Raw genomic sequence first — 56621 nt, 5'->3', positions numbered from 1 at the left:
TGGGGCCGTTCGTCGTGTTCGTCGAACACCTCGATACCGACCACGCCGGCGGCGATTTCGCGCAGGGCGATGACCGTGGGCTTGTCGTTGTCCTCGGGTACGCGGGCTTCCTTCCCGTGGGCAATGTGGCGGGCCCGGCGGGCAGCCATCAGCACCAGCTGGAAACGGTTTTCGACATTTTCGAGGCAGTCCTCGACGGTGACGCGTGCCATCGGATACTCCGGTCAGTAAATTCTTGAAACTTGCATGTTACGCCGACCCATGCGCGCCCGCCAACAGATTCTCGATCGTGGATGCGGATCGGATCTCCTGTTCCACGGTGCGCAGGCGGTTGGCACGGAAGATACAGGCCAGATCGCGCACGGCCTGGTCGAAGTCGGCATTGACCACGGTGTAGTCGTACTCGCGGAAATGCGTGCAGTCGGATTCGGCATCCCGCAGACGGCGCTGGATCACGTCTTCCTCGTCCTGCCCGCGGCCGCGCAGGCGGCGTTCCAGCTCGTCGCGCGAGGGCGGCAGGATGAAGATGGAATGCGCATCCGGCACGGCGGCGCGCACCTGACGCGCGCCCTGCCAGTCGATCTCCAGGATCACGTCCACGCCGGCGTCCAGGCGTTCGTCGACACTGGCGAGCGCGGTGCCGTAGAAGTTGTCGAACACCTTGGCGTGTTCCAGCAGCTGGCCGTCCTCGATCATCCCGAGGAAGGTCTCGGCGCTGACGAAGTGGTAGTGCTGTCCGTCGACCTCGCTGGCGCGCGGCGTCCGTGTGGTATGCGAAACCGAGACCTCCACCGCCGTCACCGATTCAAGCAGGGCGGCGACCAGGCTGGTCTTGCCGGCACCCGAGGGCGCGGAAACGATATAGAGGGTGCCGCGAACGGCCGGGGTATTGGCGGTCATGGACGTGTCCGCAGGGCCTGAACGTGATCGGGATCTGGCCGCTTCCGGATGGGCCGCTTGAATCGGGCCACAGGCCGGAAGACCAGGGTCAAGAAGAAGGTTGGTCGGAGTGAAAGGATTCGAACCTTCGACCCCTGCCTCCCGAAGGCAGTGCTCTACCAAGCTGAGCTACACTCCGAACCGAGCCCGCTATTATGCCGAGCCTCCCGGGGCGTGTCCATGCCCCGGGCGCTGAAAATCCTATCGGTAACGGTCGACCCGCCATGCGGCGTGGGTCGCGCCGCGTCAGTGGTTGCGCCCGACGGCGAAACGGGCGAGATCGATCAGGGCCTGACGCTGGGGCGAATCGGGCAACGTGGAGATTGCCTCGATCGCGGCGTCGGTTTCGGCCTCGGCGCGAGAGCGGGTGTAGGCCAGTCCGTCGGTTCCGTGTACGGCCTGCAGCACGGCGTCGACCTGATCGCGGCCGCCTTCTTCGATCGCCCGGCGCACGACGGCCTGCTGATCGGGGGAGCCCACGCGCAGCGCATGGATTAGCGGCAGCGTGGGCTTGCCCTCGGCGAGGTCGTCGCCCATGCGCTTGCCGGTCACCTCGTCATCGGAGGAGTAGTCCAGGACGTCGTCGATCAGCTGGAAGGCGGTGCCCAGGTGCATGCCGTAGCGGGCCAGCGCCTGCTCGTCGTGTTCCGGGCGTTCGCCCAGGATGGCGCCCAGCTGGCAGGCGGCCTCGAACAGCTTGGCGGTCTTCGACTGGATCACGTGCATGTAGCGCTGCTCGTCGACGTCGGCGTCGTGGCAGTTCATCAGCTGCATTACCTCGCCCTCGGCGATCACGTTGGTCGCGTGGGAGAGGATCTCCATGACCCGCATGGATCCGACTTCGACCATCATCTCGAACGCGCGCGAGTAGAGGAAGTCACCGACCAGGACGGCGGCCTCGTTGCCGAAGATGTGGTTGGCGGTCTCGTTGCCGCGGCGCAGTTCGGAGGCATCCACCACATCGTCGTGCAGCAGGGTCGCGGTATGGATGAACTCCACCACCGCCGCCAGGGTCACCGGATCCTGGCCCTGCACATGGCAGGCCCGCGCTGACAGGGTGGCCAGCAGCGGTCGCAGGCGCTTGCCGCCCGAATGGATGATGTAGTGTCCGAGCTGGTTGATCAGCACCACCGGCGAGCTGAGGCGCTCGCGGATGCACTGGTCGACGGCCTGCATGTCGTCGGCCGCCAGTTCTCGGATTGCTTCAATGGGCATGGGGGTAGGCAAGCAGGCTCATGTGAGGTGGTCGTGAGGGGCGAAGGCATGCTAGGGAAACGCTGCCTAATGTACAAGTTCGGGCGCGCGCCGGAGCGGTTTGCGGGCCGGATGGGCCAAGGGCCGTTGCCGCGCGCCCCGGATCGAAGAACGGGGTGTTCGCGTGTGCCCGTCCATGAGCGTTCCCGCGGCCTGGCCGCTTCCCGGCATTGACCCGAGCGAGAAGCGCTGCTAGCATTTCCGCCCTTTCGCGAGACCAGCTCCCAGTCAGCTGGTCCACACAAGGTATCGCAACGGAGTCCCAGGGAAATGTACGCGATCATCGCAACAGGTGGTAAACAGTACCGCGTCGCCGAAGGCGACGTGATTCGCATCGAGAAGCTCGAGGCCGAGGCCGGTTCCGAGGTCGAGTTTGACCAGGTGCTGATGGTCGGTGCGGGTGACGATGTCCGCGTCGGGGCCCCGCTGGTGGACGGTGGCAAGGTCACCGCCAAGGTCGAAGACCATGGCCGCGCCAAGAAGATCCACATCATGAAATTCCGGCGGCGCAAGCACTCCCAGAAGCAGATGGGACACCGCCAGCATTACACCACCGTGCGCATCACCGGCATCGCCGGTTGATCGCCGCAGGCATTCAGGAGAGCTGAACCATGGCACATAAAAAGGCAGGCGGCAGTACCCGCAACGGGCGCGATTCCGAGAGCAAACGCCTGGGCGTGAAGCGCTTTGGCGGTCAGGTCGTGCGCGCCGGCAACATCCTCGTTCGTCAGCGCGGGACGCAGTATCATCCCGGCGAGGGCGTGGGTTGTGGCAAGGACCATACGCTGTTCGCCAAGGTTGACGGCCAGGTCGTCTTCAAGGTGGGTGGCCCGCACAACCGTCGTTTCGTGAGCATCCAGCCGCAGCAGTAAGCCGGCCGGACAGCGAAGCGTTCGCGAAAAGCCCCGTTCGACGGGGCTTTTTTTGTTCTGTACTTCGGGAAGCAAGCAATGAAGTTCATCGACGAGGCCACCATTACCGTAAAGGCCGGCGACGGCGGGAATGGCTGTGTCAGCTTCCGCCGCGAGAAATACATCCCCTTTGGCGGGCCCGACGGGGGTGACGGCGGAGATGGCGGCTCCGTATGGCTGGTGGGCGACGAAGGCCTTAACACCCTGGCTGATTTTCGCTACCAGCGCCGGTTTGATGCCGAGCGTGGCGAGAACGGCAAGGGGCGCAATCGTACGGGGTCTTCCGGCGAGGATCTGGAGATCGCAGTGCCGATCGGCACTCAGGTGCGCGATGCCGAGACCGACGAGATCCTGGGTGATGTGACCCACGAGGGTCAGCGTCTGCTGGTCGCTCAGGGTGGTTTCCACGGGCTCGGCAATACCCGGTACAAGTCCTCCACCAACCAAGCGCCCCGTCAGAGCAAGCCGGGCACCCCGGGCGACCTGCGCAAGCTGTCGCTGGAGCTGATGGTGCTGGCCGACGTCGGTTTGCTGGGCCTGCCGAATGCCGGCAAGTCCACGCTGCTGGCGCGGGCCTCGGCCGCGCGCCCGAAGATCGCCGACTACCCGTTCACCACCCTGATCCCGCAACTGGGCGTGGTGCGCATCGGGGTCAACCAGAGCTTCGTGATCGCCGACATCCCCGGGCTGATCGAGGGCGCGGCCGAGGGCGCGGGTCTGGGTACGCGTTTCCTCAAGCATCTGGCCCGCACCCGCTTGCTGCTGCACGTGGTGGACGTGTCCCCGCCGCACCCGGAGGCCGATCCGCTGGTGGACCTGCGCACCGCGATCACCGAACTGGAGCACCACAGCGACAAGCTGGCGGCCCTCCCGCGCTGGATTGTGCTGAACAAGAAGGAACTGCTGGATGCCGACGAACTCGCGGCCCTGGTCGAGCGCGTGCGTGCGGACCAGGGCGAGGCGCATCCGGTGTTTACCATCTCCGCGGTGACCGGCGAGGGCGTGGACGCCCTGCTGCAGGCGGTGATGCGCCATGTCGAGGAGGCCGCGCAGGCGGCGGCCGAGGCCGATCGGCGGGGTGCGATGGGGACGCCGGAGGACAAGCCGGAGGACCCCGCGTGACAGCGTCTGCCACACGGGCGCTCCCCGCCATTCGCCGGGTCGTCGTCAAGATTGGCAGCGCGCTGATCACCGCCGATGGTGCCGGGCTCGACCGCCCGGCGCTGGAGTCCTGGGCGCACCAGATCGCGGCGCTGCGCCGGCGCGGGCTGGAGGTGATCCTGGTCTCCAGTGGCGCAGTGGCCGAAGGCATGCGCCGACTGGGCATGACCGAGCGCCCGCACCAGTTGCATCACGTGCAGGCCGCCGCCGCGGTCGGGCAGATGGGCCTGGTTCAGGCCTACGAGCGCGAGTTCGCCAGCCACGATCTGCATGCGGCGCAGGTCCTGCTGACCCACGACGACCTCGCCGACCGCTCGCGCTACCTGAATGCCCGCAGCACCATGCTGGCCCTGCTCGAGATGGGGACGATCCCGGTGGTCAACGAGAACGACACCGTGGCCTACGAAGAGATCCGGCTCGGCGACAACGACACCCTGGCCGCGCTGGTGGCTAACCTGGTGGTGGCCGACCTGCTGCTGATCCTGACCGACCAGGATGGCCTGTTCGATCGCGATCCGCGCAAGCATGCGGATGCCCGCTTGATCCAGGAGGGCCGGGCCTCGGATGCCGGGCTTCACCGCTATGTGGCAGCCGATTTCGGTCGCCTGGGCCGGGGTGGCATGGCAACCAAGCTGCTGGCTGCCGAACGCGCGGCCCGTTCCGGCACGCATACCGTGATTGCCTCCGGACGCGAGGCGCAGGTGATGGGGCGGGTACTGAAGGGCGAAGCACTGGGCACCTGGCTAAAGCCGGACCGCGAACCGCTGGCGGCGCGCAAGCGCTGGCTGGCGGACCAGCTGCACTCGCGCGGGCAGTTGCAGCTGGACGCCGGGGCCGCACGCGTGCTGCGCGAATCGGGCAGCAGCCTGCTACCGGTAGGTGTGGTCAGCGTCGAGGGGGATTTTCGCCGCGGCGAGGTCGTGACCTGCGTGGATCCGGACGGGACCGCCGTGGCACGGGGGCTCACGAACTACGCGGCCAGCGAGATTCAGCGTATCCGCGGCCAGCGTGCCGATCGCATCGAGGCCGAGCTCGGCTACCTGCTCGAGCCGGAGCTGATCCATCGGGACAATCTCGTCCTGCTTTCCTGACCGACGCTGGATGCTGCTGTCCTGCGCGGGCCTGTGGAACGACAGTTGTAGGAGCGTGCTTGCACGCGAAGCCCCTGCCCGCGTCCGACTCTGGCAGGGGCTTCGCGTGCAAGCACGCTCCTACGGGATTTGGGGTGTGCTGACCAGGTATCCGGGTTCCCGGCGGTGGGGGCGGGCACGTTGGTGGGGGTGTGCGTGACGGAGGCCATCCCGGCTCTCCGCCGCGCTGCGGCCGGGATGGCCTTGCAGGTGCTGACCCCAGGCTACCCACTTCCTTCTTACCCCTTCGCGCGCTTCCCGTCTTCCTGTTACACGCGATTGTCTGTGTGCCGTCGGTGGTTAAAGGCCGGGAGACCGCGGCTCAGTTGTCGCCGTGTGTGGCGGTGACTTCCAGGTCCAGGCGCCCGCGCGCCAGACGTGCATGCACGCGTTCGCCGCTGGCGGTCTGATCCGCGGCGCGCAGGACTTCGCCCTCTGTGGTCTGCAGGATCGCGTAGCCGCGTTCTAGCACTGCCTCCGGGCCCAGTGAACGCAGCTGGCGCGCAGTGGCGTCCAGCTGCCGCTGGCGGGCGACGAGGGCCTGGTGGGTGGCCGTTTGCAGTTGGCGTTGCAGGCGGGCGAGGGCCTCGCGCCGCTGCAGGATGTCGTGGTCCGGGCGTACCCGCACCAGGCGCTGGCGCAGGTGATCCAGGCGCATGCGGGCGGATGCCAGGCGGGTGCCGGGCGAGGCGCCGGCCAGACGCAACCGGGCGTGTTGCAACCGCACCCGGGCGCGTTCCTCGAGGCGCGACCAGGCGCGCTGCAGGCGTTCGCGCTGGTCGTCCAGGCGTTGGGCATCGCGTTCCAGCATTTGCCGCGGGTGGCGGCGTTCCAGGCGCGTATGCAGGGCGGTCAGGGTCTGCTGGTGGCGCGCCACGCGCTGGCCTAGTAGCCCGCTCAGGCGTTCGCGGGCCCGCGCTAGCTGGTGGCGCAGGGTCGCGGCATCCGGGCTGACAGCCTCCGCCGCGGCGGTGGGCGTGGAGGCGCGCAGGTCGGCGACGAAATCGGCGATGGTGGTGTCGGTCTCGTGCCCCACGCCGCTGACCACCGGGATCGGGCAGGCGGCGATGGCGCGCGCGACGCTCTCCTCGTTAAAGGCCTGTAGATCTTCCAGGGAGCCGCCGCCGCGGGCGAGGATGAGTACGTCGACCCGGCCCTCGGCCGCAGCCTGTTCCAGGGCCGCGACAATCTGGCCGGCGGCCTGGGCACCCTGCACCGCGGTGGGGTAAAGCGTGACCGGTAGCAACAGCGGGAAGCGCCGCGCCAGGGTGCGCTCGATGTCGTGGCGCACATCGCCCTGGGTGGAGGTGATCACGCCCAGGCGGTGGGTCCAGGCGGGCAGTGGCTGCTTGCGCTCGGCGTCGAACAGCCCCTCGGCGGCGAGCTTTTCCTTCAGGCGCTGGAAGGCGGCCAGCAGGCGGCCCTCGCCGGCCGGTTGCAGGGCCTCGACGATCAGCTGGAACTGCCCGCGGGCGCCGTAGATCCCGGCACGCCCCTGGATCTGTACGGCGTCGCCGTCGGCAAAGCGGGCGGCCTGGCGGGAGCGCCCGCGGAACAGCACGCAGCTCACCGAGGCGTTCTCGTCCTTCAGCGAAAAGTACTGGTGCCCGGATGCGTATTGACGCAGGTTCGATACCTCGCCCTCCACGCGCACGAGGCCAAGCCCGTCACGCAGCAGGCCGTCGGCACACTGGTTGAGCTCGGTTACGGAAAAGACGGGGGCGTCGCTCATGAGGGGCTCGATGGTTACAGACGGGTGAAGACGCGCTGGAAGACATCGGTGCCGCGCCCGACGGGGTCGACCCGCAGGCGGGCCTCTTCTTCCGCGAGGGCGTGGAACAGGCCGTCCATGGTGTGGTCCAGCACATGCTCGGCCAGGTCCAGGCGGACGTTTGCCAGAAACGGGATGTCGCGCATCCGCGACTCCAGCTCGCGGTGGGTCGTCATGGCCTCCACGGCGTCCAGGCTGTGCTCGATCGCGGGACGCATGGCCTCAGTCAGGCGCGGTCGCATCTGTGTTTCCAGATGACGGGTGGCGGCGTCCTCGGGCCCCAGCAGGATGCCGCGGGCATCGTCGAGATCGAGCGCGAAGATCGCCCGGATGAAGGGTTCCCGGGCCTGCCATACCGCATCCTCGGCCGCGCGGTTCATGCGCTCCTCCAGGGTGTCCAGCGGCGCGGCCATGCCGAGCCGGCCCAGCGATCGCCGTGTGGTGGCGAGCACCTCGGGCAGGGGGATGCGCACGTCCGGGTTGCCGTAGAAGCCGTTGCGCCGGCTGAGGGTCTCGGAGGCGGCGTGGGTCGCGATGACCAGGGCCTCGTGCACCGCCTCGATCAGCTCGGCGGTCGACAACCCGGCGAATTCCGGTGGCCGGGTGATCAGCGAGCGGAACATGTCCTGACCGAAGCGCCACCAGTCGGCGCGAGCGCTGGACGCAGTGGCCAGGCCGAGGCCGGGGGCCAGCAACAGGGCCAGCGCGGTGCGTCGGGTGATGCGGGCCGTAGGCGCGCGCTCGGGCATGGGTCTCGCCTGGCAGGGGGCTCGGGATGGATTCGCATCCTATCAGGGTGCTGTCCGGGCGTCTGCGCACGGCCCTTGCATGTGTGTCTGTGCTTGTCCCGGAAGGGCCCGAATTCTATACTGAACGGCTATTTATCCGCCCCCGGGGTTTTCTCCCTTGCGTCCCGGCGGGCCTGGCCTGGAGTGGTGCATGCGGATACTCGGTGAAGCCCTTACCTTTGATGATGTACTGCTGATCCCGGGGCATTCGAATGTCGTTCCGCGTGATGTCGACCTGAGTACCCGGATTACCCGCGAGATCACGCTGTCCGCCCCGTTGGTGTCGGCCGCGATGGACACGGTCACCGAGGCCAATCTGGCGATCGCGATGGCCCAGGAGGGCGGGCTCGGGATCGTGCACAAGAACATGTCGGCGGAGGCCCAGGCCGCCGAGGTCCGGCAGGTCAAGAAATACGAAAGCGGTGTGATCAGCGAGCCGATCACCATCGGCCCGGATGCGAGCATCGGCGACGTGGTCGCGCTGACCGACGCCAATCACATCTCCGGCGTGCCGATCGTTTCCGGCAACGACCTGATGGGCATCGTGACCTCCCGCGATCTGCGCTTCGAGACCCGCATGAACGCCCCGGTCTCGGAGATCATGACCCCGCGCGAGCGCCTGGTTACCGTGCCCGAGGGTGCCGACCGCGAGCTGGTGCTGGAGCTGCTGCACAAGCACCGGATCGAAAAGGTGCTGGTCGTCAACGACGACTTCCAGCTGCGCGGGATGATTACGGTCAAGGACATCCAGAAGTCCACCGAGCACCCGCATGCCTCCAAGGACGAGCGGGGCCGTCTGCGCGTGGGTGCCGCGGTGGGTGTGGGTGAGGGCACCGATGAGCGCGTGGCCGCGCTGGTCGAGGCCGGGGTGGACGTGCTGGTGGTGGATACCGCGCACGGGCATTCCCAGGGCGTGCTGGATCGCGTCGCCTGGGTCAAGAAGCACTACCCGGACGTGCAGGTGATCGGTGGCAACATCGCCACCGCCGATGCTGCCAAGGCGCTGGTCGCGGCCGGGGCCGACGGCGTGAAGGTCGGAATCGGGCCGGGCTCGATCTGCACCACCCGCATCGTGGCCGGCGTCGGCGTGCCGCAGATCACGGCGATCTCCGATGTGTCCGAGGCGCTGAAGGGCACGGGTGTGCCGATGATCGCCGACGGGGGCGTGCGCTTTTCCGGGGACCTGGCCAAGGCGATCGCCGCGGGCGCCGATTGCGTGATGCTGGGCTCGATGTTCGCCGGGACCGAAGAGGCCCCGGGCGAGGTCGAGTTGTACCAGGGCCGCTCCTACAAGATCTATCGCGGCATGGGCTCTTTGGGCGCGATGCAGCAGGGCTCCTCGGATCGCTACTTCCAGGACCCGAACAGCTCGGCCGACAAGTTCGTGCCCGAGGGGATCGAGGGCCGGGTGCCGTACAAGGGCTCGATCGTCGCCATCATCTACCAGCTGATGGGCGGGCTGCGCTCGTCCATGGGCTATGTCGGCGCACACAACATCGAAGAGATGCGGACCAAGCCGCATTTCGTCCGCGTGACCGCCGCCGGCATGCGCGAGAGCCATGTGCACGACGTGGCGATCACCAAGGAAGCCCCCAACTACCGCATGGACTGACCCGGCCACGATGGCCGGGTATCCCTACCTGACATACTCCCGGCCCGCAGGCCGGGATACCGGATGACCTCATGACCCAGGATCTTCACGCCCACCGCATTCTGGTGCTGGACTTCGGTTCCCAGTACACCCAGCTGATCGCCCGCCGCGTGCGCGAGGCCAGGGTCTACTCCGAGGTGCATGCCTGGGACATGCCGGCGGCCGACATCCGGGCGTTCAATCCCACTGCGATCATCCTCTCCGGCGGCCCCGAGTCGGTGAATGTCGACCAGCCCCCGCGCGCCGAGGACGCGGTGTTCGAGCTGGGGGTTCCGGTACTGGGCATCTGCTACGGCATGCAGACCATGGCCGCGCAGTTGGGTGGTCGGGTCGAGCCGTCGGAGCGTCGCGAGTTTGGCTATGCCCAGGTGCGCGCCCGTGGCCATACGCCGCTGTTGCGTGACATCGAGGATCACACTACGCCGGAGGGCTATGGTCTGCTGGACGTGTGGATGTCGCACGGCGACCACGTGACCGAGCTGCCGGAAGGCTTCCGCTTGATGGCCTCCACCGATTCCGCACCGATCGCCGGCATGGCCGATCCGGATCGCGGCTTCTATGGCGTGCAGTTCCACCCCGAGGTGACCCACACCACCCAGGGCCAGCGCATCATCGAGCGCTTCCTGCACGATATCTGCGGCTGCGCGGCGTTGTGGACGGCCGACAACATCATCGACGACATGGCCGCGCGGGTGCGCGAGCAGGTCGGCGACGATCACGTGGTACTGGGCCTGTCCGGCGGGGTGGACTCCTCGGTGGTGGGCGCGCTGCTGCACAAGGCGATCGGCGACCAGCTGACCTGCGTGTTCGTGGATACCGGGCTGCTGCGCGAGGGCGAGGGTGACCAGGTCATGGCGACCTTCGCTCGCCACATGGGTGTGCAGGTGATCCGTGTGGATGCCGAGGAGCGCTTCATGAGCGCCCTGGCGGGCATCCAGGACCCGGAGGCCAAGCGCAAGATCATCGGCGGGTTGTTCATCGACGTGTTCGACGAACAGGCTGCAAAGCTCGACAACGTGCAGTGGCTGGCCCAGGGCACGATTTACCCGGACGTGATCGAGTCGGCCGACTCCAAGACCGGCAAGGCCCACGTGATCAAGTCGCACCACAACGTGGGCGGCCTGCCGGAGAACATGAAGCTGGGGCTGGTCGAGCCGCTGCGTGAGCTGTTCAAGGACGAGGTGCGCAAGATCGGTGTCGAGCTGGGCCTGCCCACCGAGATGGTCTATCGCCATCCGTTCCCCGGGCCGGGCCTGGGCGTGCGCATCCTCGGCGAGGTGAAGAAGGAATACGCCGACCTGCTGCGCCGCGCCGACGCGATCTTCATCGAGGAGCTGCGCAAGGCCGATCTCTATGACAAGACCTCGCAGGCGTTCGCGGTCTTCCTGCCGGTGAAGTCGGTGGGGGTGATGGGCGACGGCCGGCGCTACGACTACGTGGTGGCCCTGCGCGCGGTGGAGACCATCGACTTCATGACCGCGCGCTGGGCGCACCTGCCGTACGAGTTCCTCGACCACGTCTCGCGGCGGATCATCAACGAGATCCCCGGCATCTCCCGCGTCACCTACGACATCTCCGGCAAGCCCCCCGCCACCATCGAGTGGGAGTGACTGGAAAGACTCGCAATGGCGGGTGCTGACCGGCGTCATAGCGGAGGCTTCAGGATCCTGCTTAGCCCACGGCCGGTAGCACGACTACCGGCCGTGGGGCTACGCCTTGCCTCGGAAGACACGGTGCACTAACGCGAGCGTGTACATTGATCGGCGGTTACCTAGACTGTGCCGAGGTGGACTTCCTGGAATAAACGGATCCCATGTTCAGACGCATCAGAGCGGGTGACTGGATTGTCGTGGTGTTGCTGCTGCTGCCGGTGCTGGTGGCGTGGCCGCGTTGGTGGCCGCGGCCGGGCGCCGGCGCGGCCGAGGTGCTCTCGGCGCTTGGGCACCTGGCCGGCGTGCTAGGTCTGAGCGCGCTGCTGGTCGGTGCAATGCTGAGTGTGCGCCTGCCGGGCCTGGATCGCTGGTTCGGCGGTTTGCCGCGCATCTGGACCCTGCACCGGATACTGGGTTTCGCAGCCTTCATCCTGATCATGCTGCACGTGGTGTGGCTGGCCTTCGGGGCGCTGCCCATTTCTCCGGAAGCGGCCATCCAGGTGATCTTTCCGCCCCTTGAACACGGGGCGGTATGGATCGGTTGGGGCGCATTGGCGCTGATGCTGATCTTTCTCGCGCCCACCTTTCAGTTTTTCGGCAGGCCGCATTACCAGCGCTGGAAGCGCCTCCACCTGTTGTCGGTGCCCGCGTTCCTGCTGGCGTTCGCGCACGCGGTCATGCTCGTGGAGCATGCGCTGCTCTGGTGGGGGCTCGCGGCCCTGGCGGTTGCCGCAGTGCTCTGGCGCAAGGTGCTGTCGCCCCGGCTGGGGCGCCATGATTATACCGTCGATGCCGTGACCGCCCTTGCGTCCAACGTGGTGGAGATCACCCTCGCCCCGAGGGGCCGGGCCATGTCTCATGCCGCGGGACAGTTCATGTACCTCACCCCCCACGACCCGGGCCTGGAAGCCGGCCGGGGGGAAGAGCACCCCTACACCATCTCTTCGGCGCCAGGCGAGGACGTTGTCCGGGTGGGCATCAAGGCCCTGGGCGACGCCAGCCGGGCATTGCAGACGGTGACACCGGGAACCGCCGTGCAGATCGAGGGCCCCTACGGGCAGTTCTTCGAGCGATGCGAGCCGCAACGCAGGCAGCTCTGGTTCGGTGGCGGCATCGGCATTACGCCCTTCGTGTCCGGCGCCCGGGCCCTCCAGCGGGAGCCCGGGGCCGGGCCGGAGGTCACCCTGATCTACCTGGCCAATCGACCGGACCGCGCCTATTACATGGACGAGCTTCGGGAGATCGCGCAGGGGCACCCGCATTTCGATGCACAGATCCATTATTTCCAGGATCGCGGCCCCGTGGATGAAGCGTTCATCCGCTCGCATTGCCCGGACCTGGAGGAACGGGAGATCTACATCTGCGGGCCGCCCGGCATGGTGCATCACCTGATGGGGCTTCTAAGCCGCGCCGGTGTACCCAGGGGCCGCATTCATACGGAGGCGTTTGATTTCCTATGACCGTGAACAAGATTGCCTACACCGCGTTCGTGGCCTTCTGCGCCGTGATCATCACCCTTTGGGCCGTCAGCGCGCTGGTCGCGGAGACCCGCGAGACCGACGACGATCAGCGCCTGTTTACAGAACAGGAGCTTGCGGCCCACGACAGTGCCGAGAGCTGCTGGAAGGCCATCGACGGCCAGGTGTACGACGTGACGGACTATATTCCGCGTCACCCCACCTCGGAGGACGTGATACTGGAGTGGTGCGGCCGTGATGCCACCGAAGGCTGGTACAACAAGACGCCCGGGCGTCCGCACAGCCCCAGGGCCGCCGCCATGCTGGAACAGTACCGGGTAGGGCAACTGGCCGATGCACCGGAACCCCGGGCACGGCCCGAGGCTTCAGCGCCCACGCGGGAACCCGCCACCCATCCGCCGGGTCGGGTGCTGCTCGGCCTGTCGCCCGGGACGTACCTGGACGGGCGCTATCGAGGCGTGTTTTCGGACCGGGGCGCGATGCAGGTCAATATCCAGTTCGATCTGCGGGACCATCATTTCCACAACGTCCGGTTCCGGTACCTGAGCTACCAGGGAGTGGATTATCTGGCGCTTGAGGAGCACGAGGAACTTCATGCCGTGATGCGCCAGCACCGTCAGGCCATCGATTACCTCGAAGGGCGGCCGCTATCGGCCCTATTCGATCTCTACGCGCCGGAGGAGGTGGTGGAGGACATCGACGCCTTTACCGGCGCGACGCTGAGAGGCAACAAGCTGATCTCGGCCATCCGGGACGCGCTCAACCGCGGCGTTTATCAGTGGCCGTGACATGGCCGAGCGGGTCCGCGAGCTGGGTGGCGATGGCCCTGTGGTGCTAGGTCTGCCCACCGGGAGGGTTTATCGCCACCGGTTCCCCGGGCCGGGCCTGGGCGTGCGCATCCGCGGCGAGGTCAAGAAGGCATACGCTGACCTGCTGCGCCGGGCCGATGCGACCTTCATCAGGGGGGCTCCGCAAGGCGGACCTGTACGACAAGACCTTGCAGGCCTTTGCGGTCTTCCTGCCGGTGAAGTCGGTGGGCGTGATAGGCGATGGCCCACGCTACGACTACGTGGTCGCACTGCGTGCGTCGAGACCATCGACTTCATGACCGCGCGCTGGGCGCACCTGCCGTATGACTTCCTCGACCACGTCTCGCGCCGCACCATCAACAAGATCCCCGGCATCTCGCGCGTCACCTACGACACCTCCGGCAAGCCCCCCGCCACCATCGAGTGGGAGTAAACATCCGCCTGGACACGAATGCAGTGTTTCCCTGGAAGTACCCAGTAGGGTGGCACATTACACCTGTTGGGATGGGGGGTGAGACGTGGCAGTATCGTGGTCTATCGACCCCTAACCACGGAAAACCCGGTTGAAAACGCCTCCCCGCCCCGGAAACGAACAGGAACGGTTGCGAGCGCTGTGGGCAAAGGGGCTGCTGGATACCCCGGACGAGGAGCGGTTTGATCGACTCACGCGTCTGGCCAGGCGGATGTTCGGGGTGTCGATCGCGTTGGTTTCGCTGGTCGACGAGGACCGGCAGTGGTTCAAGTCCCGGCAGGGGCTCGAGGCCCCGGAGACCGAGCGTGACATCTCCTTTTGCGGTCACGCGATTCTCGGGGACGATATCCTCGAAATCCGCGACGCGCGCGCGGACTCCCGGTTTGCCGACAACCCGCTGGTTACCGGGGAGCCGCAGATCCGGTTCTATGCCGGCGCGCCGCTTGTCACCTCTGATGGTTACCGCGTGGGCACCCTTTGCCTGATTGACGGCCAGCCGCGGCAGTTGAGCGAGGACGAGCGCCGATCCCTGCGTGACCTCGCCGATGCGGTCGAGGCGGAAATCGACTCCACTGAACAGCAGGCGCTAAGCGATGCCCTGGAAGGCCTGCGGCGGCTCGGCGAGGCCATCACCCGTGCCCAGTCGGAGTTCATTCGTGATACCGACGAGGACCGCAGGCAGGCCTTCGACGGACTGCTTGCGGACATCCTCGAGCTGACCCACAGCGAATACGGCTTTATCGGGGAAGTGCTGTACCACCCGGAAGGGCTTCCTTATCTCAAAACCTATGCCATCAGCAATATCGCCTGGGATGATGCGACCCGGGCCTTCTACGCGGCCAATGCGCCCCGGGGGATGGAGTTCCACAACCTGGAGACCCTGTTCGGTGCAGCCCTCACCAGCGGCGGGCCGGTGATCGCCAACGACCCCGCCCGCGACCGGCGCAGCGGGGGGCTGCCCGAGGGACATCCACCGCTCGAGGCCTTTCTCGGCATCCCGATCGAGCATGGCGGCGAGCGGGTTGCCATGCTGGGGATTGCCAACCGCCCCGGTGGCTACGACCAGAGCCTGGTGGCGTTTCTGCAGCCGCTGCTGGTCACGCTGGGGCAGTTGACCGATGCGGCCCGCATCCGGCGCCGGCACCGCGCCGACCAGGAAGAGCTGGCGCGGCTGTCGCGGGTGGCCAGCGAGGCCACCAATGGCGTGATCATCACCGATGCCGAGGGCCGGGTCGAATGGGTCAATGACGGTTTTACGCGGCTGAGCGGTTACACCCTGGACGAACTGCGCGGGCGCAAGCCGGGCAAGCTGCTGCAGGGCGAGGGGACGGATCCGCAGGTAGCGGCGCGGATCGGGGCGGCAGTGGCGCGGGGCGATCCCTTTCAGGTCGACATGCTGAACTACCATCGGGATAACCGACCGTACTGGGTTCGCATCCAGGGCAATCCGTTGCGCGACGAGCACGGCAGGTTGCAGGGCTTCATGGCGATCGAGTCCGATGTGACCCGAGAAAAGGAGGACGCGGAGCGCATTCGCGAAAGCGAGCAACAGTTTCGCTCGCTGGTCGACAATATCCCCGGCATTACCTATCGCTGCCTGCCGGACGACGACTGGACCATGCTCTACATGAGCGACCAGGTGGACCCGCTGTCAGGCTATCCCGCGAGTGAGTTCATCGACAACGCTGTTCGTAGCTACGCCAGCGTGATCCATGGCGACGACCTGGCAGCGGTGAAGGAGGCGGTCGACCGGGCGTTGCGGGCCGGGACCGACTGGGTCGTCGAATACCGGATCCGGCATCGCGATGGCGGCATCCGCTGGACTCAGGAGCGCGGCTCGGCGGTTCGCGACGACGCGGGGCGCGTGTGCTATCTCGATGGCTTCATCCTGGATGTGACCCGGGATCGGGAAAACCGCGAGCAGCGCCAGCGCCAGCTGGAGGCCTTTGCGGCCCTCAACGACATTGCGTCGATGACCACGCTGGGGCTCGACGAACAACTCGAGCGGGCATTGCAGCTGGGAACGGATTTCCTTGGGCTGGAACTGGGTATCGTCAGCCGCATCCGGGGTGACGATTACGAGGTGCACGCCTGTGTCGCACCTCCCGGTACCGCTCTGGCGCCTGGACAGCACTTTTCCCGGAGCAGGACCTATTGCGACCTGATCTTCGCAAAAGGGGAACTGGTGGCCATCGACCACATGGCGGCCTCCGGGCATCGTGGGCATCCGTGTTACGAGCAATTCGGGCTGGAGGCCTACATTGGCGTGATTGTGGAGGTGCAGGGTGAACGCTATGGCACCCTGAACTTCTCGTCGGTGCAGCCGCGTCCGGTTGGGTTCAGTGATGGCGAGCGCATGTTCGTGCGTCTGCTGGCGCGCTGGATCGGTTCGGCGATCGAACGCGACGCGGCGGCGCGCGCGCTGAGACTCAGCGAGACCCGTCTGCGCGGGTTGTTCGAGCTATCGCCGGTCGGTATTGCCCTGAACGATTACGCGACCGGGGCCTTCGTGGATCTCAACCAAGCCCTGTTGCGCCCGACCGGATATACCCGCGAGGAATTCATTGCCCTGAGCTACTGGGACGTCACCCCACGGGAATACGAGCCAATGGAGCGCCAGCAATTGGAGCGCATGGAGGCGACCGGTCGCTACGGTCCGTTCGAGAAGGAATACATCCGCAAGGATGGCAGCCGCTATCCGGTGGTCCTCAACGGGATGGTGGTCCACGACAACACCGGGCGCAAACTGATCTGGTCGATCATCGAGGATATCTCGGAGCGCAAGCGCATCGAGCGCATGAAAAACGAGTTCATCTCCACGGTCAGCCATGAGTTGCGCACGCCGCTCACCTCGATCTCCGGTTCCCTGGGCCTTGTGACGGGTGGAGCGGCAGGGGCGTTGCCGGAGCGGATGCAGGCGATGCTGGAGATCGCTCACAAGAACAGCAAGCGCCTGGAACTGCTGATCAACGATCTGCTGGACATGGAAAAGCTGGTGGCCGGCAAGATGCGCTTCGAGAGGCGCGAGCAGCCGCTGTTCCCGTTGCTGGAGCAGGGCGTGCGCGACAACCAGGGATATGCCGAGCGTTACCAGGTGCGCCTGGTGCTGGACGCGGAGGACGATGGGGCCCGGGTGGTGGTGGACGCCGACCGTCTGCAGCAGGTACTGGCCAATCTCCTCTCCAATGCGGCCAAGTTCTCGCCGGAGGGCAGCGAGGTGAGGCTGGCGGTGGAGCGGGACGGGGAGCGGGTGCGTGTCTCGGTGAGCGATCACGGCCCGGGGATTCCGGAGGCGTTCCGCGAACGCATCTTCCAGAAGTTTTCCCAGGCCGATGCCTCCGACAGCCGCCAGAAGGGCGGCAGTGGTCTGGGGCTCGCGATTACCCGGGAACTGGTGGAGCGCATGGACGGCGAGGTCGGGTTCGACTCCGTCCCTGACGAGGGGGCGACCTTCTGGTTCGAGCTGGGATGCCACCTTGATGAGGCCCGCGGATGAGGCCTTTGTGGTCAGAGCCGGTGGGCCGTGGGCTTGCGACGTTGGCGCTGGCCCTGCTGGCGGTGGCCGGCAATTACTTCCATCTGCCGCTGCTGTTCGGTCTGGACTTCATCTTCGGTTCGATCGCTGTGATGCTCGCGGTGCTGCTGCTGGGGACGCTGCCCGCGGTGATTGTCGCGATCGCCGGGGGGCTCTACACCCTGGTCCTGTGGGGCGTTCCGTATCCGATGGTGGTGTTTGTGATCGAGGCGTTGGTGGTGGGCCTCGTTTACCGGCGCTGGCTGCACAATGTGGTTGTGGCGGACCTGCTGTACTGGCTGGTGATCGGCGTTCCACTGGTATTGCTGTCCTATCGCGGCCTGATCGGGATGGACTGGGAACCCACCACCATGATCGCCCTGAAGCAGGCGGTGAATGCGCTGTTCAACACACTGATCGCCAGCTTGCTGGTGATGCTGTGGCGGTTGTCGGGTCGCGGCGCGCAGGCCTCCCGGCTGGGCAGGCCGTCGCTCGCGAGTCTGTTGTTCCACGCGATGCTGCCGGTCACCCTGCTGGCGGGCCTGGTCCCTATCCTGCACGAGGGCTATCAGCAGCGCGACGGGCACGAGGCCTTCATGGTCGAGCGCCTGCAGGAACGCGCCGAGAATCTGTCCGAGCGGCTCGCAACCGATTACCGCGAGGGACGGGTCCGCTATGACTACCATCTGGGGCGGGTGCAGACGCGCGAGGACCTGGGGCTTGCGATTGTGTCCCCGGAAGGTCGGGTGCTGGCCAGTCGGGGCGACGTCCGCAGCGTGCTGGAGGCGTCGGACGGCCAGGTGGAGCCCCGGGACCGGGAGCTTTCGATCTGGTTGCCGGGCGGTTCGATGTCGGCCGTGGGTCGCTGGGGACAGGGTTCCTACTTCGTTGACGCGCCGGTGGGCCCAGTGCCGGATGTCGGGCAGGTGTATGCGGAGATGCCGGCGGCGCCGGTGGTCCGGGCGCTGGAGCAGCAGCGCGTCGAGCTGTTTGCTCTGCTGACGATAATCGTGGCCCTGGCCATCCTGGTCTCGGCCGCCTTGAGTTATGCCATCAGCCGTCCATTGCGCAAGCTGGATGCGGTCAGTGCAGGACTGAGTTCGGACATTGCCGCGGGGCGTTCGCCGGTACTGCCGGAAAGCCGGATTCTCGAATACGACGGCCTGGCCGGGACCCTGCGGGAGATGTCGCGGCAGCTGGTGGCCAGTTTCCGCCAGCAGGCACAGGCACGTAGTGAACTCGAGTCCGAGGTGTGCGCGCGCACCTCGGAGCTTGCGCAGACAGCCGATCAGTTGCAGGCGGTTCTGGCGGCCGCGTCGGAATTCGCCATTGTGGTGACCGACCGCGATGGTCTGATCACCCTGTTCAATCCGGGTGCGGAGAAGATGACGGGCTATGCTGCCGACGAAATGGTTGGCAAGCAGTCACCCGCCCTGTTCCATGTGCCCGAGGAAATCGCCGCGCGCGTGGCGCAACTGAGCGCCGCCAGTGAACGGCCGATCGAAGGCTTCCGGGTCTTTACCGAGGTCGCGGATCGCGACGGTGCAGAAACCCGGGAGTGGACCTTTGTGCGCAAGGACGGCGTGCGCATCCCTGTTTCCCTGACGGTGACACCCCAGACCGACAAAAAGGGAAATATCAACGGCTACCTGGGTATCGCCGAGGACATCACCGAGCGCAAGGCGGCCGAACAGGCCCTGCGCGAGAGCGAAAAACGTTTCCGGGATGCCACTCAGCAGTTGACGCTGGCCACCGAGGCGGCGCATCTGGGTGTGTGGGATTTGAACCTCACCACTGGACGACTTGACTGGGATTCCGGAATGTTCCGTCTTTACGGCGTGTTACCCCGCGATTTCGGTCACCATGCCGATGACTGGAGGCGCGCATTGCTGCCCGAAGACATGGGGCACGCAGAAGCCAGCCTCGAAACGATCCTTACCCGTCCCGGGACACCCCGCGAGTTCACGTTCCGAATTCGTCGGGGCGATGGGGCGATACGTCATATTCGCGTTATGGCACAGGCGGTAACCGATGCGGCAGGTGTTGTCGTGCGGGCGATTGGCGTGAATGAAGACGTTACCGAGCGTATGGAGGCGGAGCGGGCCCTGGCGGAGCAGGCGCTTCGTACCCAGACGATTATCGATAACATCGTGGACGGGATCATCACGATCGATCGCGATGGGTTGATCCAGTCGTTCAACCCGGGTGCAAGTCGAATCTTCGGCTATGCGCCCCTTGAGGTTGTCGGACGCAATGTGAGCGTGTTGATGCCCGAGTCTGATCATGAGCGTCATGACTCTTACCTGCGTAATTACCAGGCCACGGGGAACCGGCGGGTGATTGACACCACCAGGGAACTGCAGGGGCGCCGCAAGGATGGGACCGTGTTCCCGATGGAACTCGCCGTATCGGAGGTCACGCAACACGGCGAGCCCCTTTATGTCGGTATGGTGCGTGACATCACCGAACGCAAGCGGGTGGAGCGCATGAAGAACGAATTTGTCTCCACCGTCAGCCATGAACTGCGTACCCCCCTGACATCGATTTCGGGGTCGCTGGGTATGCTGGCCAGCGGCGCCCTCGGCGAACTGTCGGGAAAAGCAAACGAAATGGTGACGATTGCCCAGCGCAACAGCCAGCGTCTGACGCTGTTGATCAACGATCTTCTCGATATGGAGAAGATCGCGGCGGGCAAGCTGCACTTCGAGATGCGCGCACAGCCGCTCCAGCCGCTGCTCGAGCAGGCGCTCGAGAGTCATCGGGGCCATGGTGCGCAGCACGACGTTAAACTGGTGCTCGATGGTGACGCGTCCGGGGGCGCGGTTCGGGTGGATGACCAGCGCCTGCTGCAGGTGATCGCCAATCTGCTGTCGAACGCGGTGAAGTTCTCGCCCCCGGGCGGGACCGTGCGGGTGTCGGCGCAGTCAGTGAGCGCGCCGACCGAAGGCGTCCGGGTCAGTGTGGCGGATGACGGGCCGGGTGTTCCGGACGATTTTCGCGAGCGCATCTTCGGGAAATTCGCGCAGGCGGATGCCTCCGACAGCCGAGCGAAGGGCGGGACGGGGCTTGGCCTCGCGATTAGCCGGGAACTGGTAGAGCATATGGGCGGGCGTATAGGCTTTGACTCCGTGGAGGGCGCGGGAGCGACGTTCTGGGTCGAGTTGCCGCTTGCCCGCGACGCGAATGTCAATCCATCCGGTTCAGAACCAGGGTCTGCCGCCGGCCGTTACGCCACGGGCCCGTAGCGGTTCACCCCAGGGGAGTGGAAAGTGTCCGAGTTGCAACGCATTCTCTATGTCGAAGACGAGCCGGATATTCAGGCGGTTGCCGAACTGGCCCTGGAGACGGTGGGTGGTTACACCGTGAAGACCTGTGCTTCGGGCGAGGAGGCGGTACGCGATGCCGAGGCATTTGCACCGGACCTGATCCTGCTGGATGTGATGATGCCCGGGATGGATGGTCCCACGACCCTGGAGGCCCTGCGCGGGATTCCGGCGCTGGCCGGGGTGCCGGTGGCCTTCATGACCGCCAAGGTGCAGCCCTCCGAGATCGAACACTACAAGTCACTGGGGGCGCGTGACGTGATTGCCAAGCCGTTCGACCCCATGACGCTCTCCGATCAGGTGCGGCGGATATGGCAGGGGGCGGCATGACGCCGGATACCACCGAGCAGGCCCTTCAGGCCCGTCTGGAACAGCTGCGTGCCCGGTACCTGGAGCGGCTTCCGGAGGAGCTGGCCGGGCTGAACACGCTTCAGGGCAGCCTGACCGGACAGGAACAGGATCGCGAGGTGCTCGACGAGCTGCAGCAGCGTCTGCACAAACTGGCGGGGTCCGGGGGGAGCTTCGGCTGCGCGTCGCTGAGCACGGCGGCCCGTGTGCTGGAGCAGCGGATCGGGGGCTGGCTGCAGGCGAAGGGTTTGTCGCTGGATGCGCCGACCCGGCGGTCCCTGGCGGACGAGCTGGCGGCCCTCGCGCGTACGGTGCCCGAAAGCCCAGAGCGCTCGGCGGTCCGGCGGATGCCGGATGCACGGAATGCCTCCGACAACGCCATGGCAATCTGGCTCGTCGAGGACGACGCGGAACTGGCCCGCCAACTCAAGCAGCAGCTGGATTCCTTCAACTACGAGGTTCAGGTGTTCAAGGGCATCGACGCGCTCCGGCGTGCGGTGGAAGATCAGCAGCCGGATCTGCTGCTCGTGGACGTGATGCTGGAAGATGGTCGCGAAAATGCGACCGAGCGGCTGGTGGACTGTCCGCAGGTCCAGGCGCTGGATTGCCCGCTGATCTTCCTCTCCGCGAATGATGACTTCCCGTCGCGTGTGCGCGCGGTACAACTGGGCGCGCAGGGGTATTTCCTGAAACCGTTGGATGTACCCCGCCTGGTAAGCCGCATCTCGCAAATCTTCCAGGAGCGCCACGCGCCGGCGCAGCGAGTGCTGATCGTGGACGATGATGCCGATCTTGCCGAGCATATGCGGCTGGTACTGACCGCGGCCGGGATGGAGGCCTGGGTGCTGGACGCGCCGCGCGAGATCATGGAGACGATCGCCGCGTTCCGGCCGGAACTGGTGCTGATGGATCTGTACATGCCCGAATACGCGGGCACCGACTTGGCGGGGGTGATCCGCCAGCACGAGGCCTACACCCATCTGCCGATTGTCTATTTGTCCGCGGAAACCGATATCGAGCGCCAGATCGACGCCATGGGCCGGGGCGCGGACGACTTTCTGACCAAGCCGATCTCCGACCTGCAGCTGGTGGCGGCCGCGCGTGCGCGGGTCGCGCGGGCTCGCCAGCTGGAGGAGCGGATCAACAAGGACAGCCTGACCGGGTTGCTCAAGCACGCCAGTATCAAGGAGGCCGCCAACCGGGAGGTGCTGCGCGCCCGCCGGATCGGTCGGCCGGTCACGCTGGCGATGCTCGATATTGACCACTTCAAGGTGGTTAATGACACATACGGGCACGCCGTAGGGGACGTGGTGATCAGCTCGATCGCAACCTTGCTGCGTCAGCGCCTGCGTCAGTCCGATATCATCGGCCGCTACGGCGGGGAAGAGTTCGTCGCGGTGCTGCCGGAATGCGAAGCGGAGCATGCCCGGCGGGTGCTGGAGGATATCCGCCGGAACTTTGCGTCACTGGATTTCGGCCGCAAGGGCGAGCGCTTCGGTTGCACCATCTCCATCGGCATGGTGTGTTCGGCCGACTACCCAGACCAGGACGGCCCCGAACTGCTGGTCGCCGCCGACGAGGCGCTCTACAAGGCCAAGCGCGGTGGTCGTAATCAGGTCCAGCAGGGGGTCCCGGCTCACACGCGCGAGGTCACGGACTAAACAGGGTGCGATGTGGCGACTTGCACGACGTGCTGCATTTGAACCCTACCCCGTTAGCAATCGGTGAGCCGCAGCCCCGATCACCCGGATCACGTTCGCGGCTGGGACCCGCCCAACGCCGAACAGCCGTTGATTGGTGCCGCGGGCGGCGTCTTCCGGGGGGCACACTCGCTCATTCGGGTTCGGAATAGGCGGTATCTCGCCTGTGGCGCAGCAGGTCCAGCATCGCGTCGATGAAGTCGTCGTCGAAGGCGAAGGGATCCAACCGGGCGCTAGCCGAAGCGTTGCAGCAGCCAGCGAACGTCCATGGCTGCAGCGACTATTTCATCGACCACTCGCCGGATCCCAGGCCCACCAGTGACTGCTCACGCAGCACCCGGCCCCCCTAGTGGCGGTCAATTCACGTCCAAATGGTGCAGCTGGGCGTCGCGTCTTCCTCGTAGGCGTGTCCTCAAAGTCTATATTCCGATGCCCACATGGCTAAGTCGGCAAACTCAGCATCCTTCGGAGTCGCCCCGTGGACAACCTATTGAGAGATCACAGCTAGGGAAACACTGATTAAGGTACACGCTTGCGTTGGTACCCCAGGTTTTCCGAGACCAGGCGCGTCGTGCAGCGGGTAGTGGTTCTACCCGCCCGTTTTGGATTTCTTCGGGGCGCAACGCAGGATCCGGCCATTCTCATTGAAACGGGGGGCACCAACCCGACAAGTGATTGAAAGAGTGGGCTCGGCCGCCCCTTGTTTATCAGAAGCGGGCGCGCGCAGGGCGCTGCGCCGCCCTTGTGCAGAATGACTGCACGGCGGTCACCGCGCCTTGTTCGCACGCCAAAGCGACTCGAGCGCGAACGTGCGATTCAATTAGCGTCTCCCTAGGCGGCTGAGTGTGCCGGTCCGTGAGGGTGGTAGCTTTTGTGCCTTTGTTCGCTACCGCGCAGACGGGTGGAGCCATTTCCGAGAAACTTTCCGTTGCTTGTCGGTGGATGCTGATCGGCATCCACCTTTATCCCACCACAGCAACGGGAAATAGCCATGAATACACCAGGCAGTAGCGAACACGCCACCACCGATCGCATCTCGGAGCGCGCTCACGAGACTGTAGACCAGGCCGCCAGGGGCGCCGGCAAGGCCGAAGAACGGATCCGCCATGGGGCGGCGAGCGCGGAGGAGAAAGCCAAGGAGGCCGGGGCGAAGGTCAAGGAGCACTCCGAAGAGGCCCTGCAATCGGTTAGTGGCTTCGTGCGGGAAAATCCTTTGCTTTCCCTGGGTCTCGCATTCGCGGCGGGGACCTTGGTGGCTGCTTTACGGCGCCGTTGATCGTGTTCCGTGGCCACCAGTTAAGGCAGGAGGCCGCGCACTTGCGCGGCCGAATTGATCACGGTGCCGGCCTTGTGCGCTGGCGGATCGACCGCTTGCTGCACCGGGCACGGGCCCTGGCCCGCCGGCCTGCTGTGCTGGCCATTGCCTTTGGGTGTGGCCTGTTGGCCGGTCGCCTGGATATGCTCGGCATCAAATATACCTATGGAATCCTGGCAGGCCAGATGAAAGCCTGGCGGATTGCCTCCAGTCTGATCGGCTCGCCGCTTCGCTGACCGCGACCTATTTCTCGGGGCGCTGCGGTTCTGCTTCCGGGGGGTGCTGCTCTGCAGCGTCAACGAGCGATCTCGCCTGGACGAGCAAGCTGTTAACGCTCGCCCGGCTCTCACGGAACGTGAGGTCGCGGGTGATGTGCCGGAGTCGCCAGAAGGCCAGCGCCGCCAGCGCCAGATGTGCGAGCGTTACCGTCAGCAGCGCGCCCGTCAGGCTGAAGGCCTGCAGGCTGGCCAGGGCGACCACCAGACTCGCCCCGGCAAACAGCCAGCCGCCCACCAACAGAAGCGCAATCATCACGGTGAGCCCGATCATCATCAGCACCGTGTGTCCGAACAGCCGCGCCTCTACCGCAAGAAGGCGAGCGATGTCCGCCGCCAGGGTCTTCAGGATTTGCGTGATGTCCTGGCTGCGGTCGTGACCGCCATCCTCGTCCTGACTGGGATCTGTTTCCTTCATGGTCGTGCGTCCTCCCGGCTACTCAGCGCGTGTTTCAGGCTGGACTTGATTTCACCCCAGATGGCCACAAAGAACGCCGTCAAAGGAATCGCGAGTACCATCCCGATAATCCCGTTCAGGGCGGTGCCCCAGAAGAACAGGGAAATGATGACAAGTGCGGGGTGCAGGCCAGAGCGGTTGGACATGATCTTCGGCGTCAGCAACCAGCTTTCGATCAGTTGTATCACTGCGAACGCGAGTACGGTCAGCATCAATAGCTCAATGCCGCCATCCGGCTGAAGGTAGGCCAGGGGCAGAATCACCAACAGTCCGATCAGGGTTCCCAGGAAGGGGACGATATTCAGCAGTCCCAGCACGAGCCCGGCAAGCACGCCGTATTGCAGGCCGATGAGCGTGAAGCTGAGCGCATACAGGGCCCCCATGATCATGGCGATCATCAGTTGACCCTGGAAGAAGGCGGTGATGTATCCCACGAAAACATCCATGAAATAGAGTATTTTCTGCTGAGTGCGCCCTTGGAATATGGATAACAGTTCCGATGCCTTTCCCCGCAGCGAGTCACCCGAGAGCAGCGCGAAGAAGAGAAACAGCGGAACGAAGCTGATACCCGCCAATATCCCCAAATAGGACATAACGGTCTCTCCGGTGACTTCCAGAGAAGACTCGGACTCCCCCCCATTGCCGGCTTCCAGGCGTTCCGAAATCATGGCGCTAATTTCCGGAAAGTAAAACGAAAAATGATCCTCCCAGCGCGCCAGGGTCTCGGGCAAGGCGGTTACCAGCTGAACGATCTGGGCGGTCAGGGTGGGGACAAGAAAGAACAACAGGGCGCCGACCCCAAGAAAGAAGATCGCCATCAGCAGCATGATGGCCAGCCATCTGGGCAAGCGAAGCCGGGTCTCGAGAAAATTCACTACTGGATGAAGCACCAGCGCCAGGATGCCTGCGATCGAGAGCGACAGGAGGAGGTTGTAGAACGTGCTCAGTATCCAGCCTAGAGACCACGCAACAATCGCGATCAGCGCGGTCAACGCCACTAGGGACAGCAAGACCGCCGTATAGCGGAACAAGCGAAGCTCGGCGGCGTTGAACAGTCGTTTATGCGGGCGTAACCCGGCGCGGTCCTGAGCAGCCCTCCCGCCCCCTTCATCGAGGGATTCCTCCGTGTCGTGGGGCATTGTGGGGGGCCTGGCTCAGGTCCTTGACGATTTGCCGAAGAAGAACAACCCGACACCGGCCGCTGCGGAAGCCGCGCCCAGGACCAGAAACCAAATGGTGGAGTCCGTGAAACTGCCGGTAACGGCCTCGGTCACCTGGTCGCCGAGACTTTGGGATGAGCGATACGCAAAGAACAGCAGGATCAGGCCCACAACAATCAAAACAACTGCCAGGATCTTGTTCAGTGCCAGAGTTTCATTAGTCGCCATGGTTAATCGTCCTAATGGATGAGGGGTCGTTATTCAATGATGGCGTGCGGGAAAAGTCGCGGTGTTGGAAACCGCAACCGTCAATAGTGTCCACCATGCATGGGGGCGCCTACACGGTTAAGCCGGCCACAAGGTTCCACCGGTACCTCGCGCGATCACCCCGCAGCGTCATCCCTGGCGTAGTAGGAATCCACAGTTGAATGCCAGGTTGCGTCGGCCATGTTGGGCCATTCATCCTTGGGAAACCCTGGTGCGTTCTTTAACCACTCGGGATCGGCGTCAAGCAAAAATCGCTTGTGCTCCTTGTCGTGCTTCAAAGCCTTCCACGGGATCGCGAATAAACGATCACCCATGCCTAGAAAACCGCCTGAGGCCAGGACCGCGTACCGTATTTCGCCCTCGCTGATGTCAAGCATCACGTCCAGGATCTTGCCCAGCTTCTCTTCCCGCAGGTTGCAGACCTCGTCACCGGTTATGGTGCTGGCGCTCACTAGCGTGGGTCCGACATGTGTGTCGTTGGAGGCTTCTTGGCCACTTTCCGAGCCGGGTGCAGAGCCGATCATTCGGTTTTCTTCTTGGCGTCGCTCTTGAGGTCCCCGTACTTGGCTTGAGCCTTGCCGGCATGCTTCTCGGCCTTACCCTTGACCTCGGTGCTCTTGTCGCCGGTCGCCTTGCCAGCAACTTCCTTTAGCTTCCCTTTGGCTTCTTTCCCATGACCTTTGCTTTGATCCTTGTTCATCAGATGATCTCCAGGTAGTGGTAGCGCTCGTTGTCGGCCTCTTCCACGCGGTCAGTAGAGGCAGCTTGAAGCTTCCAAACTAGGGCAAGCCCGGGGGTGGGTCTGTGCGCTGCCCAACATATACAGAGGCCCTGGAAGGCCTTGGGATCAAGAGCGCGTGTGCAAGGATGCTGGAGGCGAAGTGGACAGACATTCGCGCTTGTCGCGTTGTCGGAGATCGCCGACAAGGCGCTGTCGCCTGGCACCAATGATCCGGGGACTGCGATCAATGTAACCGGATCAATGGTCCGGCTGTTTACACTTTGGGTATCACCGCTGGAGAAGGACAGGGTGGCGGAAATCACCTATGACCGGGTATTCGTGCCGAGCTTGGAGGTCGACGACTTGTTCGACGACGCATGTACGGCTCTGGCTCGTGACGGTGCCGGTTTCGTTGAAGTTGCGATCCGACTGCAGAAGGCTTTTTGTGCGTTGGCCGAGACCGATGACCAGGCGATGATCGCGGTCGCCAGAAGGCATCCACGCATGGCACTGGCCCGCTCCGAACACGCCATGTCATTGCAGGACGATATCGAGGCAGTGCGCAGGGCAGCAGCATTTTCGGCCGTGTAGTACAGGACGAGCAGAACGCGGCCGGGCGGAAATCGATACAGCGAACACTATCGCGTGCAGGTATGTGGTACTGGAGCTGTGGAGTCCAGGCATAAAAAAGGCAGGGGCTTTCGCCCCTGCCGTCTGGTCATCCCACTAGATCTGGGTTGTGCTTGCGATCAATCGCGGCGTTCGAACTCCGGCGCAGAGCGCAGCTCTTCACGGGTTACGTCAACGCGAAGCTCCCGATCATCCGCCGAGCCGGAGGTGGTCACGTGACCCCAGCCAATGGCGACGTCTTTCTCGCCCATGCCCAGGAATCCGCCAACACCGATCACAATAGCGACGACCTGGCCGTTCTCGTCAATGATCAGGTCATCGACCGAACCGAGATCTTCATCGCTCGTGGTTTTAACATCAGTGCCGATCAGCTCGCTCACGTGCATGCTGTTGGCCGGTGAAGAGTCCATATAGCCGCGGTGTTGCATGCGAGCCTCGTCGCGGGTGGCACGGTAATCTTCCGCACTTTTCGAGTCAGACTGGCCGGCGCGCTGGCCCTGTTCACTCTGGGTGCTCTGCGCTTCGCGTTCAACGTCCTGCTCATCGTACTGCTGTGCCAGCACAGAACCTGCGCCGAGGGTGATGGCTGGGGTGACCAAAGCGTAAAAGGCAAATGAATGTAGCTTGTTCATGTGAATCTCCTTCGAAACGGATATCCCGGCTTGGAAAAATGTCCGTTTTAACGGCTTCATCAAAACCTGTCCTTCCTGGCGACATTGCCGGGAGGGGACTGAATCGCCACGTTGCAGCGGATTCAGGATGAGGGTTCAAAATAGGCGCAGGACGTTAACGGGTCTGTTCGCTGGCACACTGACGGCGGCCGTTCGCCTTCGTTGTGGTCGCTGAGTGTTGAAAATGTGAAGGGATTTGCGGTTCTAAAAAGCGATGGGTCAAGGTGCCCCGGCGTGGCGGGTCGGACGACAGGACCTGAACGTACCCGGGAGGGAGCGTGAAGCACCATGGAAATGGCTCTTGCGGACTGCGTATTCGAACGCCGCGAGCCGGTGGTGGGGTGGACCGGGGGCCTTGGCAATAGGTGAGGTGCGTGCGCCAATCCCGGGGTTGTATGCGCGCGGGGTGCATGAAGGCCGGGCGAAGGGCGCCATCGGGGTGGGTTCCGAATGCGCGCATGTCGCGAGCGACGAGCGCGCGCGAAGTGTTTCCCTAGGTGGCCAGCAGCAGGTAGGCGGCCGCCCCGATCACGCCGGCCAGAATCGCGACTGCGATCAGCCCAACGCCGAACAACAGGCGATTGGTGCGGCGGGCGGCGTCTTGGGGGCTGGCCGGCGCCGGTCGCTCGGGTTCGGCGTGCGCGGTATCCCGCCCGTGGCGCAGGAGGTCCAGCATCGCGTCGATGCGGTCGTTGTCGAAGGCGAAGGGGTCGAACCGGCGTTGGCCGAAGCGTTGCAGCAGTTGGCGAACGTCCACGGCCGCCGGGACGTATTTCATGGACCATTCGCCGAATCCCGGGGTATCCAGTGACTGCTCGCGCAGCACCCGGACCTCTTCGTGGCGACGATCACGGCGGATGCGGTCGACGGTTTCGCGCACTGCATCCGGGTCACCCTCCAGGCACTGGAAGAAGTGCCCGTCGCCGTAATAGAGCGCGCCGACAATCCCGCTGCGCGGGTTGTTCTGGCGCGACTGCATCAGGATGCGACTGACTTCGGGCTCAATGCCCTGGTTGGACGTGTTTTCGCGAAACGTGGCGCGCGAGGCGTAGACGAGCTGGAGAATGGCGGGCATGCGGACGTCCTTCCTGGGAAGTAAGGAGAAGACCGCCCCCGCTGCGTGGGGTTCACTCAATCATCTGGTTTACGTGTTCCAGACCGATCGCGTCGTCTTCCCAGTTCAGCTGGGTCGTGCCGGGCTTGGCGGCCAGGCGGCGGATGGCGGCAACCGCGTTGCGGTCGATGGAGGCCAGGCGATGCCGCGTGGCGCTGTGACTCTCGATGTTGGCCGCCTGCAGGATGTCGCTGTAGTTGACCGGTTCGCCATCCTCCGGCTCGCGCTTGAGGTTCTCGTGTTCGGCCACTGCGCGGATGATCTCCGGCTCGAAATTCCAGTTTTTCAGCATCGCGCGGCCGATGGGGACATGCGCGGCGTCGGCGGCGGCCTGCAGGGCGCGCGGGTCCTCGTAGATCTCGGGTGTCTTCTCCGCGCGGCGCAGGATCGGGATCATGCCGATGTCGTGCACCAACCCGGCGAGCAGCGCGGTATCGGGGTCCAGGTGCGGGTGTCGGCGGGCTAGCAGATAGCTGATGATCGCCACCTCCAGGCTGTGGTTCCACAGTTCTTCCATGCGTACGCGGATCATCTCGTTCCCGCTCTGGAAGACCTCCTTCATCGACAGCGCAATGATGGTCTGGCGGGCGCGTTCCATCCCCAGGCGCGTGATGGCGGAGCGAATGGTCGCGCAGCGCGTGAGCCCACGATAGGCCGGGCTGTTGGCGTGCCGCACCAGGCGCGAGGCCAGGGCCGTGTCGCGCGAGATCAGGTTGACCAGATCAACAATGGAGCTGGACTCGTCCTGGGTGATGAACAATGCCTGCACCGAGACATCGGGCAGGGTCGGGATCTCGATCTGGTGACGTTCGAGGTCCTCGCGCAGGCGCTCCAGAAACTTTTCGACTTCCGCTCGGGTGGCCAAGGGCAATCCATGTCCGGCTGGGAAATGACGCGCTGATTATGCCATACCCGTCCTCGCGGACGGGGGATCCGCGCCGGTTGACGGGCCGCTGGCCCCTGCCGATGATGAAGGGAGCCGACAGGAGGTCGTGATGCGCCGATTCGTGCTGGATACCAGTGTCTTTACCAACCCGCATGTGGCCGGGCAGTTCGGCGAGGATGCCGAAGACATCCTGCGGACCTTCCTCACCCTGGCGCGCCATTGCCCCGCCGAGTTCTACATGCCGTTGTCGGTGTACGAGGAGTTTCGCGGCATGCGTGACCTCGAGGCCATGGCGGCCGATTTCGAGACCGTGGTCTGGGTGCGTTCGCCGCGGCGCTTCGCCCTGATGCTGCCGAGCGACATCCTCTACGAATTCATCGACGAGGTGCGTACGCGGATTGACCGCGGCCTGCGCATTGCGGAGGAGCATACCCGCCAGGCGGGGGCGGCCGAATCGCTCAAGCCCGAGCTGATCACCCAGCTGCGCGAGCGTTTCCGCGAGGCGATGCGCAAGGGACTGGTGGATTCGCGCGAAGACGTCGATGCCGTGCTGCTGGCGATGGAGCTGGACGCCGAACTGGCCAGTGCCGACGAGGGCATGCGCAAGCTGGGCAACCGCATGGGCATCAAGCTGGTCACCGCCGACTACCTGCGTCGGGTGATGGAGAATCTCTCCGAGTCGGGTATCCCCGGTCAGGGCGGCGCATGAGGCCGCAAGTCGGGGACTTTCCCGTGTTCGCCTGCAAGCAGGCTCCTACAAAGTAGAACCCGTAGGAGCCTGCTTGCAGGCGAAGAGCTCAGTCGTATTGGCGGTCGCCGGCCAGGGCCGAGGCCAGGGTGCCGGTGATCCGGTCGAACAGGCGCTCGAACTCCAGCAGCCAGTAGCCGTTTTCCTCCTGGCGCGGCGTGTCCGGCAGGAAGCGCACATGGCGCCCGCCGGTGGCCTGCATGTGATCGATGAAGCGCTGGGCCCCGGCGTGTTCGCGGAAGCGACAGCGGTAGGTGTGGCCGACGCGTCCCTCGCGCCGGCTCTTGTCCACCGCGGTCGCCAGCCCGGACAGCAGGGCCGCGCCCAGTTCGCGTTCCACGGCGACGCGCTCCGCGGGTGGGTGTTCGGCGAGAAAGATGGCCAGGCGGGTCAGACGGTTGGTGAAATACTCCGGCGGCAGGTCCAGCAGCTGTTCGGAACACACGCGGATGTCGTTGATGCAGGAACCCCCGGCCACGTACTTGGCGCGGTGCTCGCCATCCGCGGTCTTCAGTACCAGGCCCTCGGCACCCTCGGCATCCAGTTGCCGGATCAGGCGGCCCAGGGCCTCGGTGTCTGCGGGCGTGAACCGTCCATGCAGCGGCGCCGGTGGCAGGTCATGGCGCTCCATCAGTGCAAACTTTTCGTCCTGCGGCACAAAGCCCGGCTGGCCGAGCCGCATCAGGTCGAACACGAACAAGCCGACGTCGTCCGCGACGCGCGGGGTGGAGCCCTCCAGATAGGGCGTGTCCGGCCCGGCGATTTCCGTGCAGAGCACCAGATCGGGTTCCGCCTCGAACACCGCGAGGTCCACGAAATCCGGCACCCGGTCGGTACTGAATGCACAGACAAACCCGCCCCGGCTGAAGGCGACGACCCGGCCTTCCCAGCGCAGGATGCGCACGTTGAAGCCGTCGATCTTCTCCTCCGCCCAGAACGGCTGATCGAACTGACGCGGCAGCCCGGCCTCCAGCGACTGGATGCGCCCGATGGCCGGGTAGCCGGGGACCACCGAGCCATCCGGAAGCACCACGGAACCGCGCGGGTAGTGATTCACCGGCTCGAGCAGCCGGGCGTATTCCAGCCCGTCGAACGTCAGGGCCTCGGCCCGGTGGTTCGCGATGGCGTCCTGCAGGGTTTCGCCGTCGATCATGCGTTCTCCGGTTCCAGCGTCTTGCGCAGCCCCTGGATCTGGTCTTCCAGGGCCTCGGTGTGGCGGCGGGCCTTGTCGGCCTGGGTGACCAGGCGTCGGGCCATACTGATGATGCGGAGTTGGCGTTCCATCTCGGTCATGCTCAGCGAGCCGAAGGTGCCTTCGCGCAGCAGGGCTGCCTTCAGTTCGGCGTAGGCCGTCTCCACCGTGCTTACGGCTTCGGTGGCCGCCAGGTCTCTGCCGTTGCCGCTTTCCAGGTTGGCGAGATCGAGGGCGCGGATCGCTTGCTCCTGCCAAGCGCGGCGCTGTTCGCTGACGATCGGGCGCTCCTCACCGGTCGAGTGGCGGCGAAGCTCGGCGATCTGGTCGGCCAGCGCCGCGGTCTCGCGATGATAGCGGGCGATACGTACCGCCTCGGCGATGCCGTGCCCGACCGCCTCGGGCATCGGGTGGTTGGCCGTGCGGGCGGCGAAATCGCTGATGGCAGTGGTCAGCTGTTCCACGGCGGCGCGCCGTGCGTCCAGGGTGCCCGCGGCCGGCGGGTCCGGGCGCAGGGCCTCGCGCGCCATGGAGTGGCTGATGTCGGCCAGGCGCTCGGTTTCCTGCAACAACGACTGCAGCGCCAGATCGGGGACGCCCCCGCTGTGCTTGTCGAGAAAGCGCGGCTGGGCGATGTCTTCCTCCCGGGTGCGGAAGCGCGTCTGCAGGAAGCGGATCATCGGTGGGGCAACCGGAACCATCAGCGCCACGCCCAGCAGGTTAAAGGCGGTGTGGAACAGGGCCAGCAGTACCGCGGGGGCGGGGGCCTCGCCGGTGCTGCCCCAGATCCAGGCGATCGCGGCCAGGAACCACGGCAGAATTAGCAGCGCAACAATCGCGGTCAGGCCGTTGAATATCACGTGTGCGGCGGCCACGCGTTTGGCGTTCGGGGTGGCACCGATGACCACCAGCAGGGCCTTCACCGTGGTGCCGAGATTGGCACCGATCACTGCGGCGGCCGCGGCCTCCAGTGGCACCGCACCACTCATCGCGGCGGTCAGGGCCATCGCCATTGATGCCGACGAGCTCTGCATCAGCACGGTCAGCAGTGCGCCGATGCCAACCATGATCAACAGCCCGGCAAAGCCCGGCCGCGCCAGGGCGGAGAGGTCGAAGGTCGCGCTCAGGCCCTCGAAGGTCTCGCGCAGCACGTCGATCCCGAAGAACAACAGACCGAAACCGGCCAGGGCCAGACCCAGGTAGCGCGGGCGCGCGGCCTTCATGAACAGGTAGAGCAGGGCGCCGATGCCGATGGCGGGCAGGGCGAAGGCCTCGATCCGGATGTTGAAGCCGATCAGGGCGACCAGCCAGCCGGTCATGGTGGTGCCGACATTGGAGCCGAAGATCACCCAGACCGACTGGCCGAGGGTCAAAAGCCCCGCGTTGGCGAAGCCGATGGTGGCGACGGTGACCGCGCTGGAGGACTGGACCAGCGCGGTCACGCCCATCCCGGAGGCGAGTGCGCGCGGGCGAGTCCGCGTCCACACGCCCAGGATGTGTTGCAGGGCCTTGCCGCCGGCGGTCTTCAGGCCGTCGGTCAGTAGCGTCATGCCGAGGAGGAACAGCCCGAGCCCGCCGAGGAAGCCGGCGATCAGGGCGTAGGTGCTGACGGCTTCGGCCTCAGGCATGCGAGCGGATTACAGCGTGATGGTCTCGCCAAAGGCCGGCACGTGGGCCTCGGCGCCCAGCTCGTCGCGCAGGCCGGCGGCCAGCGCCTCGCGTGCCTCCGGCTCGCCGTGAACCAGGTGGAACACCGGCTGATCGCGGAAGCCGCGCGCCCAGTCCAGTAGCTGAGTACGCCCGGCGTGGGCGGAGAAGCCGCCCAGGGTGTGGACCTTCGCGTTGACCGCGACCTCGTCGCCCAGCAGCTTGACCCGCTCGGCGCCATCGACCAGCCGCCGTCCCAGCGTACCCGAGGCCTGGAAGCCGACGATGACCAGGTGCGCCTCGCGCCGCCACAGGTTGTATTTCATGTGATGACGGATGCGCCCGCCGTTGCACATGCCGGCCCCGGCGATGATGATCGCGCCGCCAGTGATGCGGTTGATCGCCATGGATTCCTCGACCGTGCGACAGACCTGCAGCCCGGGCAGGTAACCACCGGGGTCGCCGTTCGCCGCCTTGTGCAGGCGCTCCATGTCCTCGCTTTTCAGGGACTTGTGCAGCCGGGCATAGAGTTCGGTCACCTTGATCGCCATCGGGCTGTCGAGGAATACCTTCTGCTGCGGCAGGCGCCCGGCGTGGTGCAGCATGCCCAGGTGGTAGAGGATCTCCTGGGTGCGCCCGACCGCGAAGGCCGGGATCATCACGTTGCCACCGCTGGCGTCGGCCTCCGCGAGGATCTGCGCGAATTCCTCGATGGTCTCGTCCATGGGCCGGTGATCGCGATCGCCGTAGGTGCTTTCCAGCAGCACGTGATCCGCGTGTTCCATCCGCGCGGGTTCGTGCATCAGCACGGCGTCGGGGTTGCCGAGGTCGCCGGAGAAGACCAGGTGCCGGTCGCGCCCGCCGGACGGCACGATCAGGTCGACGATCGCGGAGCCGAGGATGTGGCCGGCGTCCCGGAAGGTCAGCCGGATGTCGCCGGCAATGGTTTGCGTATCGCCGTAGGGCACGGCCTTGCAGAGCCCCAGGGTAGTCGCGACGTCGTCGATGTCGTAGACCGGCTCGACCAGGGGCTTGTCCGCGCGCCGGCGCCACTTGTTCTCCCACTCGATGTCCTTGCTCATCACGAAGGCGGCGTCCTCGAGCATGATCTCGAGCAGCTCCTCGGTCCCCGGTGTGCAGTAGATCGGGCCGCGGTAGCCGTCGCGAACCAGCTTGGGCAGGAGCCCCGAGTGATCCAGGTGGCCGTGGGACAGGACGACGGCGTCGAGCTGACCGGCGAGTTCCGCGAGCGGTTCGCGGTTGGCCTCGTCGGCGTCATTGCCGCCCTGATGCAGGCCGCATTCCAGCAGGATGCGGGCATCGTCGGTCTCGAGGAGATAGCGCGACCCGGTGACCTCGCCGGTCGCGCCCTTGAAGGTGAGCTGTGCCATGTCTCGAAGTGTACGCACGGAGCGGGCTCTGTGTGCAACCGTGCGGGGGTGGTTCGTTGACCGGGATCAATTCCGGTTGCGATCCGGTCTCGCGGCGGTTGACCCGCTGGCGGCGGCGGGGGAGGCTGAGGATCTGTGGATACAGGAGACGAGGGGATGCGGCTGATCAGTCCTGCCTTCCGTGACGGCGAAGTGATGCCGATCGAGGTGTCGGCCCGCGATGCCAACGAGCTGCCACCACTGGAGATTCATGAGGTTCCGGATGGCGCACAGAGCCTCGCGCTGATCCTTGAGGACCTGGATTCGCCGCTGGGCGAGGTGACGCACTGGCTGGTCTGGAACCTGCCGCCAGACACGCATCGGGTGGACTCGCTGCATCTGCCGAGTCAGGGGCGCGTGGGCCTGGATGCCTTCGGCAAGGCCGGGTATCTGGGCCCGATCCCGCCGGAGGGCTGCCACCACTATCGTTTCCGCCTGCTCGCCCTGGATGAGGCGCTGGATCTGGCGCCGGGTGCGACGCGCACGCAGTTCGACGTCGCGGCCGAGGGGCATGTGCTGGCCAAGGCCGATCTGACCGGCGGGCTTTGTGCGGGCACCCCGGACTCCGACGCGTCGAACTGATGCCCATCCCCGGACTGAAGCCAGGCCGTTCATCATGAGCCAGTATCGTCCGGAAGCCTTTTTCTCCACGGTCAATCCCACCGTGTTTACCGCCTCCGCGATCATGGTGGTGGTGTTTGTTGCCTTCGGGGTGGCCTTGCCGTCCACCGCCAGCATGGTGTTCGACGGCATCCACGGATTCATTACCGAATACCTCGGCTGGGGCTACCTGCTGGTGGTCACGTTCTTCCTCGGGTTCCTGGTCTGGCTGGGGTTCAGCCGCTACGGCGCGATCCGGCTGGGGCAGCCGGACGACCGGCCGGAATTCGGGTTTGCCGCCTGGTTCGCGATGCTGTTCTCGGCCGGCATGGGCATTGGCCTGGTGTTCTGGAGCGTGGCCGAGCCGGTCCTGCACTATCAGAACCCGCCGATCGGTGATGGCGAGACCGCTGAGGCCGCGCGCCAGGCGATGGTCTACACCTTCTTCCACTGGGGGCTGCATGCCTGGGCGGTGTACGTGGTACTGGGGCTGTCGGTGGCGTACTTCAGCTTTCGCCACCGCCTGCCGCTGACCATCCGCTCGATCTTCTACCCGCTACTGGGGGACCGCATCTACGGCCCGATCGGGCACGTGATCGACATCCTCGCGGTGTTCGGCACACTGTTCGGGCTGGCCACCTCGCTGGGTTTCGGGGCGATGCAGCTCAACACCGGGCTCAACGTGCTCGTCGACATGCCGGTCTCGCACTGGTACCAGGTCGGCATCATCACCGCGATCACGGCGGTGGCCGTGCTGTCGGTGCTCTCCGGACTGGATCGCGGGCTCAAGTGGGTCAGTGTGTTCAACCTGGTGCTGGCGATCAGCTTCATGCTGTTCGTGCTGTTCGCCGGCCCGACGCTGTTCATCCTGCGCTTCCTGCTCGACTCCACCGGCGGCTACTTCCAGCAGCTGATCGAGCTGAGCCTGCATACCGACGCGATCGGCGGCTCCGAGTGGCAGAAGGACTGGACCATGTTCTACTGGGCCTGGTGGATCGCCTGGTCGCCGTTTGTGGGCATATTCATCGCGCGCATCTCGCGCGGGCGTACCATCCGCGAGTTCATCGTCGGCGTGCTCGCGCTGCCCACACTGTTCGTGTTCGCCTGGATGGCGATCTTCGGCGGCACCGCGCTGCACATGGAGCTGTTCGACGAGGGCGCGGGCATCGCCGCTGCGGTCGCCGAGGACACCACCGTGGCCCTCTACGCGACCCTGGCCCAGCTGCCGTGGACGACCTTCGCCTCCGGGATCGCCACGCTGCTAATCGCGACCTACTTCATCACCTCTTCGGCCTCCGGTACCTTCGTGGTGGATGCGCTGATCTCGCGCGGCTCGAAGCACTCGCCCAAGCGCCAGCGCGTGATCTGGGGCATCACCGAGGGGGCGGTGGCCGCCACGCTGCTGATCGTCGGCGGTGAACGCGCGCTGGACAGCCTGCAGACCGGCTCGCTGACCGCCGGGCTTCCGGTCGCGATCATCCTGGTCTTCTGCTGCTTCAGCCTGATGCGCGCCCTGCGCCGCGAATACCGCGTCGAGGGCGTGGAGCCGCCCTGGCGCTGAAGGCTACGCGGGGCCGTCCGGGAGCGTGCGGAGCAGGTGTTCGATCTGCTCCGGCTTGATCCCGGCGATGTCCTTGATGGGCAGAGTGACGGCAAAGCCGTTGCCCAACTGGCTCAAGTCCAGTTCCGTGTCCAGCTGCTCCAGCATGCGTCGGGCCAGTCCGGTCTCCAGGACCATCAGTAACACCTTGCGGCCGGACGAGTCTTTCAGGTCCATCACCGGGTTGCGCCGCAGCTGGGCGATGCCCTGACCGTCCAGCAGAGTCAGTCCGGCGGCTCCGACACGCTGAACAATCTCGATGGCGCGATCGGCCTGACTGCGAGGGACTACGGCGACGAGCAGAACGAATTGCATGGCGAAGTCTCCGGCGTTCGGAACGTGTCAGGGCGTATGCGTCAGGTGGCCGACGAATTCCATGCCCTGCAGCGCGGCGGTATCCAGGGTAAAGGCAAGTCCGTTGTAGGGCTGAAACAAGTCCATCTCCAGGTTCAGACGGCGGGCGATGCGTTCGGCCTGCTCGGTCTCCAGTTGCCATACACAGACCGATTCGTTGCCCTGGTAGGTCACACCGAGGAAGGTCATGTGCTCGGGGAAGCCGAGGCCCGAGCCGTGCAACACCATGCCGTCCGCGCCGCCTTCTTCGTTGGCGATGGCCAGGGCCTGTTCTTCGCGGTCCTGGTCGATGATGGCCACCAGAAAGGTCTCCGCCATGAGGCGTCTCTCCCTGCTGCGGTTCGCGTCAATTACCGAGGTAGCGGCGCAGCACCCGCTGCCACTCGTCGGATTCCAGAATCTCGAGGATAGCCACGTTCATCGGGGCGCGCAGCGGCGAGCCCTGGGGCAGGGCCAGGGCATAGTCCTGGCGCAGGAACTCGACGGGTAGCACCTCCAGTTGACCGGCGAAGTGTTCGCGCACCTGGTAACGAAGCAGCGGGGCGTCATAGACCATCGCGTCGGCGTGCCCGTTGGCGACCGCGTCGAGGGCGGAGCTCAGGTCCGCGTGGTCGCGGTAGGCGAAGCCCTGGTCGTCCAGCCAGGCGGCGGCACTGGAGCCGCCGATGGTGGCGATGCGCTGGCCCTCCAGGTCGGAGACATTCTGGATGCCGGTATCCAGTGAGCTGACGGTCAAGGTGGTGGCGATTGCGGCGGTGAAGGTGGAAACCAGGATCAGGGCCGCGAACATCCAGACCAGCGCGATCGCGCGGCCGGGCAGGGTGCGCGGGGCCTTGTCGCCGTAGCCGACCGTGGTCATGGTGACGGCGGCCCACCAGAAGGCCGAGCCCAGCCCCTGTGCGGAGCTGCCGCCGAACTCGTCGGCGTTGCGGTGACGCTCGAACAGCCATAGCAGTGCGCCGACCAGCAGGAGCAGGCCGGCGAGCGCCAGTATGATCATCAGGAATGGCACCGAGATGAATGCCCGCAGGGCGCCGGCGACCGGGTTGCCCTGCTGGGGCACGGCAATGGACAGCCCGGTGCTGTAGTACGGATGGGTGAAGTCGACGCGCTCGGCGCGCTCGGCGGTCGCGGTGAGGGCCGCGACCGAGACATCGATGCGGTCGTCCCCCAGGCCTGTGATCAATTCCTCGAGGCTGACCTCCTGGTACCCGTAGTCCAGTTCCAGGCGTTCCGCTACCCGTTCCCAAAGCTCGATCGCGATACCGGTCGGGGTCGCGTCGGCCGCGTCCGGGGCGATCACGAACGGCGACACAAAGCGGGTGCCCACGCGCACGCTGGAATCGAGGTCTGCGGCGCTGGCCCCCGTCTCCTGGGCCTGGGCGGCGGGGATCGCCAGCAAGGTGGCGAGCAACCAAAGGGCCGTGGCGAGCAGTGCGGAGGGCGCGATCAGGGAACGGGGCATGCGAGCTTCCGGTGGGGGCTTGGTCGTACCATAACCGGTACGCTGTCACCGTGGCAGTCCGCGTTGCCCCGTCAGGAGAGAGCTCATGCGGGACCCGTTTGCCAACTGGATCGAGGCGCCATCCCGGTCGAACCCGGGCGACGCAGCGGATATCGGGTTCATGCTGGACTGGGCGAGTGCCGAGGCCCGTCACCGCGAATGTCTGTTTCTGCCGAGCCTGTTGCCGGAACGGGACCACTGGCCGGGTGATTTGGGCACAGCCCTGCACGCGCTGGGAGTGGGGGCGGTACACGAGGCCTCCCGGGCGACAGCCGCGGCCCTGGTCCCGCCGTCCGAGATGGATCGGGTGCGGGAGCTCCCGGGGTCGGCGTTCAATCGCGGCCTGCGCAGGCATCGCCGGGTGGAGCCCCATGCGGGTCGTTTTTATCCGAGGGCGTTCATTGCCGGCCATGCGGGCATCGAGGCCGGGGATCGCGAGCTGTTTCGGGTCGGGGCGCTGGAGGATGACCGCCGGGTGGCGGATCTGAACCATCCACTGGCGGACCATGAGCTGCGGTTGCAGGCGCGGGTCATGGCCCGCCACGCCCACGGGCGTGATGACGACCGGTCGGTGGATGTGGCCCGGCTGCTGACGGCCCGCGGGCCGGGCATGCAGGCGCGCTGGCGCGGACGGCCGACCGACTTCTGGACCGACGGTGCGCTGGAACGCGAGGATCCGGACCCCGATGCGGCGTTCTACGCCGAACCGCGCCGGGTACACCACCTGGATGCCACCGCGCGCGCCGAGATTGCCGCGCTGTATGGCGCCTGCATCCCGGCCGGTGCGCGGGTGCTCGACCTGATGAGCAGCTGGGAGTCGCACCTGGACCGGGTGGAGACGCCGGAAGCGGTGATCGGGCTGGGCATGAACGCGCAGGAGCTGGCGGACAATCCCCGCCTGGCGTCCGCTCATGTGCAGGACCTCAATGCACGGCCCGGGTTGCCCTATGCACCGGGGAGCTTCGACGCCGTGGCCTGTACCGCGTCGGTCGAGTATCTGACGCAGCCGGAGGCGGTGTTCCAGGCAGTACGCGAGGTGCTGAGGCCGGGCGGGGTGTTCGTGGTGACCTTCTCCGACCGCTGCTTCCCGACCAAGGCGATCGCGGTCTGGGAACGCCTCTACGACTTCGAGCGCATGGGGCTGGTGCTGGACCTGTTCCTGCGCGCCGGTTTCACGGATCTCGCGACCTTTTCCCTGCGCGGCCTGCCGCGGCCGGCGGATGATCCCTATGCCGGACGGCTGGAGCATGCGGACCCGGTGTTTGCGGTGTGGGGTTATCGATGGGACTGAGGGATGGGCCTTTGCCGACACGGGCGGGGGCTTCGCGGGCAGGCCCGCTCCTGTAATGGCAGGGCTCGCTGAGCCGAGGCAGCCTGCCGGAAAGCGATCGGACCGGACTCGGTTCTCAGGCTGGGCAGGTCTGGCCCCCCGAAGAACGTTTTAACCGGTAAACTGCGCGATGATCCCGGGAAACGCCGATTCATCGGCGTTTCCCGGCGGCACAAGGAGGTGCCGCCGCAATCGACCACCGCAGGGGGTTGATTGTGAAGCAAGCTGCAAACCGCGTTTGCAGTGCAGCGTGCGCTGAGAAAGCCAGGATGGCTTTATTCAGCGCTTCCTTGAAAAGTTGCCCGCGCCGCGGGCCGGACCAGTGGGGAGCGCATGGCCGCAAGCAAGGCCAAATCCGGGGGCAAGGGCAGCAAGACGGCAGAGCCGGCCGCACCGCCGAGCCTGAGTGGGCAACTCCTGCGTGGTCTGCGCGAGGGTGCACTGCTGATCTTCGGCATGCTGGCGCTGTATCTGCTGGTGGCGCTGGCGAGCTATCACCCGGGCGATGCCGCCTGGTCGACCACCGGCGACGGCGAGGGTCTGCGCAATCTGGGCGGCACCACGGGCGCCTGGTTCGCCGATATCGCTTTCCATCTGCTCGGCTATCTGGCCTACCTGATTCCGCTGGCCGTGGGCGGCATTGGCTGGTGGCTGTTCCGGCATCGCCGCGAGGCGCAGATCGCCAGCCCCATGGAGCTCACCGTGCGCGGGCTGGCGCTGATCGTGGCGTTGATCGCCGGTTCCGCGCTGGCGGCATTGCACCTGATGCCGGGCGGGATGCCGGTGCATGCCGGCGGCATCCTCGGCGATCTGTTCGGCGGCTGGGCGGTCGCCGGGCTGAGCCTGGTGGGCGGGACACTGGTCCTGCTGGCGCTGTTCCTGGCCGGGGTGACCCTGTTTACCGGGCTGTCCTGGTTTCTGCTGATGGATCGTCTCGGACAGCTGGCCGTGCGTGGCTGGGAGCGTGCCCGCGTGGCGATCGACTCGGCCCGTGACCGCCGTATCGGCGCCCGCGAACGGGCCGAACGCGAGACCCGGGTGGAGAAGGAGCGCAAGCGCACCGAGAAGCGCATGCCCTCGCGGGTGGAGCCGCGCATCGAGACGCCCCCGCCCAGCCCGCGGGTGCAGAAAGAGAAACAGGTCCCGCTGTTCACCGAGGGGACGGGCGCCGATCCACACCCGCCGCTGGCCCTGCTGGACGAGCCGCCGCCGCCGCCCGACGGATTCTCCGAGGAGTCTTTGCAGGCGCTCTCCCGCCTGGTGGAACTGAAGCTGAAGGATTTCGGTGTGGAGGTCGAGGTGGTCGCGGTGCAGCCGGGGCCGGTGATCACCCGCTTCGAATTGCAGCCGGCGGCCGGGGTGAAGGCCTCGCGTATCTCCGGGCTGTCCACCGATCTCGCGCGTTCGCTGTCGGTCATGGCCGTACGCATCGTCGAGGTGATCCCGGGCAAGTCCACGGTGGGGCTGGAGATCCCGAACGAGAACCGCGAGATCGTGGCCCTCTCGGAAATCCTGCGTTCGGATCTGTTCGACTCGAACAAGTCGCCGCTGACCATGGCGCTGGGCAAGGACATCGGCGGCGGCCCGGTGATCGCGGATCTGGCAAAGATGCCGCATCTGCTGGTCGCCGGGACGACCGGTTCCGGGAAATCGGTGGGCGTCAACGCCATGCTGCTGTCGCTGCTGTACAAGTCCACGCCGGAAGACGTCCGCCTGATCCTGATCGATCCGAAGATGCTGGAGCTGTCGGTCTACGAGGGCATCCCGCATCTGCTGTGTTCGGTCGTCACCGACATGAAGGATGCCTCCAACGCCCTGCGCTGGGCGGTGGCGGAGATGGAGCGGCGCTACAAGCTGATGTCGGCGATGGGCGTGCGCAACATTGGCGGCTTCAACAAGAAGGTGCGCGATGCCCAGGCCGGCGGCGAGCCGCTGAAGGATCCGTTGTTCAAGCCGGAGGAGGCGATCACCGAGACCGAGGCGCCGGAACTGGAGCCGTTGCCGTTCGTTGTGGTTGTGGTCGACGAATTCGCCGACATGATCATGGTGGTGGGCAAGAAGGTCGAGGAGCTGATCGCCCGCCTGGCGCAGAAGGCACGCGCCGCCGGCATCCACCTGATCCTGGCCACCCAGCGTCCGTCGGTGGACGTGATTACCGGGTTGATCAAGGCGAACATCCCCACCCGTATCGCCTTCCAGGTCTCCTCGCGCGTGGACTCGCGCACCATCCTCGATCAGATGGGTGCCGAGCACCTGCTGGGTCACGGCGACATGCTCTACCTGCCACCGGGCAAGGCGATGCCCGAGCGCGTGCACGGTGCGTTCGTCAGCGACAACGAGGTGCATCAGGTGGTCGAGTACCTCAAGTCCACCGGCGAGCCGGACTACAACGACGCAATCCTCGACGAGCCGGAGGCCGGTGCGGCCAGCATCCCGGGGCTGGAGTCGCCCGAGGGGAACGGCAACGAATCGGACCCGCTGTACGATCAGGCCGTGCAGGTGGTCATCGAGTCACGCAAGGCCTCGATCTCGTTCGTCCAGCGCCGGCTGAAGATCGGCTACAACCGCGCCGCGCGCATGGTCGAAGACATGGAGGCCGCCGGCCTGGTCAGCCAGGTACAGTCGAACGGCAATCGCGAGGTCCTGGTTCCCGGCCCGAACGACTGAGCGCCCCGAACCCGAGGGCGTGGTTGGTGTCCATGTCCCTGATCGCGTGACGCGGTTCGTCATCCCTGTGCAGCACATTCACGCCGGGTTAAGCCTCGCGGCGCATCATGAATCGCATACTCATCCATCCTGGAGACTGCATGAACGCTCGTCCCCTTACGTGTCCGGGCGCCCTCTGGCGGGCCCTGTCCCTTGGCCTGGTACTGGCCTTGACCGCCGTTCCGGCCCTGGCCGCCGACCGCGGTATGGAGGATGCCCGCGCGGCGCTGGATCGCTTTGTCGATGGCCTGGAAAGCTTCTCCGCCGAATTTACCCAGACCGTGCGCGACGACACCGGCTACGTGCTGCAGGAGTCCGATGGCCGCATGCAGCTGGGGCTGCCCAATCGCCTGCACTGGGAGGTGACCGAGCCGTTCCCGCAGACCATCGTCTCCGATGGCGAGGACCTGTGGATGTACGACCCGGACCTGTCGCAGGCCACGGTGCGCCCGCTGGGGGATGCCTTCGACGCCACGCCGATCGCCGCGATCACCCAGCCGGAGCGTCTGGACGAGCACTTCCGCATGTCGCTGCGCCCGGTGCCGGGCGGCGATGCCCTGCGGCTGGTGCTGGTGCCGCGCAACGAACAGGCCGACTTCACCAGTCTGGACCTGGACCTGACCGCGGATGGCGACCTGACCCGCATGGCCTTCCGCGACATCTTCGGCCAGGAGACCGTGATCCTCTTCCACGAAACCGAACGCAATGGCGAACTCGACCCGGGCGTGTTCACCTTCGACCCGCCGGCCGGGACCGACATCTATCGGCCTTGAGCGAGGTCCGCTCGCGGGTTATCTGCCACAAAGCGCACAGAGGCCACGGAGAAAACAAAGGCTTTCAGGGAGCGTAGGATGCGTTGAGCAAAGCGAAACGCATCGGTCGGAAGGCGGCGATATTCCGGGTGATCGATGTTGATGCCTTTCGCTTTGCTCAACGCATCCTGCACATGGGCTGTGATACCCCCTTGGGTTGTCTCCGTGCCCTCCGTGGTTCAATAGTCCTTCTTCGTACCTTCGCGCACTTCGTGGTGAACAAGGCTCTTCGGCCCGAGGGGTTACAATCCCTGCATGAGTGATTCCCCCGAAGGCGATCTGTTCGGCCCCGATCCGGACGTGGCCTCGCCCGAACCCGAACCGGCCCCGGTAGCCCTGGATCCCTCGGCGCCGCTGGCCGAGCGCATGCGTCCGGCGCGTCTCGACGAGATGGTCGGCCAGGACCACCTGGTCGGCGCCGATGCCGCGCTGCGCCAGGCGATCGAGCAGGGCCAGACCCCGTCGATGATCCTCTGGGGCCCGCCCGGCTGCGGCAAGACGACGCTCGCGCGGCTGGTGGCGGCGGCCGGAGCCCAGCGCCTGGTCACGCTGTCCGCCGTGCTGGCCGGGGTCAAGGACGTCCGTGCGGTCGTCGAAGCCGCGAAAACCCGCCGCCGCAATGGTGTCGGGACGCTGCTGTTCATCGACGAAATCCACCGCTTCAACAAGGGGCAGCAGGATGCGCTGCTGCCGCACATTGAGGACGGTACGCTGACCTTCGTCGGCGCGACCACCGAGAATCCTTCGTTCGCACTCAACAGCGCGCTGCTGTCGCGCGCGCGGGTCTACCGCATGGAGGCGGTCGGGGCGGAGGCCATCGAGGCCCTGATCGACCGGGCCCTCAATGACCCCGAGCGCGGTCTGGGCGGGCGCGGCCTGACGCTGGACCCGGAGGAGCGTCAGCGTCTTGCGCGCGCCGCCGATGGCGATGCCCGGCGTGCCCTGAACTGGCTGGAGACCGCCTCGGACCTGGCGCGCGATGGCGCCATCACCGGCGACGCGCTGCGTGCGGTAATGGGGGCGCAGTCACTGGCCTTCGACCGTCAGGGCGATGCCTTCTACGACCAGATATCCGCCCTGCACAAGTCAGTGCGTGGGTCCGATCCGAACGCCGCGGTGTACTGGCTCACCCGCATGCTGGATGCGGGCTGTGACCCGGACTACCTCGGTCGCCGCCTGCTGCGCATGGCCTACGAGGACATTGGCCTGGCCGCGGTTGGCCTCGGTGCGCGGGTGCTGGCGGCCTGGCAGACCATGGAACGTCTGGGCCGGCCGGAAGGCGATCTGGCGCTGGTACAGGCAGTGATCGAACTGGCCTCCGCACCCAAGAGCAACAGCGCCTATGCCGCGCTGAACGGCGCGCGGGCCGCGATCCGTGACAGCGGCAGCGCGGGCGTGCCCCTGCACCTGCGCAATGCCCCGACCGAGCTGATGCGTGCCGAGGGCTTCGGTGCCGGGTATCGCTACGACCACGACGAACCGGACGGGTTTGCGCGCGGACAGGTCTATCTGCCCGAAGGGCTGGAAGAAGCGCGCTTCTATAGTCCGCGCCGGGATGGTACCGAGCGCGCGCTGGCGGAGCGTCTGGATCGCCTGCGTGGCAACGGCCAAGGCCCCGGTAATGAGGGCTGACGGGGTGACATGAGGATTCGACACCACAAGCGCTGGCTGACGGTCGCGGCGATCCTGTTCGGGATCTCGCTGGCGTGGATCCTGTTGACCACCGAGTGGCCCAGCCTCGGCGTTCCGCTGGGCGAGCTGGAGGTCTGGCTGCTTAGCTGGGGCCCTGGGGCCTACCTGGTATTCGTGCTGGCGTTTGTCGTGCTGGCCCTGTTCCCGCTGCCCAGCACCTTCTGGATCCTGCTGGGCGGGGCCTTGTTCGGTCCCTTCACCGGTGGCGCCCTTAGTCTGCTGGCGGCCACCGTGGCGGCGGTCATCGCCTTCATGCTGGCCCGTACCTGGCTGCAGCCCTGGCTGGTCCCGCGCATGGGGCCGCGCAGTACCCGGCTGCGCGAGGATGTAGAGGCCGAGGGCTGGCGCGTGGTGGCCCTGACCCGGCTGGTGCCGGTGTTTCCGTTTGCGCCCACCAACTATGCCCTGGGACTGGTGCGCCTGCCGCTGCCCGTGTTTGCACTGACGACGGTGGTGGCGCTGATCCCGGGCCTGTTCGCCTATGCCTGGCTGGGGCATGCCACCCGCGAGGTGGCCAGTGGTGCCGACAGCGGGGTGCAACTGGGTCTGGCGCTGCTCGCGGTGCTGGCATTGCTGCTGTTGCTGCCGCGCCTGGTGCGGCGCATCTGGCTGGGACAGAAGATGCTGCGCTCGGAGTCAGACCCAGGCGAGCAGGACTCCGAGGCCCAGGGCGAAGAACAGCAGAGCCGCGAGCGCGCGTAGCAGCCGCAGCGGCAGGTGACAGGCGAAACGCTGGCCCAGCCATACGACCGGGGCATTGGCCACGACCATGCCGATGGTGGAGCCGATCACCACGAGCACCAGGCTGTCGAAGGTCGCGGCCAGCGCGGCGGTAGCCACCTGCGTCTTGTCGCCCATCTCGACCAGGAAGAACAGCACCGTGGTGGTCCAGAACACGCCGTGTTTCGAGGGGGCGGGCAGCTCGTCCTCGCTATCCGGCACCAGCACCCAGGCGGCCATGACGATGAACCCGAGCCCCAGCCCCCAGCGCAGCCACTCGTCCGGCACGCTGGCGCCGATCCAGACGCCGGCCAGCGCGGCGAGGAAGTGATTGGCCAGGGTCGCCACCACGATGCCCCAGATGATGGGCCAGGTCTGCTGGTAGCGGCAGATCAGGAGCAGCGCGAGGAGTTGGGTCTTGTCGCCCATCTCGGCGATGGCGACGATGACGGTGGAGACGAGCAGGGCTTCCATGATGGTCTTCCGGACCGGGCGGCTACTGCGGACCGCGGTGGTGAGGCCAGGGGGTTCCCGGGCCTGCCGCGTCGCGCCCCCCTGAAGCAGGCAAAAGTGTAGAAGGCGGCCCCGTTACCGGCAAGAACGGGCTGCGCCGTGCGCGGGCCTTGGGTAGGATGCGCGCGATGAAAGCCTTCGTACGCTGGGTCGATCGCGCACCGCTGTGGCTGTTTGCCCTGCTGGTGGCCACGCTGGGCCTGGCCCCCTGGATCCCCGAGCCGCATGTCGCGGAGAAGCTGCGCTGGCTGTTGGCCGGCGAGCTGAACCGGTTGTGGGACATCCTCGACCTGGTCATGCACGCCATCCCCTGGCTGCTGATGGCCTTCAAGCTCTACCGGACCAGCGTTACGGCGAGGGGCAGGCCCTGATCCGAGTGTTTCTCCGCGGCTTGTGGGAAATCGACGCCGGGCGTGCCTGCCGCTACGGTTGCAGCACGTTTCAAGCACTCAGGAGAACCCCATGCGCTTTATTGTTGCTGTCACCGCCGGTACCGACGACCCCACCCGTGCGACGCTCGGCATGATCGCCGCCAACGTGGCCAAGCAGCAGGGCCATGACGTGACCGTCTGGCTGCAGGGCGAGGCCGTGAACATCGCCAACCGCAATGTCTACGACAAGATCGTCGGCCACAACATGCCGGCAATGAAGGACATCGTCGATTCACTGGTCAGTGAAGGCGTCCCGTTCTGGGCCTGCGAGGCCTGCGCCAAGGGCCGCGACGTCGGCGAACACAACTTCCTGCCGAACGCCGAGATGGCCGGCATGGGCCAGTACGTGCAGGCCGTCGCCGAGTTCGACCGCTCGATGAGCTTCTGATCGTTCATCGTTGCTCGCGGGCGGGGGTGTGATCCCCCGCTCGTTCTGATCTCCCGCCCCTGCCAGTGCCCCGAACTGGCACATCGCGTGCTTGTTTGTTCCGCGAGGCATCCGCGGATCATGAGCATGAGTCAGAATCTCCCCCAGAATACCCCGTCCCCGAGCGTTTCGTATGAAGAGGCTATTGGCGATTTCCTGGTCGCCTCGCGCAAATGCGAGGTAGTGAGCCTGGAGCGCCTGCTGGAGGCCGTGCAACTGGTCGGGCGCATCCGTGCCCTGGTGCATCAACTGCAGCGTGAACGCGGCGCTTCCAGCCTCTGGATCGGCTCGGCTGGCCAGCGTTATGCCGAGGAGCTGGGGCAGTATCGAACCGAATCCGACACCACGGCGGCGGCCTTTCGCGAACACCTTGATGGCTGGTTACAGCCGGGGGCCTGTGCCCATGCACGCGGCCGGTTGCTGGGACGCATGGCACTGGCCTTGCACGGACTGTCCGGGCTGCCCAGCCTGCGCGAGGAGGTCAACGAGCGCACGCTTTCGCCAATGGAGGCGATGCGCGGCTTCAGCGAACTGATCCGTTCGCTTCTGGGCGTGGTATTCGAGGCTGCGGACTCGGCTACCGACCCGGAGGTCTCCGGTGCGTTGGTCGCTCTTTTGAACTTCATGCAGGGCAAGGAGCTTGCGGGTCAGGAACGCGCGATCGGTGCTGCGGGCTTTGGCCAGGGCGTGTTTGACGGCGAGCTGCGCCAGGCCCTGTTACACCGTATCGATGCCCAGGAACGTTCGTTTCGCATCTTCTCGGAGTTTGCCCCGGAATCGGCCTGCGGCGCCTGGCGTCAATTACAGGGCGCGAGCTTCGCCGCCGAGGTCGAGCGCCTGCGCCGTCAGGCCTGCACCCAGACCGATGGCCAGCCGGCCCCGGCCCGGGCCGAGGCGTGGTTTGCCTGCACGACTGCGCGTATCGACGCGATGAAGGAGATCGAGGATCGGCTGGAGATGCACCTGAACGAGTGCTGCTCCGCGCGCATCGTGGCGGATCGCGCGGACCTGGGTGCGGTGCGTGACCGTATCGCGCAATTGGCCGAGTCGGAGTTGCGCGACAGCGTGCCGTATGCGGTGTTTTTCGGTGCGCCCGAGGGGCTGGATTCCGACGGCGTGGGCGGCGATAACCCGCTCAATGTGCCGATCGTCGGACATTCGGTGATGGACCTGGTGCAACGCCAGGCCAGTCGTCTGCAGTCGGTGGAGGACGAGCTGCAGGCGGCGCGCCAGGCCTTGGCCGAGCGCAAGACGATTGAGCGAGCCAAGGCACTGCTAATCCAGCATCGCGGCCTGACGGAGGACCAGGCCTACAAGCTCCTGCGCCAGACTGCGATGAACCAGAACCGGCGTCTGGCCGAGGTGGCCGAGGCGACCGTCGCCATGTCTGACCTGCTGGGGAAGGGCCTGTAGGAGCCGCCTTGGCGGCGAAGCCCCTGCCAAAGTCCGGCGCGGGCAGGGGCTTCGCCGCCAAGGCGGCTCCTACGGCGGGTTAGGTCGCCCTCTGGCAGCGCACTATTGCAGGTCAACTGCACCGCAAGTGCGCCCCAGGCTGGTGCCTCAGGGATTGTCTTCCGGACTTCGGGCTTCCCGCAAGCGTTCGACCCGGTGTTCGAAACCATCCGATTTTTCCGCGCCACGTGGCGATTGTTTCCCGCAGGGTCGCCTAGCAACGGCTAATTGGCACACCTCCTGCAGGAGGATGGGCAAGACGAGCCAACGGCGGTTCGTCGCCTGACAACAGGGAGACCCGATGACCGGGGCTCCCGTGAGACTGGACAAAGGCGTCCATCACCCGGCTGCACAAGCGGCCGGGCTGATGCGACGCCTTTTTTCGTTTTTGGGATGTGTTTGCTGACAAGGGGAGTGAACCCGTAATGACCGATCAAACGAACGACACGAAGAACACCTCCGGCCTGTCGCGCCGGCGTTTCCTGGGCGGCATGGCCGCCGGAATCGGCGCCACGGCAATGGGCCTTTCGGGCGCGGCGCCCTGGGGCTATGCGAAGGCCGGCAATGGCAAGCCGGAGACCACCGAGGCGAAGCTCGGCTTCATCGCTCTGACGGATGCCGCACCGCTGTTCATTGCGTTGGAGAAGGGCTTTTTCGCCGCTCACGGCATGCCCGATGTGCAGGTGCTGAAGCAGTCCTCCTGGGGCACGGTGCGCGACAACCTGGATCTGGGGTCGCAACGCGGCGGAATCGATGGCTCGCACATCCTCACGCCAATGCCCTACCTGATCCATCGCCGGGGCACGCCGATGACGATCCTCGCGCGACTGAACCTGGCCGGGCAGTGCATCTCGGTCGGGGACGAGTACGCGGACCTGAAGGTCGGCACCGACACCACGGAGTTCAAGGGCGCCCTGGCCGAGAAGGCCGCCGGCGGTGACGACATTCGTGCGGCGATGACCTTCCCGGGCGGGACCCATGATCTGTGGATCCGCTACTGGATGGCCGCCGGCGGGATCGATCCGGACCGCGACATCGCCACCATCGTGGTCCCGCCGGCGCAGATGGTTGCCAACATGCGCGTCGGGTCCATGGACACCTTTTGTGTCTGCGAGCCGTGGAACATGCAGCTGATCAATCAGGGCATCGGCTACACCGCCAACACCACCGGCGAACTGTGGCACAACCACCCGGAGAAGGCGCTGGGCATGCGTGCCGACTGGGTGGAGGCTCATCCGAACGCGGCGCGCGCCCTGACCATGGCGGTGATGGAGGCGCAGATGTACTGCGAGGACCCGGTGAACAAGGAGGAGGTCGCCGAGATCTGCTCGCGCCGGCGCTACATCCACGCCCCGTACGGCGACATCATCGACCGCATGCAGGGGAACTTCGACTACGGCACCGGACGCGTGGTCGAGGATCACCCCGACCAGATGCGCTACTGGAAGGACCAGGCCTCCTACCCGTTCAAGAGCCACGACTTGTGGTTCCTCACCGAGGACATCCGCTGGGGCTATCTGCCGCCGGACCTGGACATGCCGGCGCTGGTGGACGAGGTGAACCGCGAGGACATCTGGCGCGAGGCCGCCGAGGCGCTCGGCATCGACGGCGCCGACATCCCCGAGTCCACCTCGCGCGGCAAGGAAACGTTCTTCGACGGCAAGGTCTTCGACCCGGAGAACCCGCAGGCCTATCTCGACAGCCTGGACATCAAGGCGCTCGCGTCCTGACGCGTTGCCCGACTGACCCCCGAACAAACGATTCAAGAGGATTTCGCGATGAGTGCCATTCTCGACCGCACCCTGACCTTTGGCTCCGGGCGCGAACGCCCGGCGGCCGACGCGTCGCCCACCCGGCCCGTGGCCCGGAAGGCCACCACCATTGCGGCCAGGCCCCAGCCGCGCCCCGGGGCAGATCCCGGGGCCTGGGCCCGGCGCCTGCGCAATACTGCCGCGGTCGTGGTGCCGCCGGTGGTCGTCACGGCGCTTTTTTTGCTTATCTGGGAGATGATGGCGTCCTCCCCGGGAGCCGTGTTGCCCGCCCCGAGCCAGGTGATTACCGACACCTGGGAACTGATCGTCAATCCCTTCTATGACTACGGCGGTAACGACGTCGGCATGGCCTGGCAGTTGCTGGCCAGCCTGGAGCGCGTGGCCTACGGCTATGCGCTGGCGGTAGTCGCCGGTATCGGCCTGGGCGTGCTGGTGGGCCAGTCCACCTGGGCGATGCGCGGACTCGACCCGCTGTTCCAGGTCCTGCGTACCGTGCCGCCTCTGGCCTGGCTGCCGATCTCGCTGGCCGCGTTCCAGGCCAGCAATCCGTCGGCGATCTTCGTGATCTTCATCACCGCGATCTGGCCGATCATCATCAACACCTCCGTCGGTATCCGGAATATCTCGCAGGACTACGTGAACGTGGCCCGCGTGCTGCGCCTGAACGGCTTCGAGTACTTCACCAAGATCATGCTCCCGGCCGCCGCGCCGTATGTCTTTTCCGGTTTGCGCATCGGGATCGGTCTCGCCTGGCTGGCGATCGTGGCCGCCGAGATGCTGATCGGTGGTGTTGGCATCGGCTTCTTTATCTGGGATGCCTGGAACGCCTCCATGCTCAGCGACATCGTGCTCGCGCTCGTCTACGTCGGCCTGGTCGGGTTCTTCCTCGACCGTCTGGTTGCCATCGTCGGCAACTGGGTTACCCGTGGCACGCAGGCCGGCTGAGCCGGCCCCTTACAGGAGAAACATCATGACCAGCTATCTCTCCATCGAACATGTCCACAAGACCTTTGGTGAAGGGCCTTCGGCTACCGAGGTGCTGCGCGACGTCGACCTGCACGTGGACCGCGGCGAGTTCATCTCCATCATCGGCCACTCCGGCTGCGGCAAGTCGACGGTGCTCAACATCGTCGCCGGGTTGCTGGAGACCAGCACCGGCGCGGTGATCCTGGACGGGCGTGAAGTGAGCAAGCCGGGACCGGATCGCAGCGTGGTGTTCCAGAACCACTCGCTGCTGCCCTGGCTGACGGTGCGCGACAACGTCGCCCTGGCGGTGGACAAGACCTTCAAGGGCACCAAGTCGGCGGCCGAGCGTCGCGAGTGGATCCTGCAGACGCTGGAGATGGTCGGCATGGGCCACGCACTCGACAAGCGCCCGGACGAAATCTCCGGAGGCATGAAGCAGCGTGTCGGCATCGCCCGGGCACTGGCGATGGAGCCGAAGGTACTGCTGATGGACGAGCCGTTCGGTGCGCTGGACGCGCTGACCCGGGCGCACCTGCAGGATGAGGTGATGCGCATCCAGTCGGATCTGGGCAACACCGTGCTGATGGTCACCCACGACGTGGACGAGGCCGTGCTGCTGTCCGACCGCATCGTGATGATGACCAACGGCCCGGCCGCGACCATCGGCGAGATCCTGGAGATTGACCTGCCCAAGCCGCGCGAGCGTCTGGCGATGGCCGACAACCCGCAGTACAACCACTACCGGGCCGAGGTCCTGCGCTTCCTCCACGAGCGTCACAAGAACCCGGAAGCGGAGGCTGCGTAATGAACACGTCAAACGACAAACCGCGGCTGGTCCTGATCGGCAATGGCATGGCCGGGATGCGCACGGTCGAGGAGCTGCTGAAACTCAAGCCTGACATGTACGACATCACCGTGTTCGGCGCCGAGCCCTGGGGCAACTACAACCGCATCATGCTCTCGCCGGTGCTGGCCTCGGAGAAGACCGTCGACGAGATCATGCTGAACGACGATGCCTGGTATGCCGAGCGCGGGATCACCCTGCACAAGGGCAAGCGCATCGAGCGGATCGACCGCGTCGGTCGTCGGGTGATCGCCGAGGACGGCACCGAGGCGCCGTATGACCGGCTGCTGCTGGCGACCGGCTCGGATCCGGTGATGATCCCGATTCCGGGTGCCGATCTCGACGGCGTGGTGGGCTTTCGCGACATCCACGATGTCGACGCGATGCTGGCCTCCAGCCGTGAGCATCGGCGAGCGGTGGTCATCGGCGGTGGCCTGCTGGGGCTGGAGGCCGCGAACGGCCTGATGCGCCAGGGCATGGACGTGACCGTGGTGCATCTGATGGATCACCTGATGGAGCGCCAGCTGGACCCTGCGGCGTCCGGCATGCTGCGCGCCTCGCTGGAGGAGCGCGGCATGGACTTTCGCATGGCGCACCAGACCCAGGCGATCCTCGGGGACGAGCGGGTCACCGGCGTGCGCTTTGCCGATGGCAGTGAGGTCGACACCGATCTGGTGGTGATGGCGGTCGGCATCCGCCCGAATACCGCGCTGGCCGAGTCCGCCGGGCTGCACTGTGAGCGCGGCGTGGTAGTGAACGACACGATGCAGACGTATGACCCGGCGATCTACGCGGTTGGGGAGTGCGTGCAGCATCGCGGCACGACCTACGGCCTGGTCGCGCCGCTGTGGGAACAGGCCAAGGTCTGCGCCAATCACCTCGCGGAGTACGGTATCGGGCGCTACGAGGGCTCGATGACCTCGACCAAGCTCAAGGTGACCGGGATCGACCTGTTCTCCGCCGGCGACTTCGCCGGTGACGAGACCACCGAGGATCTGGTGTTCCAGGACGCCGCGCGCGGCGTCTACAAGCGCCTGGTGCTGAAGGACAATCGCATCCAGGGCGCGGTGCTCTACGGCGACACCCTGGATGGCTCCTGGTACTTCCAGTTGATGCGCGACGGCACGCCGGTCGCCGATATCCGCGAGAACCTGCTGTTCGGCCAGGCGCATATCGGCGACTCCGGCCACGGCGACGAGGCCTCGCGCGTGGCGGCGATGCCGGACAACGCCGAGATCTGCGGCTGCAACGGTGTGTGCAAGGGGGATATCGTCCAGGCGATCAGCGAGCACAAGCTGTTCACGCTGGAGGACGTTCGCGCCCACACCAAGGCCTCGAACTCCTGCGGTTCCTGCACCGGACTGGTCGAGTCGCTGCTGGCGACCACGCTGGGCGGTGACTACTCCGACGCCCCGGCGAAAAAGCCTGTCTGCGCCTGCACCGACCACAGTCACGACGAAGTCCGCGCGGCGATCGCCCGCGACGGCCTGAAGACGATGGACGCGGTATTCGCGGCGCTCGACTGGAAGACCCCGAACGGCTGTCACGTCTGCCGCCCGGCGCTCAACTACTACCTGCTGGCGGCCTGGCCGAAGGAGTACCAGGACGACGCGCAGTCGCGCTTCATCAACGAGCGCGCCCACGGCAACATCCAGAAGGACGGGACCTACTCGGTGATCCCGCGCATCTGGGGCGGGGTGACCACGCCGGCCGAGCTGCGCGCGATCGCCGAGGTGGCCGAGCGCTACGAGGTGCCCACGGTCAAGTTCACCGGTGGTCAGCGCATCGACCTGCTGGGCGTGGAAAAGAGCGATCTGCCAGCCATGTGGCGCGATCTCGGCCAGGCCGGGTTCGTCTCCGGCCATGCCTACGGCAAGGCCCTGCGTACGGTGAAGACCTGTGTTGGCTCCGAGTGGTGCCGTTTCGGCACCCAGGACTCCACCGGTCTCGGCATCCAGCTGGAACGGATGAGCTGGGGATCGTGGACGCCGCACAAGTTCAAGATGGCCGTCTCCGGCTGCCCGCGTAACTGCGCCGAGGCGACGATCAAGGACCTTGGCGTGGTCTGCGTGGACTCCGGCTACGAGCTGCACGTCGGCGGTAACGGCGGGGTGAAGGTTCGCGCGACCGACTTCCTCTGCAAGGTGGAGACCGAGGCCGAGGTGCTCGAATACGCCGGGGCCTTCATGCAGCTCTACCGCGAAAGCGCCCGCTACCTGGAGCGCACCGCGCCCTGGATCGAACGTGTCGGGCTGACGCAGGTGAAGGACCGCCTGGTGGACGACGCCGAGAACCGTGCCGCGCTGTACGCCCGCTTCTTTCAGTCGCAGGAGGTGGCGCAGGTGGACCCCTGGGCCGAGCGGGCCGCCGGCCATGCGGCGCACGAGTTCATTCCCATCCGGCCGGTGGATGGCCCGCCGAAGGGCCCGCGCCCGGAGGTGTCGGCATGAGCTGGATCGCGATCTGCCATCTCGCCGAGATCCCGCCGCTGGGCGCGCGGGTCGTCGCCGGCCCGCAGGGTGACATCGCCGTTTTCCGCACCGCGGACGACCGCGTCTTCGCCCTGCGCGACCAGTGTCCGCACAAGGGCGGGCCACTGTCGCAGGGCATCGTCCACGGCGAACGGGTGACCTGTCCGCTGCACAACTGGGTGATCGACCTGCAGTCCGGCGCGGCCACCGGCGCGGACTCCGGTTGCACCCGTGCCTTCCCGATCCGCGTGACCGAAGGGCAGGTCTGGCTGGACCTGTCTGCCTCCGCCACCGATTCGGATGCGGCGCCGGTGGTTGACTGCCGCGAGGTGGGCTGAGATGGCCCCATCCGACGCCGTGACCCGCACCACCTGCCCTTATTGCGGGGTGGGCTGCGGCGTGGAGGTGACCCCGACATCGGAAGGCGAGTTTCCGGTCGCGGTGCGCGGCGACACCTCCCATCCGGCGAATGGCGGGCGCCTGTGTTCCAAGGGGGCGGCGCTGGCCGAGACCCTGGGGGACGTGGGGCGGCTGTTGCACCCGGAGATCCAGGGCGCGCGCGTCGACTGGGACACGGCGCTGGATCATGTCGCGGGCGGCTTTCGCGAGGTGATCGACCGCCACGGGCCGGATGCCGTGGCGTTGTATGTCTCGGGGCAGATCCTGACCGAGGACTACTATGTGGCCAACAAGCTGATGAAGGGCTTCATTGGCTCGGGCAACATCGACACCAACTCGCGGCTTTGCATGTCCACGGCCGTGGCCGCGCATACCCGCGCCTTCGGTGCCGATGGCGTGCCCGGGAGCTACACCGACTTCGAGCAGGCCGACCTAGTCGTGGTGACCGGTTCCAACATGGCGTGGGCGCATCCGGTGCTGTTCCAGCGCCTACAGGCCGCCCGCGCGGCGCGCCCGGAGATGAAGCTGGTGGTGATCGATCCGCGGCGCACGGCCACTGCCCAGGCGGCCGATCTGCACCTGCCGCTGGCGCCGGGCACGGATGCCTGGCTGTT

At 66.0% G+C, this 56621-nt stretch carries 52 protein-coding genes, 1 tRNA gene and 2 pseudogenes (2 of these 55 running past the window's edge); 33 read left to right on the top strand and 22 right to left on the bottom strand.

What is annotated here, in order from left to right; genetic code table 11:
- The 4 genes from rpoZ to ispB form a co-directional block, all read right to left on the bottom strand.
- On the bottom strand, positions 1–212 hold the 5' portion of the coding sequence (gene rpoZ, locus G335_RS0108920; RefSeq protein WP_018146305.1) for a DNA-directed RNA polymerase subunit omega. Its footprint begins 64 nt before the window's first position; 212 of the gene's 276 nt are visible here — the first part of the coding sequence; its start codon is at positions 210–212; its stop codon lies off the left edge, out of view.
- 37 nt (positions 213–249) lie between these two features.
- Complete coding sequence (gmk, locus tag G335_RS0108915; RefSeq protein ID WP_018176513.1) at positions 250–900, bottom strand: guanylate kinase; 651 nt, start codon at positions 898–900, stop codon at positions 250–252.
- Positions 901–1001: 101 nt separating this feature from the next.
- Positions 1002–1078: transfer RNA gene (locus G335_RS0108910), tRNA-Pro, on the bottom strand.
- A gap of 107 nt (positions 1079–1185) precedes the next feature.
- Positions 1186–2154 carry an octaprenyl diphosphate synthase gene (gene ispB / locus G335_RS0108905; protein WP_018176512.1) on the bottom strand — a complete coding sequence of 323 codons (969 nt, stop codon included), beginning with the start codon at positions 2152–2154 and terminating at the stop codon, positions 1186–1188.
- Between the two features lie 309 nt (positions 2155–2463).
- Between ispB and rplU the strand changes: the two genes are divergently transcribed.
- The 4 genes from rplU (at position 2464) to proB (ending at position 5356) form a co-directional block, all read left to right on the top strand.
- Positions 2464–2775 carry a 50S ribosomal protein L21 gene (gene rplU, locus G335_RS0108900; protein ID WP_018146302.1) on the top strand — a complete coding sequence of 104 codons (312 nt, stop codon included), beginning with the start codon at positions 2464–2466 and terminating at the stop codon, positions 2773–2775.
- A gap of 29 nt (positions 2776–2804) precedes the next feature.
- Positions 2805–3065, top strand: coding sequence for a 50S ribosomal protein L27 (gene rpmA / locus G335_RS0108895; RefSeq protein WP_017941884.1), 261 nt, complete (start codon positions 2805–2807; stop codon positions 3063–3065).
- Positions 3066–3143: 78 nt separating this feature from the next.
- The gene (gene cgtA / locus G335_RS0108890; RefSeq protein ID WP_018176511.1) at positions 3144–4226 is read left to right on the top strand and encodes an Obg family GTPase CgtA; all 1083 of its coding nucleotides are present in this window, start codon (positions 3144–3146) and stop codon (positions 4224–4226) included.
- The gene (gene proB / locus G335_RS0108885) at positions 4223–5356 is read left to right on the top strand and encodes a glutamate 5-kinase (protein ID WP_018176510.1); all 1134 of its coding nucleotides are present in this window, start codon (positions 4223–4225) and stop codon (positions 5354–5356) included. The genes cgtA and proB overlap by 4 nt, the downstream gene beginning before the upstream one ends.
- A gap of 361 nt (positions 5357–5717) precedes the next feature.
- Here proB and xseA read toward each other — a convergent pair whose 3' ends face one another.
- Together xseA and G335_RS0108875 are read right to left on the bottom strand one after the other, a co-directional pair.
- Entirely contained in the window at positions 5718–7127 is a 1410-nt protein-coding gene (gene xseA, locus G335_RS0108880) for an exodeoxyribonuclease VII large subunit (protein ID WP_018167973.1), read from the bottom strand.
- A gap of 14 nt (positions 7128–7141) precedes the next feature.
- Complete coding sequence (locus G335_RS0108875) at positions 7142–7915, bottom strand: DUF4197 domain-containing protein (RefSeq protein ID WP_018167972.1); 774 nt, start codon at positions 7913–7915, stop codon at positions 7142–7144.
- Positions 7916–8105: 190 nt separating this feature from the next.
- Here G335_RS0108875 and guaB point away from each other — a divergent pair, with 190 nt between their 5' ends.
- The 9 genes and pseudogenes from guaB to G335_RS0108830 all read left to right on the top strand — a co-directional run bounded on the left by guaB (position 8106) and on the right by G335_RS0108830 (position 22862).
- Positions 8106–9566 carry an IMP dehydrogenase gene (gene guaB / locus G335_RS0108870; protein ID WP_018167971.1) on the top strand — a complete coding sequence of 487 codons (1461 nt, stop codon included), beginning with the start codon at positions 8106–8108 and terminating at the stop codon, positions 9564–9566.
- A 71-nt stretch (positions 9567–9637) separates the two neighbouring features.
- On the top strand, positions 9638–11215 hold the full coding sequence (gene guaA / locus G335_RS0108865) for a glutamine-hydrolyzing GMP synthase (RefSeq protein ID WP_018176509.1): 1578 nt from the start codon (positions 9638–9640) through the stop codon (positions 11213–11215).
- A gap of 203 nt (positions 11216–11418) precedes the next feature.
- On the top strand, positions 11419–12717 hold the full coding sequence (locus tag G335_RS0108860; RefSeq protein WP_018176508.1) for a ferric reductase-like transmembrane domain-containing protein: 1299 nt from the start codon (positions 11419–11421) through the stop codon (positions 12715–12717).
- Positions 12714–13523, top strand: a complete 810-nt coding sequence (locus tag G335_RS0108855) for a cytochrome b5 domain-containing protein (RefSeq protein ID WP_018176507.1) — start codon at positions 12714–12716, stop codon at positions 13521–13523. Before G335_RS0108860 ends, G335_RS0108855 begins: the two co-directional genes overlap by 4 nt.
- A 7-nt stretch (positions 13524–13530) precedes the next feature.
- Positions 13531–13977 (top strand): annotated as a pseudogene (locus G335_RS13910) (GMP synthase (glutamine-hydrolyzing)); the annotation flags it as partial.
- A gap of 196 nt (positions 13978–14173) precedes the next feature.
- Positions 14174–17512, top strand: a complete 3339-nt coding sequence (locus G335_RS0108845; RefSeq protein WP_081623063.1) for a PAS domain S-box protein — start codon at positions 14174–14176, stop codon at positions 17510–17512.
- A gap of 20 nt (positions 17513–17532) precedes the next feature.
- Positions 17533–20775 (top strand): PAS domain S-box protein, encoded by a 3243-nt coding sequence (locus tag G335_RS0108840; protein WP_018951321.1) that lies wholly within the window; start codon positions 17533–17535, stop codon positions 20773–20775.
- A 24-nt stretch (positions 20776–20799) separates the two neighbouring features.
- Positions 20800–21183 (top strand): response regulator, encoded by a 384-nt coding sequence (locus G335_RS0108835; protein ID WP_018176503.1) that lies wholly within the window; start codon positions 20800–20802, stop codon positions 21181–21183.
- On the top strand, positions 21180–22862 hold the full coding sequence (locus G335_RS0108830) for a diguanylate cyclase (RefSeq protein ID WP_018176502.1): 1683 nt from the start codon (positions 21180–21182) through the stop codon (positions 22860–22862). Before G335_RS0108835 ends, G335_RS0108830 begins: the two co-directional genes overlap by 4 nt.
- A 45-nt stretch (positions 22863–22907) precedes the next feature.
- On the opposite strand, the pseudogene G335_RS14275 reads toward G335_RS0108830, so the two are convergent.
- Positions 22908–23241 (bottom strand): annotated as a pseudogene (locus G335_RS14275) (blue light sensor protein); the annotation flags it as partial.
- A 651-nt stretch (positions 23242–23892) separates the two neighbouring features.
- Between G335_RS14275 and G335_RS0108820 the strand changes: the two are divergent.
- Together G335_RS0108820 and G335_RS0108815 are read left to right on the top strand one after the other, a co-directional pair.
- Positions 23893–24177 carry a YqjD family protein gene (locus G335_RS0108820; RefSeq protein WP_018146293.1) on the top strand — a complete coding sequence of 95 codons (285 nt, stop codon included), beginning with the start codon at positions 23893–23895 and terminating at the stop codon, positions 24175–24177.
- A 41-nt stretch (positions 24178–24218) separates the two neighbouring features.
- Positions 24219–24452 (top strand): hypothetical protein, encoded by a 234-nt coding sequence (locus G335_RS0108815; protein ID WP_018176500.1) that lies wholly within the window; start codon positions 24219–24221, stop codon positions 24450–24452.
- A gap of 7 nt (positions 24453–24459) precedes the next feature.
- Here G335_RS0108815 and G335_RS0108810 read toward each other — a convergent pair whose 3' ends face one another.
- From G335_RS0108810 to G335_RS0108790, 5 genes are all read right to left on the bottom strand, one after another.
- The gene (locus G335_RS0108810) at positions 24460–24909 is read right to left on the bottom strand and encodes a hypothetical protein (protein WP_018176499.1); all 450 of its coding nucleotides are present in this window, start codon (positions 24907–24909) and stop codon (positions 24460–24462) included.
- On the bottom strand, positions 24906–26087 hold the full coding sequence (locus tag G335_RS0108805; RefSeq protein WP_018176498.1) for an AI-2E family transporter: 1182 nt from the start codon (positions 26085–26087) through the stop codon (positions 24906–24908). The genes G335_RS0108810 and G335_RS0108805 overlap by 4 nt, the downstream gene beginning before the upstream one ends.
- A gap of 15 nt (positions 26088–26102) precedes the next feature.
- A complete protein-coding gene (locus G335_RS0108800) occupies positions 26103–26336 on the bottom strand; it encodes a DUF3185 family protein (RefSeq protein WP_018176497.1) in 234 nt (77 codons plus the stop codon).
- Between the two features lie 155 nt (positions 26337–26491).
- On the bottom strand, positions 26492–26899 hold the full coding sequence (locus G335_RS0108795) for a PRC-barrel domain-containing protein (protein ID WP_018176496.1): 408 nt from the start codon (positions 26897–26899) through the stop codon (positions 26492–26494).
- Complete coding sequence (locus tag G335_RS0108790; protein ID WP_018176495.1) at positions 26896–27075, bottom strand: CsbD family protein; 180 nt, start codon at positions 27073–27075, stop codon at positions 26896–26898. Before G335_RS0108790 ends, G335_RS0108795 begins: the two co-directional genes overlap by 4 nt.
- 96 nt (positions 27076–27171) lie before the next feature.
- Between G335_RS0108790 and G335_RS0108785 the strand changes: the two genes are divergently transcribed.
- Entirely contained in the window at positions 27172–27687 is a 516-nt protein-coding gene (locus G335_RS0108785; RefSeq protein WP_369773008.1) for a DUF2254 family protein, read from the top strand.
- 158 nt (positions 27688–27845) lie between these two features.
- On the opposite strand, the gene G335_RS0108780 is transcribed toward G335_RS0108785, so the two are convergent.
- From G335_RS0108780 to G335_RS0108770, 3 genes are all read right to left on the bottom strand, one after another.
- On the bottom strand, positions 27846–28358 hold the full coding sequence (locus G335_RS0108780) for a PRC-barrel domain-containing protein (protein ID WP_018176494.1): 513 nt from the start codon (positions 28356–28358) through the stop codon (positions 27846–27848).
- A 532-nt stretch (positions 28359–28890) separates the two neighbouring features.
- Positions 28891–29472 carry a BLUF domain-containing protein gene (locus tag G335_RS0108775; RefSeq protein ID WP_018176493.1) on the bottom strand — a complete coding sequence of 194 codons (582 nt, stop codon included), beginning with the start codon at positions 29470–29472 and terminating at the stop codon, positions 28891–28893.
- Between the two features lie 52 nt (positions 29473–29524).
- Positions 29525–30376, bottom strand: coding sequence for an HDOD domain-containing protein (locus tag G335_RS0108770; protein ID WP_018176492.1), 852 nt, complete (start codon positions 30374–30376; stop codon positions 29525–29527).
- Between the two features lie 130 nt (positions 30377–30506).
- On the opposite strand from G335_RS0108770, the gene G335_RS0108765 reads away from it, so the two are divergent.
- Positions 30507–31106: an RNA ligase partner protein gene (locus tag G335_RS0108765; RefSeq protein ID WP_018146282.1), complete on the top strand. Its 600-nt coding sequence runs from the start codon at positions 30507–30509 to the stop codon at positions 31104–31106.
- 88 nt (positions 31107–31194) lie between these two features.
- Here the strand turns inward: G335_RS0108765 and G335_RS0108760 are convergent, their stop codons facing one another.
- From G335_RS0108760 to G335_RS0108750, 3 genes are read right to left on the bottom strand one after another with little or no spacing between them, the layout of a single operon-like run.
- Positions 31195–32298 (bottom strand): RNA ligase, encoded by a 1104-nt coding sequence (locus tag G335_RS0108760; protein ID WP_018146281.1) that lies wholly within the window; start codon positions 32296–32298, stop codon positions 31195–31197.
- Positions 32295–33965, bottom strand: a complete 1671-nt coding sequence (locus tag G335_RS0108755; protein WP_018176491.1) for a Na/Pi cotransporter family protein — start codon at positions 33963–33965, stop codon at positions 32295–32297. The genes G335_RS0108760 and G335_RS0108755 overlap by 4 nt, the downstream gene beginning before the upstream one ends.
- Before the next feature lie 9 nt (positions 33966–33974).
- On the bottom strand, positions 33975–35375 hold the full coding sequence (locus G335_RS0108750) for an MBL fold metallo-hydrolase RNA specificity domain-containing protein (RefSeq protein WP_018176490.1): 1401 nt from the start codon (positions 35373–35375) through the stop codon (positions 33975–33977).
- A gap of 156 nt (positions 35376–35531) precedes the next feature.
- Here G335_RS0108750 and G335_RS0108745 point away from each other — a divergent pair, with 156 nt between their 5' ends.
- Complete coding sequence (locus G335_RS0108745) at positions 35532–35996, top strand: YbhB/YbcL family Raf kinase inhibitor-like protein (RefSeq protein WP_018176489.1); 465 nt, start codon at positions 35532–35534, stop codon at positions 35994–35996.
- A gap of 34 nt (positions 35997–36030) precedes the next feature.
- Entirely contained in the window at positions 36031–37575 is a 1545-nt protein-coding gene (locus tag G335_RS0108740) for a BCCT family transporter (RefSeq protein ID WP_018167943.1), read from the top strand.
- A 3-nt stretch (positions 37576–37578) separates the two neighbouring features.
- Here G335_RS0108740 and G335_RS0108735 read toward each other — a convergent pair whose 3' ends face one another.
- From G335_RS0108735 to G335_RS0108725, 3 genes are read right to left on the bottom strand one after another with little or no spacing between them, the layout of a single operon-like run.
- On the bottom strand, positions 37579–37929 hold the full coding sequence (locus G335_RS0108735; RefSeq protein WP_018176488.1) for a hypothetical protein: 351 nt from the start codon (positions 37927–37929) through the stop codon (positions 37579–37581).
- Positions 37930–37956: 27 nt separating this feature from the next.
- Positions 37957–38286: a hypothetical protein gene (locus tag G335_RS0108730; protein ID WP_018176487.1), complete on the bottom strand. Its 330-nt coding sequence runs from the start codon at positions 38284–38286 to the stop codon at positions 37957–37959.
- Between the two features lie 28 nt (positions 38287–38314).
- A complete protein-coding gene (locus G335_RS0108725) occupies positions 38315–39433 on the bottom strand; it encodes a transporter substrate-binding domain-containing protein (protein ID WP_018176486.1) in 1119 nt (372 codons plus the stop codon).
- 85 nt (positions 39434–39518) lie between these two features.
- Here G335_RS0108725 and G335_RS0108720 point away from each other — a divergent pair, with 85 nt between their 5' ends.
- The 5 genes from G335_RS0108720 (at position 39519) to G335_RS0108700 (ending at position 46714) form a co-directional block, all read left to right on the top strand.
- Positions 39519–40763 (top strand): methyltransferase domain-containing protein, encoded by a 1245-nt coding sequence (locus tag G335_RS0108720; RefSeq protein ID WP_018176485.1) that lies wholly within the window; start codon positions 39519–39521, stop codon positions 40761–40763.
- 372 nt (positions 40764–41135) lie between these two features.
- A complete protein-coding gene (locus tag G335_RS0108715) occupies positions 41136–43469 on the top strand; it encodes a DNA translocase FtsK (protein WP_018176484.1) in 2334 nt (777 codons plus the stop codon).
- Between the two features lie 140 nt (positions 43470–43609).
- Complete coding sequence (lolA, locus tag G335_RS0108710) at positions 43610–44281, top strand: outer membrane lipoprotein chaperone LolA (protein WP_018167937.1); 672 nt, start codon at positions 43610–43612, stop codon at positions 44279–44281.
- A 294-nt stretch (positions 44282–44575) separates the two neighbouring features.
- Complete coding sequence (locus G335_RS0108705; RefSeq protein WP_018176483.1) at positions 44576–45952, top strand: replication-associated recombination protein A; 1377 nt, start codon at positions 44576–44578, stop codon at positions 45950–45952.
- Positions 45953–45961: 9 nt separating this feature from the next.
- Entirely contained in the window at positions 45962–46714 is a 753-nt protein-coding gene (locus G335_RS0108700; RefSeq protein ID WP_018176482.1) for a TVP38/TMEM64 family protein, read from the top strand.
- On the opposite strand, the gene G335_RS0108695 is transcribed toward G335_RS0108700, so the two are convergent.
- Positions 46649–47206 carry a TMEM165/GDT1 family protein gene (locus tag G335_RS0108695; RefSeq protein ID WP_018176481.1) on the bottom strand — a complete coding sequence of 186 codons (558 nt, stop codon included), beginning with the start codon at positions 47204–47206 and terminating at the stop codon, positions 46649–46651. The genes G335_RS0108700 and G335_RS0108695 overlap by 66 nt on opposite strands.
- Positions 47207–47373: 167 nt before the next feature.
- Here G335_RS0108695 and G335_RS0108690 point away from each other — a divergent pair, with 167 nt between their 5' ends.
- From G335_RS0108690 to G335_RS0108650, 9 genes are all read left to right on the top strand, one after another.
- Positions 47374–47616: a hypothetical protein gene (locus G335_RS0108690; protein ID WP_018146267.1), complete on the top strand. Its 243-nt coding sequence runs from the start codon at positions 47374–47376 to the stop codon at positions 47614–47616.
- Positions 47617–47707: 91 nt separating this feature from the next.
- Positions 47708–48064: a DsrE family protein gene (locus tag G335_RS0108685; protein WP_018146266.1), complete on the top strand. Its 357-nt coding sequence runs from the start codon at positions 47708–47710 to the stop codon at positions 48062–48064.
- A 126-nt stretch (positions 48065–48190) separates the two neighbouring features.
- Positions 48191–49516, top strand: coding sequence for a nitrate regulatory protein (locus tag G335_RS0108680; protein ID WP_018176480.1), 1326 nt, complete (start codon positions 48191–48193; stop codon positions 49514–49516).
- Positions 49517–49980: 464 nt separating this feature from the next.
- Complete coding sequence (locus tag G335_RS0108675; protein WP_018167928.1) at positions 49981–51285, top strand: CmpA/NrtA family ABC transporter substrate-binding protein; 1305 nt, start codon at positions 49981–49983, stop codon at positions 51283–51285.
- A 48-nt stretch (positions 51286–51333) separates the two neighbouring features.
- On the top strand, positions 51334–52272 hold the full coding sequence (gene ntrB, locus G335_RS0108670; RefSeq protein ID WP_018167927.1) for a nitrate ABC transporter permease: 939 nt from the start codon (positions 51334–51336) through the stop codon (positions 52270–52272).
- 25 nt (positions 52273–52297) lie between these two features.
- Positions 52298–53098 carry an ABC transporter ATP-binding protein gene (locus G335_RS0108665; protein WP_018146262.1) on the top strand — a complete coding sequence of 267 codons (801 nt, stop codon included), beginning with the start codon at positions 52298–52300 and terminating at the stop codon, positions 53096–53098.
- On the top strand, positions 53098–55587 hold the full coding sequence (nirB, locus tag G335_RS0108660; protein WP_018176479.1) for a nitrite reductase large subunit NirB: 2490 nt from the start codon (positions 53098–53100) through the stop codon (positions 55585–55587). Before G335_RS0108665 ends, nirB begins: the two co-directional genes overlap by 1 nt.
- Positions 55584–55946, top strand: coding sequence for a nitrite reductase small subunit NirD (nirD, locus tag G335_RS0108655; protein WP_018176478.1), 363 nt, complete (start codon positions 55584–55586; stop codon positions 55944–55946). Before nirB ends, nirD begins: the two co-directional genes overlap by 4 nt.
- Position 55947: 1 nt before the next feature.
- Positions 55948–56621: the beginning of a nitrate reductase gene (locus tag G335_RS0108650; protein WP_018176477.1), read on the top strand. Its footprint extends 2017 nt past the window's final position; 674 of the gene's 2691 nt are visible here — the first part of the coding sequence; its start codon is at positions 55948–55950; its stop codon lies off the right edge, out of view.

Origin of the sequence: Thioalkalivibrio sp. AKL8, assembly GCF_000380525.1 — a bacterium.
Lineage (GTDB): Bacteria > Pseudomonadota > Gammaproteobacteria > Ectothiorhodospirales > Ectothiorhodospiraceae > Thioalkalivibrio > Thioalkalivibrio versutus.
This window is presented reverse-complemented; position numbering and strand designations above follow the sequence as displayed.

Coding starts and splice junctions, on each gene's coding strand:
- gmk (WP_018176513.1), bottom strand. CDS start 900: ATGACCGCCAATACCCCGGCCGTTCGCGGCACCCTCTATATCGTTTCC.
- ispB (WP_018176512.1), bottom strand. CDS start 2,154: ATGCCCATTGAAGCAATCCGAGAACTGGCGGCCGACGACATGCAGGCC.
- rplU (WP_018146302.1), top strand. CDS start 2,464: ATGTACGCGATCATCGCAACAGGTGGTAAACAGTACCGCGTCGCCGAA.
- rpmA (WP_017941884.1), top strand. CDS start 2,805: ATGGCACATAAAAAGGCAGGCGGCAGTACCCGCAACGGGCGCGATTCC.
- cgtA (WP_018176511.1), top strand. CDS start 3,144: ATGAAGTTCATCGACGAGGCCACCATTACCGTAAAGGCCGGCGACGGC.
- xseA (WP_018167973.1), bottom strand. CDS start 7,127: ATGAGCGACGCCCCCGTCTTTTCCGTAACCGAGCTCAACCAGTGTGCC.
- G335_RS0108875 (WP_018167972.1), bottom strand. CDS start 7,915: ATGCCCGAGCGCGCGCCTACGGCCCGCATCACCCGACGCACCGCGCTG.
- guaB (WP_018167971.1), top strand. CDS start 8,106: ATGCGGATACTCGGTGAAGCCCTTACCTTTGATGATGTACTGCTGATC.
- guaA (WP_018176509.1), top strand. CDS start 9,638: ATGACCCAGGATCTTCACGCCCACCGCATTCTGGTGCTGGACTTCGGT.
- G335_RS0108860 (WP_018176508.1), top strand. CDS start 11,419: ATGTTCAGACGCATCAGAGCGGGTGACTGGATTGTCGTGGTGTTGCTG.
- G335_RS0108855 (WP_018176507.1), top strand. CDS start 12,714: ATGACCGTGAACAAGATTGCCTACACCGCGTTCGTGGCCTTCTGCGCC.
- G335_RS0108830 (WP_018176502.1), top strand. CDS start 21,180: ATGACGCCGGATACCACCGAGCAGGCCCTTCAGGCCCGTCTGGAACAG.
- G335_RS0108820 (WP_018146293.1), top strand. CDS start 23,893: ATGAATACACCAGGCAGTAGCGAACACGCCACCACCGATCGCATCTCG.
- G335_RS0108810 (WP_018176499.1), bottom strand. CDS start 24,909: ATGAAGGAAACAGATCCCAGTCAGGACGAGGATGGCGGTCACGACCGC.
- G335_RS0108805 (WP_018176498.1), bottom strand. CDS start 26,087: ATGCCCCACGACACGGAGGAATCCCTCGATGAAGGGGGCGGGAGGGCT.
- G335_RS0108800 (WP_018176497.1), bottom strand. CDS start 26,336: ATGGCGACTAATGAAACTCTGGCACTGAACAAGATCCTGGCAGTTGTT.
- G335_RS0108795 (WP_018176496.1), bottom strand. CDS start 26,899: ATGATCGGCTCTGCACCCGGCTCGGAAAGTGGCCAAGAAGCCTCCAAC.
- G335_RS0108790 (WP_018176495.1), bottom strand. CDS start 27,075: ATGAACAAGGATCAAAGCAAAGGTCATGGGAAAGAAGCCAAAGGGAAG.
- G335_RS0108780 (WP_018176494.1), bottom strand. CDS start 28,358: ATGAACAAGCTACATTCATTTGCCTTTTACGCTTTGGTCACCCCAGCC.
- G335_RS0108775 (WP_018176493.1), bottom strand. CDS start 29,472: ATGCCCGCCATTCTCCAGCTCGTCTACGCCTCGCGCGCCACGTTTCGC.
- G335_RS0108765 (WP_018146282.1), top strand. CDS start 30,507: ATGCGCCGATTCGTGCTGGATACCAGTGTCTTTACCAACCCGCATGTG.
- G335_RS0108760 (WP_018146281.1), bottom strand. CDS start 32,298: ATGATCGACGGCGAAACCCTGCAGGACGCCATCGCGAACCACCGGGCC.
- G335_RS0108755 (WP_018176491.1), bottom strand. CDS start 33,965: ATGCCTGAGGCCGAAGCCGTCAGCACCTACGCCCTGATCGCCGGCTTC.
- G335_RS0108750 (WP_018176490.1), bottom strand. CDS start 35,375: ATGGCACAGCTCACCTTCAAGGGCGCGACCGGCGAGGTCACCGGGTCG.
- G335_RS0108745 (WP_018176489.1), top strand. CDS start 35,532: ATGCGGCTGATCAGTCCTGCCTTCCGTGACGGCGAAGTGATGCCGATC.
- G335_RS0108740 (WP_018167943.1), top strand. CDS start 36,031: ATGAGCCAGTATCGTCCGGAAGCCTTTTTCTCCACGGTCAATCCCACC.
- G335_RS0108735 (WP_018176488.1), bottom strand. CDS start 37,929: ATGCAATTCGTTCTGCTCGTCGCCGTAGTCCCTCGCAGTCAGGCCGAT.
- G335_RS0108730 (WP_018176487.1), bottom strand. CDS start 38,286: ATGGCGGAGACCTTTCTGGTGGCCATCATCGACCAGGACCGCGAAGAA.
- G335_RS0108725 (WP_018176486.1), bottom strand. CDS start 39,433: ATGCCCCGTTCCCTGATCGCGCCCTCCGCACTGCTCGCCACGGCCCTT.
- G335_RS0108720 (WP_018176485.1), top strand. CDS start 39,519: ATGCGGGACCCGTTTGCCAACTGGATCGAGGCGCCATCCCGGTCGAAC.
- G335_RS0108715 (WP_018176484.1), top strand. CDS start 41,136: ATGGCCGCAAGCAAGGCCAAATCCGGGGGCAAGGGCAGCAAGACGGCA.
- lolA (WP_018167937.1), top strand. CDS start 43,610: ATGAACGCTCGTCCCCTTACGTGTCCGGGCGCCCTCTGGCGGGCCCTG.
- G335_RS0108705 (WP_018176483.1), top strand. CDS start 44,576: ATGAGTGATTCCCCCGAAGGCGATCTGTTCGGCCCCGATCCGGACGTG.
- G335_RS0108700 (WP_018176482.1), top strand. CDS start 45,962: ATGAGGATTCGACACCACAAGCGCTGGCTGACGGTCGCGGCGATCCTG.
- G335_RS0108695 (WP_018176481.1), bottom strand. CDS start 47,206: ATGGAAGCCCTGCTCGTCTCCACCGTCATCGTCGCCATCGCCGAGATG.
- G335_RS0108690 (WP_018146267.1), top strand. CDS start 47,374: ATGAAAGCCTTCGTACGCTGGGTCGATCGCGCACCGCTGTGGCTGTTT.
- G335_RS0108685 (WP_018146266.1), top strand. CDS start 47,708: ATGCGCTTTATTGTTGCTGTCACCGCCGGTACCGACGACCCCACCCGT.
- G335_RS0108680 (WP_018176480.1), top strand. CDS start 48,191: ATGAGTCAGAATCTCCCCCAGAATACCCCGTCCCCGAGCGTTTCGTAT.
- G335_RS0108675 (WP_018167928.1), top strand. CDS start 49,981: ATGACCGATCAAACGAACGACACGAAGAACACCTCCGGCCTGTCGCGC.
- ntrB (WP_018167927.1), top strand. CDS start 51,334: ATGAGTGCCATTCTCGACCGCACCCTGACCTTTGGCTCCGGGCGCGAA.
- G335_RS0108665 (WP_018146262.1), top strand. CDS start 52,298: ATGACCAGCTATCTCTCCATCGAACATGTCCACAAGACCTTTGGTGAA.
- nirB (WP_018176479.1), top strand. CDS start 53,098: ATGAACACGTCAAACGACAAACCGCGGCTGGTCCTGATCGGCAATGGC.
- nirD (WP_018176478.1), top strand. CDS start 55,584: ATGAGCTGGATCGCGATCTGCCATCTCGCCGAGATCCCGCCGCTGGGC.